The organism is Pseudomonas oplopanacis (genome assembly GCF_057128725.1).
Genome location: NZ_JBSKHV010000005.1, coordinates 283,910 through 339,355 on the forward strand (window position 1 = coordinate 283,910; position 55,446 = coordinate 339,355).

Below are 55,446 nucleotides of genomic sequence, written 5' to 3' on the forward strand. Positions count from 1 at the left end.
AGACGGGTATGAGCCGGCTGTAGCTTCGCAGCTTCAGGAAGGCATCTTCGTACGTATGCACTTTGAAAAAGGCCAATGCACGCTAACGTCTTTTTACATTAGTGGAGTAGAAATAGGCGCGCAGCACGAGGAGGCTGAATACGAGTACAAGCTGTACGACAAAGCCAAGCAATATTACCCGCAGTCCCCAAGCGCTGGTTATGAACTGTTGCGTTTCGGCAGAGTGCTAGGTCCAGACGTGCTTCAGCCTCTCGATGCTGCACACTGGCGCCAGATCAAGTTTCCTGGCAAGGCCGGTGAACAGAGCAAGGTTGGTTGGGTCAATCTGAACGCAGCCAGCGTTACGAAATTCAGCGATGCGGATTTCCCGCATTGGCAGGGTTGGCACCTTGTAGATGACGATACGGATACGGACAGTCATTGCCAGTCTGATTTCATCAGGAGCTTGCTGGGGTTTAGCTCAGGTTCAATTCAGCCTGGAAATGGTGATGCTGTGAGCATGGCAAATTCACCTGGCTACGCAGTTCTTTCAGAGGAAGAAAAACAGAATCTTTCGGAACGCTATACAAACGAGCATGAACTGAGTATGTCCCGCTTGCGCTCAGCGGAAACACAGCAACGTATTAAGCGCTTGGTTTGTAAGTTTCCGAGTGAGTGGACTTCGAGTGATTTCGATACCCGCTATGGGTGGTTGCTTAAAGTGGCGGATGGTGGCCCGATGCCTCAGGATCAATTTGACAAAATAAAAATTCATCAGAAAGAGTTGGCGTTCTGGGAACAGGCAAACCTGGCTGGTATCGAGAGCAAGCATTGGCATTTTCCGCCCGCAGAGTTTATTCGGGTTTTTAGGAGGTGCGGTTGGTTTAGTAGTGATGAACTTATGAGAGTTTTGAAGCAGGCCCCGTCTGTCGGAAAGCAGAGAGCTGCTGCTTTAAGAGTTCCAACGAATAAAATGTTGAATAAGTATTTGCTCAGTAGCTCTAAGCTCAGAGTGGGGCACTTCTTTGCTCAAGTTGGAATAGAGACAGGCTGGTGGCAATATCGGGAAGAAAATGGTGAGGAGCCCTACTTCAGAAAGATGTACGAAATTATGACCCCGAGTGAAGCTGGAACTGAATATGATAGGGCGGTAAGCCTGAATCGTGATCTGCCATCAGGTCAACGACCGGTTGAGCTTCCTAACCCTGGACCGAATCCAAAGCCTACAATAAATCGACCAAATTACATGGCTACACGGCCAAGCAAGATAGCAACAAAGGCTGCTGGTATGGATAACGGAGTCGCTAATTCGTCGAATGGTGGGGCAGTTGGCGATGGTTTCAGATTTCATGGTCGAGGTTTTTTGCAAATTACAGGAAGACGTAATTACAAAAGTTATGAAATGTATCGGGGGAAAAATTTTACAGTGGATCCTAATCCCTCACTTCTCTCTTCGGACGATTACAATGCTTGCGACGCATCTGGATTTTTTTGGTCTAGAGAAAAGATAAATAAACGTGCAGACGAAGGGGCGGCCCCAGAAAACTGCAAAGTGGTTGGGTCTATCATTAACAGGGGAAGCCCCAACAAAGTTCCTTTGCATGATACTGAAAGGAAGGCTGCGTTTGAACAAATTTGGGGTGTGCTTAATGAGAAAGTTTAAATTGTCTTGTGTTATTTTGAGTCTGATGTGCTCCGCATTGTTTTTTGGAGGTGTTACTGCTGAAGAACAAAAATGCGGATTCAATGATTTGCCAGCGGACTTCGAGATTGCCGAATGCTATAAAGATAATGGTGTGGACGTAGTAAAGCTAGTTTCTTCCAGTTTGTCTTCCACCGCTACGGCTTTCGATAGTCTTCCTACTGTTTTTGCTCGTGGGCGTGATAGGGGAAATGTTTTAAGTAAGTTGGCTGTTGGTAGTCATCCGCCATACAATGGTTTGATTAAACTCCCGGATCCTGAGTCGATAATTGAAATTTCTGATGCGCCTGCATCAGCTAGGTCAAAAATGGCACAAAATGGATGGAGTCTGTTAGATATGAAGGTCGTTGTATATAAGGGACCGCAGGACAATGATGGATATATTCTCGTTTGTAGCACGCTTGAGCGCGACAGAAGTGAAGAGGTTATTTTTGTATCTCAGTGCAATAATTTTTATGAGGATGATATATCCAAGCTAAAAAAAGTTCTCCTATCGATAGACGGTTAATCGACTAGAAAAGAAAATAGGACCGATTTATTTAAGACTTGCTTGGTGAAATAGATATTAAGCGATATGGGGGCGAATCTATTTTTATAAAAAAGCGCCTCGATGCGCCAAGGCTTATTTCTTTGGGTGTATTTAAAAAGTAGTAAATAATAATCCTCCGGAAACCAAGGAGTTGAGTTGTGCGAAGCCTTCAACGGAATGAAATCAGAGGTGTTTGTGAAGAAGTTTTTTTTAGCGCTGTTACTCGCCTGCCCGCTGACAGCTTACAGCGAGGTTTCCACGGAGATCTATTGTTTCCAATCTCTGGGAGGCAACAGCATCAAATTTGAGTTCAGAAGCTATTACGATTCGGTCGCTAAATGGAGCGGTGCGAGCGTTAAGTACAGCAAGTCAAAGGAGGCTATTACTCTCGCCTACCGAGGCTCTGAGGAGGAAGTAATGGACCCGGATCGGCCGTCTCAATTTACGACCACTTGGGTAGAAGTCTCTAACGGCGTGGTGACAGGGTATTATGAAATGGTCAGCCAAGGTGCCCGTATCTATGGGATGACCTATACCAATTATAAAACTAAAGCGGTGTATTCGTTTCAGTACGATATGAATATGGATCCGTCTCCTGAGATGGGTTGTCAGTGGTGAAGATATTTACAGTCAATAAATTGAAATTTTCGATTTTCTTGTGGGTGATTTGTTGTTCTAGTGCGGGTGCCGCGCCTCAGGTCATCAAGAAGATTCCGGCCAAATTATTGGGTGATGCATCCCGTCAAAACGTTTTTGTGCTAACCGGGGATGCTGGCGAGGCGTATCACCGACTGCTGATCTCGCCTGAGCAAGGAGCCAGTGATGACATTCTGTTGGACACATCCACGGCTTTGCCGTTGATCAAGAGCCAATACTCGGCGGTCATGAGTGAAGGTTTCAGCGTCAATGTGATCAATAGTCCGGCGGGTGTCCTTAAGGTTGTTGATGTGCAGGGGGAAACCGTATCAGTCAAGCAGCCTTCCGCTGAAGCCGGGGACGCGCTTGTGCTGGTCAGCAACGAAGAAGATAACGGCGTTTACAACTTCAATCTGGTCTTTCGCTACAACAAAAACTCAAAACAGTTTGAGTTGAAAAACGTGTTGCAGGTAACGAACAACGATGCCTGTGATCGCTCCGTTGTCAGTGTTGAAGAAACCCCCAAAAGCTTGATCGGTGAAACGGCGTTGGCGTCTTTCAATGGGCGCAAGGTATTTGATCAGCTGCATGATCTGCACGTTCAGCGACCGGCCGAGGGCTACCAAAAACTGATGATGTCGGATATCGCGTACCAGTTGGATCAGGCTCTGGCGCTGTATCGAAAAGGGCAGATTGAGGCCGTTTCGAAGGTGATGGCGAACTTTCTGATGGATGGGGGCGAAGGCCACTGCTATCCGCACAGCTACATCGCGCAAAAGTATTACTTCGCTCAAACGCCAGCCTGGTCTAACGATGTCGGTTTTCTATTGGGTGAGTCCGGCTATTACGATGAGTCCATTGAGCTGTTGAACGCGGTTATTGCCCGAAATCCCACCAGAACCGTTGCCTATCTGAATCTCGCGGACAGTTACTGGGGTGTGAATGATAAAGCGCGGGCGGCGCAGGCTTACAAGCAGTACACCTCGCTCATGTCCGGAGAGGGCAAGGCGCAAAAGATTCCGCAACGCGCAGTTGAGCGATCTGTCATTCAAGGAATGAAGAAGTGAGCGTGATTAAACCTATTGCCGTGTTTTTGCTGGGGCTGTTGTCGATTTCAAAGTCGTTTGCCGGGGTTAATTGCAAAGAAGTCAGCATCAGTGCGCAAGTTGACCAGTGCGCTGAGATGGCGATGAAGGAAGCGGATTCCCAATTGAACAGCCACTATCACCAATTGATGGCGCGGCTCGAAACTCAGTATCAGAGCCAGTCGGAGTTGGGTGCGGCCTATCTGGCGAAGGTAAAGGAAGCACAGCGCGCGTGGGTCAAGCTGCGGGACGCGAACTGCGCCGTGGAAGCTTTTGAAATTGAAACAGACAGGCCCGCTCATGTGACGGTCGTGAATAACTGCATCACCCGGATGAGTCAGGAGCGTTCGGTCGAGTTAGACAAGATCGCGCCGTCGGCAACGGGCCACTCGACCGATAGCGGCGAAGTAGCCAGTGTTGCTTGTCCCTCGAGTGATTTTGCCGCTTTTCTTGAAACCTTTTCCGAGCGAGTAGACGTGCAAAAAGCATTCGTCCAACAGCCGCTGAAATTGGGCACTACCGTGGCGGGAGATCCTGAGCCTGAGATGGAAAAGCGCAGCGTCAGCGGCGACCAGATCAAGTTTCCGCTCATTCCGGATCGCGTGAAACGAGAGGCCGACGGGTTGACGTTGACCGTCAAGGAAGAGCAGGGCAATAGCGCCACGGCGATCCTGCAAAAGCCGGATACCGACTATGTTCTCGAGTATCGGTTTGTTCGTGGGCAATGTTGGCGGCTTAAAGCGGTTTTGGATTTTTCGCTTTAAGAAAGCAGATAGCGATTCCGATTGTTCTGTCAGGGCTGTACTCATAAACAGGGAAGCTATGTTGAAAAGACTTTTCTTGGCGGCGTTATTGTTGGTTTCTTTGCCTGCGGTTGCAGAGCCGATGTTCCCGTCACTCAAGTCCTGCACGCAAGCCGGTAGCAATTGCGCATTGGTGTTGGATGCTAACAACTATCTGGTGGATGCCGATTCCGGTGACAAGCTATCCGACACGGCAGAGTCGGTCGGGGCCATGAATTCTTTCGAGCTGTATCGCGATGGTGATCGGTACATTTTGGAAAACGAGAATTTCTCCCAAGCGAAGTCTCGTCGCTGGGTGGTTTTTGACTATGACAGTGGAAGAGTAGCGCTTGAGGGCGCATATGTTTTCTCGATAGATATCAATCCGAGTACGGGGCCGTATTGGCACGGCTACGACTGCCGCGCCGATGCCAAGCTGTTTGCCCGACCTTCAGTTGATTCGTTCAGTGATGCCGCTTTGCAGGAGTTATGCGGTGATGCGGAGGGTTTGGTTGTCTCTGGGCAGGACTCTGGCGTGACCGTGCCCACCAAAGGGTTGACTGTCAGTGTTCCCGTTTACAACGCTCGTAACCGTGATGGTTTCGCGACTTACCTGTTTGTTGGAAGCGAGGAACCGGATCTTTCGAAGTTGGCTTGTCTAACCAATTGTGTCTCCGGCGCACAACTGCAAGAGCAAGTTCCGGTAAAGAGTCCGTCCTTGAATGACGAGCAGAATGAAACGTTGTGCTCCGCAGACGAAGATATTTATTTCAGTTGTCCATTGACGGGAGGAAAGACGGTTTCCGTTTGTGCGCAGGGAAACAACAAGCCCGCTGCCGGTTCTGTTCAGTACCGTTACGGCGTTCCGGGAAAAATAGAAATGCTCTTCCCGCAGAAAAGTGCACCTCCCAAGGGCAAGTTTTTCGTGGTGAATGCGTCGGAAGGTAGCGTCAACCTGGACATCATCAAGTTCAAAAAGGGGCCCTATACCTACCTCGTTAACCAAGCCTTCGTGAGTAATCTGACAGTTCTCAAGGATGACAAGGTTATATTCCGGCAGTCCTGTGGCGCGAGCAGCTATGCCTTCGTAAGTCGGTCCGCAAGGCAAGGAATAGAAGCGCAGCCTAAAAGTGCTGAAGACTTTCGCTAGTTAAGATAGCTTGGCAAAGGAACGCAGAAAGGGGACTCAACGTCCCCTTTTTCTATTCGCGGTTTCGTTACACCTTCGCCCGATGCACCGCCGGATTCGACGAATCAATATGATCCAGCGCTCGCTCCACCAACAGCCGAACCCCATCCGACATTCTGCTGATCGCCAGGGCTACGGAGCGCAGCGTACCTTCCACATCGTCGGCCAGGTTGGCAGCGATGGCGCTGATGGACAGCAGGTCTTCCGAGGCGTTGGCCAGGAGGGCTTCGGTGTCGATGTCGGGGGAGACGGTGAAGAGGTTGCCTTTGCGCGGCTTGGGCTTCTCGCTGGGCGGCGGGGCGAAATGGTGGTTGAGGGCGCGTTCGGCGGCTTCGTGGAGTTTCTTCGAATCGAGGGATTCGTAGGGGGATGTGTCTTCGTGTTCTGGTGGATTCGGTGTTGGCTTGATCATTGATGTAGCTCCTGGAATTAAGAGACTGACACCGTTTCGCTTTGCACTTCGAAAGTGGTGGCAGCTGTGCGTTGGTGTGCAAGACCGATCCAGGAACCGGCAGACCCGAAGGTCTCCGACGCACAGCTGCCATAACGATCCGCGAGCATAGGAAAACGCTCGACGAATAGCCATAAGCAATTGTGTACCTGGAGGCGGACTTGCACGTCCGTGTCACCGATTTTGCGGCGACCAACAAAGACTATCGGCCGAGCGCAACGCTGCCTAGTTCACGAACACCCCTACGTGTTGAAGGAAACTTCCGATAGCGTCGAGCGTAGAAACACCAAATCTTTCACGCTTTTAAACACACACGTTTCGTCAATGACTTGGTAGTCATCAGCGTCAAAAAGCGCGTCATCTTCTTCTAACGCATCGCGATGCTGTCGTTATCGTCCGAAGCCGCTACACTGCGCCGGCCGTTCATTTTTCTCTTGAGGCTGTGCGCATGAAATTTCGTTTTCTTCTGTGGATGCTGGGTTTGTTGATGGGTAAGGCCAGTCGGACTAATCCTGCGTTTCAGCAGCAGTTGGGTGACAAGGAATTGGTGTTTCAGCTACAGACCCAGGACGGGAAGGTGGCGCGGCATTTCTTTGTGAAGGACCAACGGATTACCAGCAAATCGGGTGTGTATGCCGAGCCGGCGTTTGCGATTGCGTTTAAAGATGCGGCGTATGGCTTTGCCACGATGCAGGCGAAGAACAAGCAGTTGGCGTTTATGCAGGGGATTCAGGACAAGTCGATTCAGATCAAAGGGAATCCGGCGTTGGTGATCTGGTTTCAGGGGCTGACCAAGTATTTGAAGCCGCGGAAGGCGAAGGCTAAGGCAAAGGCTTGAGTCGAGTGACTGACCCTGTGGTGAGGGGGCTTGTCGGAACGCCGCACCGTCCCGTTGGGCTGCGAAGCGGCCCTAAAGCCTGAGACCTCGGTTGTATCTGACACATTGCGTTGGCTGGGTTGCGACTGCTGCGCAGCCGAGCGGGAGCAAGCTCCCTCGCCACAGTGGGTGTGGTGATTCAGAGATACCGAGTTGGATTCATCGCGAGCAGGCTCACTGCTACAGGGGGTTGTGGTGGTGCAGGTAGATCGGCGGTGGATTCTTCGCGAGCAGGCTCGCTCCCACAGGGATCTTTGTGATCCTGTGGGAGCGGGTTTTTTTAGGCCTGGCTGAATTGCGAAGCCAGTTCGCGCAGCAGGACTTCGGCTTCGAGGACTTTGGTGACGACGTCGTTGGCTTTTTCGCGGGTCAGGCCGACGCGTTCGAGCAATGCTTCGGGGATGTCTTCATCCGGGCCGGAGCCGATGCCGCGGCCGCGGAGCAGGCGCACGGCCAGGCAGACGAGGTTCGGGTATTCGGCGTAGTCGCCGTCGTAGTGCGGGTCGTGTTGGAAGCGCAGGGCGGTGGCGAGTTCTTCGGGCATGTCCCAGTAGCGCATCAGCCATGAGCCGATCTGTTCGCGGCTGATGCCCAGCAGGTGTTGCTCGACATAGCTGTGGCACAGGTGCTGGTTGACTTCCAGGTGGCGGCAGATCAGCGAGAAGTGCGGCGGGAAGACGTGGGCTAGCAGCAAGTAGCCGAAGTTATGCAGCAGGCCGGCGAGGTAGGTCAGGCCGGCTTCCGGGCGCTGGGCGCGCGGCATGGCGCGGGTCAGGCCTTCGATGACGGCGGCGGTGTAGATCGACTGCTGCCAGTACGGCGTGGCGTGTTGCGGGTGGTCTTTGGGCAGGCTCAGGGTTTTGCCCAGGGCCAGGCCCAGCGCGAGGTTGATCACCAGGTCGAAACCCAGGACCCGCACGATCGCATCTTCCACCGAACGAATCTTGCCCGGCGAGGCGTAGTACGGCGACGCGGCCCAGCTAACGACTTGTGCCGCCAGCGCCGGGTCGGTTTCGACGACGCCGGTGATGTCGTCGATGGTGGCGTTGGGGTCGACGCGCAGCTTGATGATTTTCTGCGCGGTCTCGGCCAGCGGCGGAATCTCGATGGTCTCTTCCAGGCGTTGCTGGATGCGTCGTGCGGTGAACACTTGAACAGCCTGGGTGATTTCCTTGCGGTCATCGTCGGGGCGGTCGAGGTTGGGGCGGATGCTGGTCAGGTTCTCGCCGAAGTTGGCGGCGCTGGCCTTGGTCAGCATGGTCTTGAAATCTTCGCTGGTGATTTCCAGCAGCAGGCCCGGCTCGCCCGAGTTGATCAGCAACTTCGGTTCGCGCAGCAGGCTTTCTTCGTACAGGCACGGCGAACTGGTCAGCGCCGGCAGACCGGGCAGCAGGCTGAGGCTGTGTTTGCCGAGCATCTTCACCAGGCGTTCGGTGGGCACGGCAGTGAGGCGGCGGCCGGTCAGTTCGGCGAGGCGATTGAGGTCCAGCAATTGGCTTTGCGGGAACAGCACCATCAGCGCGCCAACGGCGTCATCCAGCAACACGGCTTGTACTTTGCGCGAGGCGTTCAGGCCGTGGTGGTCCAGCACTTCTTCGTAGGCAATCCCCAATTTGCCCAGCAGCAACCGAATAACAGACGGAGCGTGCAGGGGTTCTGGGGCGAGGGCAGCTTCAGTCATGGTCTGTATCCGTATTCAAACAATCGCAGGAGTATAACCAGCTTGTTTAAAAGCATCGTCCACAAACTGCGACGGTGCTCACACTTGGCCGTATTGCTGCCCATGGCGCAGCCAGCGGTCGAGCAGCGGGCTGACGTGGTCCGGCCAGCGCTCCAGCAATGCCTGGGCGGCGTCGCGCACGGCGGGCAATAGATCGGCGTCGCGCATCAGGTCGGCGACCTTGAATTGCAGCAGGCCGGTCTGGCGCGTGCCGAGCATTTCGCCGGGGCCGCGCAGTTCGAGGTCTTTTTCGGCGATGACAAAACCGTCGTTGGTTTCACGCATGATACCGAGGCGCTGACGACCGATTTGCGACAGCGGCGGATGGTAGAGCAGCACGCAATGGCTGGCGGCGCTGCCTCGACCGACACGGCCGCGCAATTGGTGTAATTGCGCGAGGCCGAGGCGCTCGGGGTTTTCGATGATCATCAGGCTGGCGTTCGGGACGTCGACGCCGACCTCGATCACGGTGGTGGCGACCAGCAGTTGCAGGTTGCCGGCCTTGAATTCGGCCATCACGGCGGCTTTTTCCACCGGCTTCATGCGGCCGTGGATCAGCCCGACCTTCAACTCGCCGAGGGCGGCGGTGAGGTCTTCGTAAGTGGTTTCGGCGGCCTGACACGTCAGCTCTTCCGACTCCTCAATCAGCGTGCACACCCAATAGGCCTGACGCCCTTCCGCGCACGCGCCGCGCACCCGTTCGATGACTTCAACGCGCCGGGTGTCGGTGATCAACACGGTGTTGACCGGCGTTCGACCGGGCGGCAGTTCGTCGAGGATCGAGGTGTCGAGGTCGGCGTAGGCGCTCATGGCCAGCGTTCGTGGAATCGGCGTCGCGGTCATGATCAGCTGATGTGGACACATGCGTCCGCCGACACCTTTCTGCCGCAACGCCAGACGCTGCTGCACGCCGAAGCGGTGCTGTTCGTCGATGATCACCAGCGCGAGGTTCTTGAACTGCACTTCGTCCTGGAACAGCGCGTGGGTGCCGACCACCATCGGCGTGCCGCTGGCGATCTGTTCCAGCGCGGCGACGCGGTTCTTGCCCTTGAGCTTGCCGGCCAGCCACGCGACTTCAATGCCCAGCGGTTCGAGCCAGCGCTTGAAGGTGATGAAGTGCTGTTCGGCGAGGATCTCGGTGGGCGCCATCAGCGCGACCTGATAACCGGCCTCTAACGCCTGCAGCGCGGCGAGGGCGGCGACCACGGTTTTGCCCGCGCCGACGTCGCCCTGAATCAGGCGCAGCATCGGTTCGTGCTGGCTCAGGTCGTAAGCGATTTCGTTGCCGACTCGTTGCTGTGCGCCGGTCGGTGCGAAACCCAGATTGGCCAGGTACTTGGCCGGAAGTTGGGTGGCTTTGGGCATGGCCGGTGCGCGCAGGGAACGCATGCTCTCGCGCAACCGCTGCTGGGACAGTTGATGGGTCAGCAGTTCTTCGAAAGCCAGACGGTGCTGCGCCCAGTGATGACCGAGGGCGAGTTCGTCGACGTCGGCATCGGCGGGCGGGTGATGCAGGTAGCGGATCGCATCGGCCAGCGGCGCAAGTTGATAGTCCCGCGCCAGTTCGGTCGGCAGCCAGTCGGGCAGGCTGGTCGGGCCGAGCATCGTCAGGGTCTGCATGCACAGTTGGCGCAAACGCTGCTGGGTCAGGCCTTCGGTGAGCGGGTACACCGGGGTCAGGGTTTCATCCACCGGCGGTGGTTCGTCACCGGTAATGGCGCGGTATTCCGGGTGGTAGATTTCCAGCCCCGAGGCACCGGGCCGCGCTTCGCCGTAGCAGCGAATCCGCGTGCCGCGTTTGAGGCCTTCTTTCTGCGCGTTACTGAAATGGTAGAAGCGCAGGCTGAGCCCGCCGGTGCCGTCTTGCAGGCGCACGACGAGGCTGCGGCGACGGCCCATGACCACGTCGGCGCCGCTGACGGTGCCTTCGATCACGGCGTCTTGCCCCGGTCGCAAATGGCCAATCGGGACCACGCGAGTGCGGTCCTGATAGCGCAGCGGCAGGTGAAACAGCACGTCCTGAAGATTCTCCAGGCCGACCTTGGCCAGCTTCTCGGCCATGGCCTCGCCGACACCCTTGAGTGCCGTCACCGACACTTGCGACAACTCGGTCATGACAGCAACTTACGCCGCCACCACCGGCACGGACGGCTTGGCCACCGAGCACAGGCGAATGGAGTCAGCGAGGATTTCAATTGCCTTCGGCCGCGGGAAGCTGGCGCGCCAGGCGATGGCCACGGTGCGGAACGGCACCGGCGGCGTCAGTGGGCGCACTTCGATTACGCCGGGGGCGTAGTGATGGCTGTCGACAGCCGAGAGCGGCAGGATCGAGATGCCCAGGCCGGAGGCGACCATGTGGCGGATGGTTTCCAGGGAGCTGGATTCCACCGTGGTGTGCTTGGCGCCGTCGTTGCCTTTGGTCAGGGTCGGGCAGGCTTCCAGCACTTGATCGCGGAAGCAGTGGCCTTCGCCGAGCAGCAGCAAGCTCTTGTCGTTGAGCAGGCTGGCGTCGATGGATTCTTTTTGGGTCCACGGGTGCTGGGCCGGCATCAGGACGTAGAACGGCTCGTCGTAGAGCTGCAGGGTCAGGACGTCGGCTTCGTTGAACGGCAGGGCGATGATGATCGCGTCGAGCTCGCCGTTGCGCAGTTTGTCGCGCAGCACGTGGGTGAAGTTTTCTTCGATGTACAACGGCATCTGCGGGGCGACCCGGTGCAGTTGCGGAATCAGGTGCGGGAACAGGTACGGGCCGACGGTGTAGATGGCGCCGACTTTCAGCGGGGCGGTCAGCTGATTCTTGCCGGCCTGGGCCAGTTCGCGGATGCCTTGGGCTTGTTCCAGGACTTTTTGCGCCTGGGCCACGATGCCTTCGCCGACCGGGGTCAGGCGCACGGCGCTCTTGCTGCGCTCGAAAATCAGCACACCGAGTTCGTCTTCAAGCTTTTTCACGCCCACCGACAGGGTCGGCTGGCTGACGTGGCAACGCTCGGCCGCGTGGCCGAAATGCTGCTCTTGGGCGAGGGTAACGATGTAGCGTAATTCTGTGAGAGTCATAGCAAGCGTCCATGAAGTTGCGCGCCAAGCATAACGGCTGCAATCGATAGACGCACGTTATCAGAGTGAGTGTGTTGAGTGACACCGGGTAATGCGTGTTTGCCGCTGGCAGATACGCAAAAGGCACCTTTCGGGTGCCTCCATGGCTTTGCACTTAACCCTGTGGGAGCGAACCTGCTCGCGAAGAGGCCATTGCCTTCAACATCTTCGTGACAGTTACACCGCTTTCGCGAGCAGGCTCGCTCCCACATTGGGTCGGTGTTGCTTTTAGCGGCGGCGTTTTTCCAGGGAATACAGGAACGGTGCCGTGATTTCGATGGTGCCGTTGGTGAGCATGTCGGCCGGTGGCTTGGGCAGCGGCTGGGCGCGGCGGATCATTTCCAGAGTGGCCCGGTCCAGATCGGCAACGCCTGACTGGCCCACCAGTTCGAACGACAACACATTACCTTGACCATCGACGACGAAACGCAGGCGGTTGGTGCCTTCCTTGCCCCGATTCTGCGCACTGGCCGGGTACTTTTTGTACTTGCCCAGGTGAGCGAGCAAGGTGCCTTCCCAACTGGCCTTGGCAGCTTGCTGTGCAGCGGATGGGCCTTGTACCGGTTGTGCGGATTTCTCCGTGGGTGCCTGGGTCGGTTGCGCGTCGCTCGGTTTAGCCTCGGACGGCTTTTCCTTCGGCGGCTCCGGCTTTTTCTCCACAGGCTTGGGCGGTTGCGGCTTCGGCTTGGGTTTGACCGGCTTGGGCACGGCAATCTCGGCCTTCGGCGCTTCAGCCAGTTTCGGGATCGGCAGCTCTTCCACCGGCGCCGGTGGTTGCGGCGGCGTGATGACCTTCGGCGGTGCAGGCGGTGGCGGTGCCGGGACGGGTGCCAACTCGACCAACATGGCTTGCGGCGGCAGCTCGATCGGCGGGCGCGACGTCCAGTTCAGCGCCAGCGCGATGGCCAGTGCATGGACGCCCAGCACCACGGCCAGGCTCCCGCTGTAACGCGTCAGCTTATGGCGCGTCGTGATCATTTCTTGACTGACTCGAGACCGACCAGACCCACCTTCAGGTATCCGGCGGAGCGCAGGTTGTCCATCACGCTCATCAGGTCGCCGTAATCCACGCCTTTATCGGCCTGGAAGAAGATCGTGGTGTCTTTCTTGCCCTGGGTCTTGGCGTCCAGCGTGGCGCCGAGGGCTTCGGCCTTCACTTCGTCTTCACCGAGGAACAGGCGCTGGTCAGCCTTGACGCTGAGGAACACCGGTTTTTCCGGACGTGGCGCCGGTTTGGCGGTGGAAGCGGGCAGGTCGACCTTGATGTCCACGGTGGCCAGCGGGGCGGCCACCATGAAGATGATCAACAGCACCAGCATCACGTCGATGAACGGCGTGACGTTGATTTCGTGGTTCTCGGCCAGATCGTCGTCTGCGCCTTCTTTCAAATGCAAGCCCATGGCTGATTACCCTACTTTGACCATGTGCGGTTGCGTGGAGCGCTCGGCGGTCGGCAGGTGATCGAGGTCACGGCTGACCAGCAGCAGGACTTCAGCCGAAGCGTCGGACACTTGAGCCTTGTAGCCGGCGATGGAGCGGGCGAAGACGTTGTAGATCACCACGGCCGGGATCGCTGCAACCAGACCCAGCGCGGTCGCCAGCAGGGCTTCGGCAATGCCGGGTGCGACAACGGCGAGGTTGGTGGTCTGGGTTTTGGCGATGCCGATGAAGCTGTTCATGATGCCCCACACGGTACCGAACAGACCCACGAACGGCGCGGTGGAGCCGATGGTGGCGAGGACGCCGGTGCCGCTGCTCATGTTGCGACCGCAAGCTGCCACCAGGCGCTCGAGACGGAAGGCAACGCGTTCCTTGATGCCTTCTTTCTCGCGGCTGTTGACCGACAGGCGCATTTCTTCCAGGGCGTCATGCACCAACAGGTTGGCGAGGGTGCCTTCCTTGGTGGCGGTCGCGCTGGCTTCTTTAAGGGTGGTGGCTTTTTTCAGGTGGACGATTTCGCTGCGCAGGCGACGCTTGGCGCCCATCAGCTCAAGGCCTTTGGCGATCCAGATGGTCCAGGTGATGATCGAAGCAATGGCCAGGCCGATCATCACGATTTTCACGATAATATCGGCGTTCTGGTACATGCCCCACGGCGACAGGTCGTGGGCCATGCCCAGGGTGTTGTCGGGTTCGAGCACTTCAGGCACGTCTGCAGCGTCAACAGCCTGAGCCTGAGCCTGAGCCTGAGCCTGAGCCGGATCGGTCGCGGTTGGCGCAGCGGCAGGGGTCGCGTGATCGGCAGGTGCTGGTGCCGCGGCGGCAGCCGGCGTGGCGGGTGCTTGTGCGTCAGCGAACGCGGCGGTCGGCGCGAGCATCAGGCTCAGCAGCAGAGCGGCCACTGCGCTCCAGGCGCGAGGGCGTTTGGTTGGCGAAGCGGAGAATTGATTGCGTGTCATGCTGGCCGGACCTGAGAGGAAAAGACGGTTAATGTTCTTCCAGGCCTCGTGAGGCCGAGAACAAAAGTGGCGTGCATTATTGCAAGTAATTCTTGTTAACAAAAGTAATAGAGTCTCTTTTTTTCCTGCATTACTAGCCGCTCGTCCTGTGCCGACGCTAGTCTGTGGCTTTGCGATGGGAGTTTTTCGATGTCCACACCCTCAGTTTTGATCGCCGGTTGCGGTGATGTCGGCAGTCGTCTGGCCACGCAATTGGTGGCTGGCGGGTGGGAGGTCCATGGCCTGAGGCGTGACGTTTCACGCCTGCCCGAGGGCGTCATTGGCGTTGCCGGCGACTTGTTCAAAGAGGACTGCCCCGAGACCTGGCCCATCGGTGCAGTGGATTACCTGGTGTATTGCGCGGCGGCTACCGATCACGACGAGGCCGGTTATCGCGCTGCTTATGTGCAGGGCTTACAGCATGTGCTGGAGTGGCTGAGCGACTATGGGCAAGTGCCGGAACGGCTGCTGTTTGTGTCCAGCAGCAGTGTGTATGGCCAGCAGGAGGGTGAATGGGTCGACGAGTCCTCGCCGACTATTGCCACGGGCTATTCAGGTCGCTTGATGCTGGAGGCTGAGCAGGTGGCACTGCAAAGCGGCATCCCGGCGAGCATTCTGCGCTTGACCGGCATTTACGGCCCGGGCCGCGAATGGCTGCTGACGCAGGTTCGTCGCGGCTATCGCGTGGCCGTCGATCCACCGTTGTACGCCAACCGTATTCACGCGGACGATGCGGCGGGGTTGATGGCGTACCTGCTGGAAGCGGATCGTCGCGGTGTGGCACTGGATGACGTTTATATCGGCGTCGACGATGCGCCTGCACCGCTGGCCGAAGTGGTGGGCTGGTTGCGCGAGTATCTGGGCGTGACGGAATGGGATGAAGACTCAAGCGTGCGGCGTACGGGGAGCAAGCGTTGCAGTAATGCGCGGGCCAAAGCGTTGGGCTGGACGCCAAAGTATCCAAGTTACCGCGAAGGTTATGCCGCGATACTTGCCCAGGGGAGTCGAGCTGAGTGAGCCGCTAAACAACAGGCGCCTGCGGGCGCCTTTGTTGTTGGGTCATTGTTTTACCAGCAGCCATTGGCGCGGGCCGGGGGTGAACTGCGGTATTTCGTCAGCCTGTGCGGTGTTCAGCGCCTGGAAAATCTCCAGTTGCTTGCCTTTGCGGACGAAAATCCATGTGTCACTACGGGCACCCGTGCCCAGGTACAAGGTGTCATTGCCTGCGCCTTGGCTGGCGCAATCACCGTCAAGGCATAACTCGTATCGGTCGGTTCCCGGTAACCCTGAGACATGGCCATCTTCGGTAAACACGACCAATTGACCTGTTCCATGACTGTCGATGATTTTCCACTGTCCGCCCATGTAAGCCGCGTTCAGGGCGCTCCTGAAAGTGCCCGCCCACTTTGCATGCGGTGTGGCGGTCTTGGTGGGGCGACTGAACACCTGCTGGAGGACGTGCTCCTTGGCCAGTTGAGTCAGTCGCTTGCCATCCAGGCGCAGCTCGTCAGTGCCATAGCCGTTGTAGTCGACGGTCCAGGCATTGGCTGACTTTTGCAGCAGCTGGCCTTCACCCCGCTCAAAACCGCTGCTCACTTGCGCCTGGCCGGTGCGGGTGTTGATGTCCCATTCCAGATCGCGGCCATGGGTGTTCAAGGATTCATGTAAGGACTGGCCTTGGGCCGCCGCATCGATGGCCGCCTGATTGATCCAGAGGCCGCTGATGTCCGTTTCTGCGGGCATGGAGGTGCAGCCGCCGAGCAGCAACAGGCCAAGGAAAAGCAGTGGGCGCATGATCAATCCTTGAAGGGCGGTCAGAGAATTCGACGGTGCAGGCTAAAGAAAAAGGAGCCCGTGGGCTCCTTTATTCTGTATCACTGTTTTTCCAGCAACCATTTGCGGTCGCCCGGGCTGAACTGCGGCATTTCGTCAGCCTGTGCGGTGTTCACCGCCTGGAAAATTTCCAGTTCCTTGCCCTTGCGCGCAAAGATCCAGGTGTTGCCTTGGCCGTTCAGTTGCAGCCACATGTTGTCGTTGCCGCCGCTCATCGACGCGCAATCGCCCGCCAGGCACAAGGCATAGCGGTCTGCACCGGGCAGGCCGGCAACCTGGCCGTCAGCCTGGAATTGCACGGTATTGCCTTCGCCCGGGCCGCTGACAATATTCCAGCTGCCACCCATGTATTCCGTATACAGCGCGCGTTCGAAGCTCGCACCCACCGGTGCACCTTCCGGTACCTGGATCTGCGCGCGGTCGAAGACCTGGGCCGGTTCGCTATCGAGCGCGGCCTGGCGCAGTTGCTTGCCGTCGCGTTTCAACTCACTAGCGGAACTGCCATAAAACTCGATCTTCCAGGCGCCGGACTCTTCGCCCAGCAGCTTGCCGTCGACGTTTTCAAAACCGTTGGTGTAGCGGGCCTGACCGGCCTTGGTATTGACGTCCCATTCCAGGTTCGGGCCATAGGCCTGGAGCGCTTCGCGCAGGGGGGCGCCTTTGGCTGCAGCGTCAATCGCCACCTGATTGATCCAGGTGCCGCTGATGTCACGATCGGCAGGGTTGCTGGCACAACCGCCCAAGAGTAGGGCGACCAGCGAGAGGGCTAGCGCATGGCGCATGGTGGAATCCTTTCAAGACAAGATCGGCGCAGCCTTTGGAAGGCTGCGCCGCACGTTTACTCGATGACCAGAATGGCATCCATCTCAACCTGCGAACCCTTTGGCAGGGCAGCCACGCCGATGGCGGCGCGGGCAGGGTAAGGCTGGTCAAAGTACTTGCCCATGATCTCGTTGACCTTGGCGAAGTGGCTCAGGTCGGTGAGGAAGATGTTCAGTTTGACGATGTCTTTGAACGAACCACCGGCAGCTTCGGCCACGGCTTTGAGGTTCTCGAACACCTGGACGGTCTGGGCTTCGAAGCCTTCAACCAGTTCCATGGTTTTTGGGTCCAGAGGAATCTGACCCGACATGTAAACAGTGTTGCCAGCCTTGATCGCCTGGGAGTAAGTACCGATGGCGGCCGGGGCCTTGTCGCTGGTGATAACAGTCTTGGTCATGAATGACTCCTTGTAAGAGTGGGCTTTACGCACGCATGCGGGTGATGCGAATCACACCGGTCAAGGCACGCAGTTTCTTGATCACGCGAGCCAGGTGCACACGGTCGTGCACGCTGACCACCAGTTGGACCACGCTGATGCGACCATCGCGTTCGTCCATGCTGATTTTTTCGATATTGCCGTCGGCCGCGTTGACGCTGCTGGCCAGCAGGGCGATCAGGCCGCGCTGGTGTTCCAGCTCGACGCGCAGCTCGACGTTGAATTCGCCGGTGACATCCTTGGCCCACGAGAGCTGGATGCATTTTTCCGGGTTGTGGCGGATTTCGCTGATGTTGCGGCAGTTGTCCAGGTGCACCACCATGCCTTTGCCCGCGGACAGGTGACCGACAATCGGGTCGCCCGGGATCGGTGTGCAGCACTTGGCGTAACTGAGGACCAGGCCTTCGGTGCCGCGAATCGCCAGCGGGCCTTCCGGGCTTGGCAGCTGTTCGCCTTCGCCAAGCAGGCGGCGGGCGACCACGTAAGCCATGCGATTGCCCAGGCCGATGTCTTCCAGCAGGTCTTCGATCAGTTCGAGGCGGTACTCGGCCAGCATCGCCGTGACGCGTTCGGGCTGGATTTTTTCCAGCGAACTGTCGAAGCCGTTCAGTACCTTGTTCAGCAAGCGTTCGCCCAAGCTGATGGATTCGGAGCGGCGTTGCAGTTTCAGCGCATGGCGGATGTGTGTCCGCGCCTTGCCCGTGACCACGAAGTTGAGCCACGCCGGGTTCGGCCGCGCGCCGGGAGCGCTGACGATCTCGACCGTGGAGCCGCTTTGCAGCGGTTCGGACAGCGGTGCGAGACGACGATTGATCCGGCAGGCAATGCAACTGTTGCCGACGTCGGTGTGCACCGCGTAAGCGAAGTCGACCGCCGTGGAGCCTTTGGGCAGCTCCATGATCCGGCCTTTGGGCGTGAACACGTAGACCTCGTCCGGGAACAGGTCGATCTTCACGCTTTCGATGAATTCCAGCGAGTTGCCGGCGCGTTGCTGCATTTCCAGCACGCCTTTGACCCACTGGCGGGCGCGGGCATGCGTGCCTTTTGGCTGCTCGTCGCCGCTGGACTTGTACAGCCAATGGGCGGCGATGCCGTTGTTGGCCATCTCTTCCATTTCACGGGTGCGGATCTGGATCTCGATCGGAACGCCGTGCATGCCGAACAACGTGGTGTGCAGCGACTGATAGCCGTTGGCCTTGGGGATCGCGATGTAATCCTTGAAACGCCCCGGCAACGGTTTGTACAAATTATGCACGGCACCCAGCACGCGGTAGCAGGTGTCGACCTTGTCGACGATGATCCGGAACGCATAAACGTCCATGATCTCGTTGAAGGCCCGACGCTTGCCGCGCATTTTCTTGTAGATGCCGTAGAGGTGTTTCTGGCGACCGCTGACCTCGCCTTGAATGCCGTCGACGGCCAGGCAGTGGCTGAGGGACTCTTCGATCTTGTTGACGATTTCCTTGCGGTTGCCCCGGGCGCGTTTGACCGCCTGGTTGATCCGCGCGGAACGCATCGGGTGCATGGCCTTGAAGCCGAGGTCTTCGAATTCTATGCGGATGGCGTGCATGCCCAGCCGGTTGGCGATGGGCGCATAGATTTCCAGCGTTTCCTTGGCGATCCGCCGGCGCTTTTCACCGGACAGGACTTCCAGCGTGCGCATGTTGTGCAGGCGGTCGGCAAGCTTGACCAGGATCACGCGAATGTCGCGCGCCATGGCCATGGCCATTTTCTGGAAGTTTTCGGCCTGGGCTTCGGCTTTGGTCTCGAAGTTCATCTGGGTCAGTTTGCTGACCCCGTCGACCAGTTCGGCCACGGTTTCACCGAACTGCGCTTGCAGCGCTTCCTTGGCAATACCGGTGTCTTCGATCACGTCATGCAGCATCGCAGCCATCAGGCTCTGATGGTCCATGTGCATGTCGGCAAGAATATTCGCCACGGCTAGAGGGTGCGTGACGTACGCCTCACCGCTACGGCGGCGTTGACCGTCGTGAGCTTGTTCGGCGTAGAAGTACGCTCGGCGAACCAGGTTGACCTGGTCCTTGCCGAGGTAGGTCGATAAGCGATCGGCGAGGGCGTCTATGCTCGGCATGATAACTCCTGCCGTTCGCTGTGACCCCGCGCCGTGCTACGTCGACCAGGCATAGGCTTAGACGGCCTCGTTGGACTCGTCCTCGAACGCTGCGAACAGCGGTTCGTCTTCGACGATTTCAGCGTTGGCGATGAACTCGTAGCTCATCAGGCCTTCCGCGATTTCGCGCAGGGCTACAACGGTAGGCTTGTCGTTTTCCCACTGAACCAGGGGCTCTTTGCCGCCGGTGGCCAGTTGACGGGCACGCTTGGTGGACAGCATGACCAGTTCAAAACGGTTTTCCACGTGGTTCAGGCAGTCTTCAACGGTTACGCGGGCCATGGTATTCCTCGGAGCGAATGCAATATGCGCGCTGCCCGGGTGGGCGAGCGGACTGAACAGTTTAAAAAATCACCAGCGTTTAGGGAAGCGCTGATTTTTTGACCAAGCCCTTCAACGCGCTGCAAGTGCCAATGTAAAGCCCTTGCAGCGGTTTTGGGAAGTGCTGTTTAGCTGAGCAATTCGGCCAAAAGTTTTCCGTTACGCTGCTGCTGGCGCTTCTGATGCAGCTGATTAGCGCGGAAAATTGCCTGCAAATCGCGCAGCGCGTGGGCGAAATCGTCGTTGATGATCAGGTAATCGTAGTCGACGTAGTGGCTCATTTCGCTGACGGCTTCGCGCATCCGGCCTTCAATGACCTCGTTGCTGTCCTGGCCGCGATTGTTCAGGCGCTGGTGCAAGGCTTCCAGGGACGGCGGCAGAATGAAGATCGAACGCGCCTGGGGCATCAACTTGCGCACTTGCTCGGCACCCTGCCAGTCAATTTCCAGAATCAGGTCGTGACCTTCGTCCAGCGTCTGTTGCAGGTGGCTTTGCGAGGTGCCGTAGAGATTGCCGAATACTTCGGCGCGCTCGAGGAAATCGCCGTGCTCGATCATCTTCACGAAGTCGCTGCGGTCGACGAAGTGATAGTTCACGCCATTCACTTCACCGGGGCGCATGGCGCGGGTGGTGTGGGAGACCGAGACGCGGATCTCCTGATCAGCGTCGGTCAGGGCCTTGACCAGGCTGCTCTTGCCCGCGCCCGAAGGGGCGGAAATGATGTACAGGGTGCCGGTGCTGTGGGTCATGTCGGGTTTGCCTTACTCAATATTCTGCACTTGTTCACGCATCTGCTCGATCAACACTTTGAGGTTGACCGCCGCCTGGGTGCTGCGCGGGTCGAAAGCTTTGGAGCCCAGTGTGTTGGCTTCGCGGTTGAGCTCCTGCATCAGGAAGTCCAGGCGCCGACCAGCAGCGCCGCCGGATTTGAGCACCCGGCGAACTTCGATGATATGAGTGCTCAGGCGATCCAGTTCTTCGGCGACGTCGCTCTTTTGCGCGAGCATGACCATTTCCTGCTCCAGACGCTGCGGGTCGAGGTCGGCCTTCATGTCGGTGAAGCGGTCGAGGACTTTCTGGCGCTGGGTGGCGAGCATCTGCGGGACCAGTTCACGCAGGGTGACGACGTCTTCCTCAATGGAGGTCAGGCGATCGTTGATCAATCGCGCCAGCTCCGCGCCTTCGCGCTCGCGGCCGGCCTTGAGTTCTTTCAGGCCTTCGTTGAACAGCGCCAACGCCTCGGCATTCAAGGCTTGCGGGTCGGTGGCGTCGCCTACCAGTACGCCGGGCCAGGCCAGCACTTCCAGCGGGTTGAGCGCCGCAGGGTTCTTTATCAGGCTGGCAATCGTCTCGGCGGCGGCGACCAATTGCGCGGCGCGCTCGCGGTCCACTTGCAGTGGTTTGTCGGTGTTTTCTTCGGTAAAGCGCAGGGTGCATTCAAGCTTGCCCCGTGAGATGCCCTGGCGAAGGGCTTCGCGGACCGCGCCTTCGAGATCCCGAAAGGACTCCGGCAGGCGCAAGTGCGGCTCCAGGTAGCGGCTGTTGACCGAGCGCAGTTCCCAGCTCAGGGTGCCTTGGGTGCCGGCTTTTTCTACGCGGGCGAAGGCGGTCATGCTGTGCACCATGGAGGTACCTCGCAAGTCGGGTTTGCGTTACCAAAGGTTTCGCGGGCCCGATATCTGTGAATTAAAGCCGACAGGCAGCAAAGGCGCAGGATTGTAGCGCAGTGGGGCGGATGCGCCCAAACACACGGTGTGACAAAAGGGCTGCAGGCCGTCGGTAAAGCGCTGTTCAGGGCCTTCGGTCGTCGGGCGGATTTTTTAGAAGTGCCCAGTCGTGGCCAGCGGCTCTATAATGCTCCGCAGTTTTCCGTCCCCCGTACAGGTATTCCCTATGAAACGTCCAAGTGGTCGCGCTGCCGATCAGCTCCGCTCGATCCGCATTACCCGCAACTACACCAAACACGCCGAGGGTTCTGTACTGGTCGAGTTCGGTGACACCAAAGTCATCTGCACCGTCAGCGTCGAAAACGGCGTGCCGCGTTTCCTCAAAGGCCAGGGCCAGGGCTGGTTGACCGCCGAATACGGCATGCTGCCGCGCGCCACCGGCGAGCGTAACCAGCGTGAAGCGAGCCGTGGCAAGCAAGGCGGCCGTACCCTGGAAATCCAGCGTCTGATCGGTCGTTCCCTGCGCGCTTCGCTGGACATGTCCAAGCTCGGCGACGTAACTCTGTACGTCGACTGCGACGTAATCCAGGCTGACGGCGGCACCCGCACCGCGTCCATCACCGGCGCCATGGTTGCACTGGTCGATGCCTTGAAAGTGATCAAGAAGCGCGGCGGCCTGAAAGGCGGCGACCCGTTGAAGCAAATGATCGCGGCCGTTTCCGTGGGCATGTACCAGGGCGAACCTGTGCTCGACCTCGACTACCTGGAAGACTCGGCTGCCGAGACCGACCTGAACGTAGTGATGACCAGCACTGGCGGCTTCATCGAAGTTCAGGGCACTGCCGAAGGCGCACCGTTCCAGCCGGAAGAGCTGAACGCCATGCTGGAACTGGCGAAAAAAGGCATGACCGAAATCTTCGAGCTGCAAAAAGCTGCACTGGCCGACTGATCGGACCCGCTTCAACCAAGGAGGACGTTATGAGTGATGAGCAAGAGCTGCTTCCCATCCCGAGCAAAGAGGCTCGGCAGTGGGCGATGTTTTGTCACTTGTCCGCCTTGCTGGGGATCTGGATTCCGTTCGGCACGCTGATCGGCCCGCTGATTCTCTGGCAGATGAAGCGCGAGATGGACCCGTTTGTTGATGCACAGGGCAAGGAAGCGCTGAACTTTCAGATCACCGTCGCCATTGCCTCCACCATCTGCTTCTTGCTGATGGTGGTGATTATCGGGTTCTTCATGTTTGGCCTGGTGGCGATTGGCGCATTGGTGCTGACGATCATTGCTGGCGTGAAGGCTAACGAAGGGTTCCCTTATCGTTACCCATTCACCTGGCGGTTGATCAAGTAAGCCCCCACACAAATCGTCACCCACAAAAAAGCCGACAGTGATGTCGGCTTTTTTGCATCTGCGAAACGACGCTTAGATAGTCAGCGTCCAGTCGTAGTCCACGATCAGCGGTGCATGCTGCGAGAACCGTGGCTGACGTGGCAGGCGCGCACTGCGAACAAAGCGGCGCAGGCCCGGGGTCAGCAACTGGTAGTCGAAACGCCAGCCCAGATTGAGCATCTCAGCCTGTTCGTTATCCGGCCACCAGCTGTACTGGTCACCTTCACGGCTGACTTCGCGCAGGGCATCTACATACCCCATGTTGCCGACAATCTCGTCCATCCAGGCACGTTCAGGTGCCAGGAAGCCCGGGGATTGCTGGCTGTCGCGCCAGTTCTTGATATCCAGCTTCTGTTGCGCCACGTACAGCGAGCCACAGTAAATGTACTCGCGACGTTTGCGTCGCTGTTTATCCAGATAACGGGCGAAGTCGTCCATTAGCTTGAACTTCTGGTTCAAGTCTTCATCGCCATTCTGCCCCGAAGGGAGCAGCAAGGTCGCGATGCTGACCTTGTCGAAATCGGCTTGCAGGTAACGCCCGTAGCGGTCGGCCGTCTCGAAGCCGAGACCGCTGATGACTGCCTTCGGTTGCAACCGCGAATACAAAGCCACGCCACCCTGGGCAGGAACTTCGGCTTCGCAGGCATAAAGGAAGTAGCCATCCAGTTGGAAGGCTGGATCGTCCAGTTCAAAGGCGGAGGCGCGGGTGTCCTGCAGGCAGATGACGTCGGCATTCTGTGCTTGCAGCCAACTGAGCAAACCACGCTCGACTGCAGCCTGAATACCATTGACGTTCACACTGATGATCCGCATAAATGGCCCCAAAAATCGCGTGCGTGTATGATACACGGCGTCAACCTAATTAGCTAAATCCGTGGTATTTGGGGTTTTTTTCATGCAAGCGTATCAGCGCGATTTCATTCGTTTTGCCATCGATCGCGGCGTTTTGCGCTTCGGTGAGTTCACCCTGAAGTCCGGGCGCACCAGTCCTTACTTCTTCAACGCCGGCCTGTTCAACACGGGTTCGGCCCTTGCGCAGCTGGGGCGTTTCTACGCGGCAGCCATCGTCGAGAGCGGTATTTCGTTCGACGTGTTGTTTGGCCCGGCCTACAAAGGCATCCCGTTGGCGGCGACCACGGCAGTGGCCCTGGCTGAACACCACGAGCGCGATCTGCCGTGGTGCTTCAACCGCAAAGAAGCCAAGGCCCACGGCGAAGGCGGCAGCCTGGTCGGCGCACCGCTGACCGGCGACGTGCTGATCATCGACGACGTGATCACCGCCGGCACCGCGATTCGTGAAGTGATGCAGATCATCGCTTCCCAGGACGGCGCCAAGGCCAAGGGCGTGCTGATCGCCCTGAACCGTCAGGAGCGTGGCAACGGTGAGTTGTCGGCAATTCAGGAAGTGGAGCGTGATTTCGCGATTCCGGTGATCAGCATCGTTTCGCTGAACCAGGTGCTGGAATTCCTCGCCGACGATCCGCAGCTCAAGCAGCATTTGCCCGCCGTAGAAGCGTACCGCGCCCAATTCGGCGTGTAACACCAATCCCCTTGTGGGAGCGAGCTTTTGTGGCGAGGTGGTGTGCGACAGGGATCGCAGGCAAAAAAAGACCCCGCTCAGCCAGACTGAGCGGGGTCTTTTTGTGTGTGCTGCTTAAGGACGCTTGCGATTGCTGATCAGGGTACCTACACCGGTATCGGTGAAGATTTCCAGCAGAATCGCATTCGGTACCCGGCCATCAATGATCAACGAGCTGCCCACGCCGCCCTGAACCGCTTCCAGCGCGCAACGGATCTTCGGCAGCATGCCGCCGTAGATCGTGCCATCAGCGATCAGCTCGTCGACCTGCTGGGTAGTCAGGCCAGTCAGGACCGTGCCTTGCTTGTCCATCAGGCCGGCGATGTTGGTCAGCAGCATCAGCTTTTCAGCTTTCAGTGCTTCGGCCACTTTACCGGCCACCAGGTCGGCGTTGATGTTGTACGACTCGCCGTTGGCGCCGACGCCGATGGGCGCGATCACCGGAATGAAATCGCCTTTGACCAACAGGTTCAGCAGGTCAGTGTTGATGCCGACCACTTCGCCGACGTGGCCGATGTCGATGATTTCCGGCGTCGTCATCTCCGGCGTCTGGCGAGTGACGGTGAGCTTCTTCGCACGAATCAGCTCGGCGTCTTTACCGGTCAGGCCGATGGCGCTGCCGCCGTGACGGTTGATCAGGTTGACGATGTCTTTGTTGACCTGGCCGCCGAGGACCATCTCCACCACGTCCATAGTCGCGGCGTCAGTGACGCGCATGCCATCGACAAAGTGGCTCTCGATCGACAGACGCTTGAGCAGGTCGCCGATTTGCGGGCCGCCACCGTGAACGACAACCGGGTTGATGCCCACGGCTTTCATCAGCACGATGTCGCGGGCGAAGCCGGTTTTCAGCTCCTCGCTTTCCATCGCGTTGCCGCCGTATTTGATCACCAGCGTCTTGCCGACGTAGCGGCGAATGTAAGGCAGCGCTTCGGACAGGACCTTGGCGGTGTTGGCGGCGGCTTCGCGTTCGAGGGTCATTCAGGGCTCCGGGTGCTTCGTTCAATCAAAACGGTAATTGGAGATCAGGTGCAACACGTTTCAGCTGGGTGTGGAACACGTCCTTGATGCGCTGCAATTCAGCCTCATCGTCGGCCTCGAAACGCAGCACCAGCACCGGCGTGGTGTTGGAGGCGCGCACCAGGCCCCAGCCTTTGGCGTAGTCGACTCGCACGCCGTCGATGGTGGTCAGGTCAGCGCCTTCGCCCCACGTCGCATCGTGCAGTGCATCAATGATGCTGAATTTGCTCTCTTCGGTCACATGGATATTGATTTCCGGCGTAGAAATATCGTTCGGGAAGGTCGCAAACAACTCTTCCGCGGTGGATTCTTCCTTGCTGAGGATCTCCAGCAGCCGCGCGGCGCTGTAAATGCCGTCGTCGAAACCGAACCAGCGCTCCTTGAAGAAGATGTGCCCGCTCATTTCGCCGGCCAACAGTGCGCCGGATTGTTTCATTTTCTTTTTGATCAACGAGTGACCGGTCTTCCACATTAGCGGCCGACCGCCATATTCCTTGATCAGCGGGACCAGGCGGCGGGTGCATTTGACGTCGAAGATGATCTCCGCATCCGGGTTGCGCGCCAGCACATCGCGGGCGAACAGCATCAGCAGGCGGTCGGGGTAGACGATGCTGCCGGTGTTGGTCACGACGCCAACGCGGTCGCCGTCGCCGTCGAAGGCCAAGCCGAGGTCGGCGTTGGTTTCCTTGACCTTGGCGATCAGGTCGACAAGGTTTTCAGGCTTGCCCGGGTCCGGGTGATGGTTCGGGAAGTTGCCGTCGACGTCGCAGAACAGCGGAATGACTTCGCAGTTCAGCGCTTCGATCAGCTGTGGGGCGATCACGCCGGCCGCGCCATTGCCGCAGTCGACCACGACTTTCAGGCGACGGGCCAGTTTGATGTCCTGGACGATTTCGGAGTTGTAGCGGTCGAGGATCTCGACCTTGGTCACGCTGCCTTGGCCGCTGCTCAGGTTGTGGGTCTTGAGGCGGTCGTGCAGGGCCTGGATCTGTTCGTTGGCCAAGGTGTCGCCGGCGATGACGATCTTGAAGCCGTTGTAATTCGACGGGTTGTGGCTGCCGGTGAGCATCACGCCCGATTTACCGGCCAATACGTTGGCGGCGTAGTACAGCGCCGGCGTCGGCACCAGGCCAACGTCGCTGACGTGGCAACCGGCATCGGCCAGGCCTTTGATCAATTGTTCGACCAGTTCCGGGCCGGACAGGCGGCCGTCGCGACCCACCGAAACGTTCGGTTCGTCCTGGGCCAGGCTCTGGGCACCGATGGCGCGACCGAGCCAGTAAGCGGTTTCAGCGTTCAAGAACTCCGGGACGGTGCCGCGAATGTCGTACGCACGGAAAATGCTGTCGGGAAACTTGGGGGCGACTTGGGCGGGGGTGTTCATCTGTGGGAATGCTCCATCTCGAAAGTGGCTGTACCTGCCTGCGACAAATGCATCGGCCGGCTCAAACTGAAGGGTATGACGGCGTTTTCCACGGAGAGTTCGTGGTGCGAAAAGGCCATGCCACCGGGATTAGCGGAACCTGGGGCGGCCAATACCTTGATTTTCGGCGGTAAACCTTCCAGATGAACTTTGTAATTCAGTGCGAAACCTGTGGGGGCGAGCAAGCTCGCTCGCCACAGGGTTCTCTATCGGATCAATGGCTACCGGAATGTCCGAAACCGCCCGTGCCGCGCTGGGTTTCGACGAACTCTTCAACCATTTCGAAATGCGCTTGAACCACTGGCACCAGCACCAGTTGTGCCAGGCGTTCGCCAACAACCATCGTGAATTCGGTCTGGCCACGGTTCCAGCAGGACACCATCAACGGACCCTGGTAATCGGAGTCGATCAAACCGACCAGGTTACCCAGCACGATGCCGTGCTTATGGCCCAGGCCGGAGCGCGGCAGAATCAGTGCAGCCAGGCCCGGGTCGCCGATGTAGACCGACAGGCCGGTCGGGATCAGCACGGTTTCACCCGGCTTGATCACGATGTCTTTTTCCAGCATGGCGCGCAGGTCGAGGCCGGCGGAGCCTGGGGTGGCGTATTGCGGCAGCGGGAATTCGGTACCGATGCGAGGGTCGAGGATCTTGGCTTGCAAAGCGTGCATGTAAATTAAACCTGGTTCAGACGTTCGGCGATAAAAGTGATCAGCTGGCGAGCAATCTTGCTCTTGCTGGTCTGGGCGAAAAGTGTGGCGTGAAGCTCACGGTCGATCACGCTGCAGGCGTTTTCTTCGCTGTTGAAGCCAATGCTCGGGTTGGCGACGTCGTTGGCGACGATCAAATCGAGATTCTTGTCTTTCAACTTGCGCGCAGCGTAGTCGAGCAGGTGTTCGGTTTCGGCAGCGAAACCGACACTGAACGGACGGTCGGGGCGCGTGGCGATGGTGGCCAGGATGTCCGGGTTACGCACCATCTGTAGCAACAAGCCGTCGCCGTTCGTAGGGTCTTTCTTGAGTTTCTGTGGGGCGACGACTTCCGGGCGGTAGTCCGCGACCGCTGCCGAGGCGATAAACAAGTCGCAAGGGATCGCGGCTTCGCAGGCGGCGAGCATGTCGCGGGCACTGACCACGTCGATGCGCGTGACGCGATCCGGCGTAGGCAGGTGCACCGGGCCGGTGATCAGGGTCACGCGGGCGCCGGCTTCCACTGCGGCTTCGGCCAGGGCGAAGCCCATTTTCCCCGAGCTGTGGTTGGTGATGTAGCGCACCGGGTCGATGTTTTCCTGGGTCGGGCCGGCGGTGATCAGCACGTGTTTGCCGGTCAACGCTTTGCGCTGGAAGCAATCCGCCGCGCACTGGGCGAGTTCGACGGCTTCGAGCATGCGGCCCAAGCCGACGTCGCCACAGGCCTGGCTGCCGGAGGCCGGGCCGAAGGCTTTGATGTCGCGGCTTTCGAGGGTTTGCAGGTTGGCCTGGGTTGCCGGATCGCGCCACATCGCCTGGTTCATCGCCGGAGCAACGGCAACCACGGCGTCGGTGGCCAGCACCAACGTGGTCAGCAGGTCGTCGGCAATGCCTTGGGCCAGGCGGGCGATCAGGTCCGCAGTGGCGGGGGCGATCAGTACCATGTCAGCCCATTTGGCCAGCTCGATGTGGCCCATGGCAGCTTCTGCCGCCGGGTCCAGCAGGTCGAGGTGGACCGGGTGGCCGGACAAGGCCTGCATGGTCAGCGGGGTGATGAACTCGCTGCCGCCACGGGTCATGACCACGCGCACTTCGGCGCCCTGGTCGATCAGGCGGCGAACCAGGTCGGCGCTCTTGTAGGCAGCAATGCCGCCGCCGACGCCCAGAACGATGCGTTTCCGATACAGCCGCTGCATAGGTCTGCCTTTCATTTCGTTGATGACAGCATGGCGAGACCCCCTCCCCAGGGATGAAATCGCCAGCAAAAAAGATGGGCTACGATATCACAGCGACCGCTATGGAACAGCGGCGCCCACATACAGGGAAGGTGCTATGAGTATTCGTGATTGGCCGGCGGCGGAGCGGCCGCGGGAGAGGTTGTTGGAGTTGGGCTCGGCGAGTCTTTCGGACGCAGAGCTGCTGGCGATTTTTTTACGCACTGGCGTTTCAGGTAAAAGCGCGGTGGACCTGGCGCGACACCTGCTGAATCAGTTTGGCAGCCTGCGCTCATTGCTTGAGGCCGATCAGGTCGCCTTCAGCAGGCAATTGGGGCTCGGGCCAGCGAAATTCGCTCAGTTGCAAGCGGCACAGGAGATGGGCCGGCGGCATTTGGCCGAGCGCGCACGTCAAAAGTCAGCGCTGGAGAACCCGCAGGCCGTTCGGGATTACCTGAAATCGATGCTGCGCCACGAGCCTCATGAGGTATTTGGCTGTCTGTTTCTGGATTCCAAGCATCAAGTGCTGACCTTTGAGGTGCTGTTTCGCGGCTCCATCGACAGCACCAGTGTCTACCCGAGGCAAGTGGTTAAGCGCGCGTTGGCCCACAACGCCGCGGCGTTGATTCTGTGTCACAACCATCCGTCGGGCAATTCCAATCCCAGTCAAGCCGATCGTCAGTTGACCAAGCGCCTGCAGGAGGCGCTGGATCTGATTGACGTGCGGGTGCTTGATCATTTCATCATCGGGGATGGCGAGCCGTTGTCCATGGCGGAGTACGGGTGGATGTAGCGGGTCGACGAACACAAACCTCCTGTGGGAGCGGTCTGTGGCGAGGGGGCTTGCCCCCGTTTGAGTGCGCAGCACTCACAAGATCATTGGTGTATCAGAGACTTTGGGGCTGCTTCGCAGCCCAGCGGGGGCAAGCCCCCTCGCCACAGTCCGCTCCCACAGGTTTTGTGTGGGGGCGGGCTACTTGAGGTTGACCTTCGAGTAATCCTGGCGGCCGAACGGGCTCACCGAATACCCCTCGACATCCTTGCGCGTCAGCGCAAACGCCGTCGGGTGCGCCAGCGGCAGCCACAACGCCTGCTGCTGGATCTGCGCCTGTGCCTGCTCATAGAGCTTGGTACGCACGCCTTGCTCGCCAGTGGTCTTGCCCGCACTGATCAGCTTGTCCAGGTCCTGATTGCAATACCGGGCGAAGTTGGTCCCGGACTTGACCGCGGCGCAGGAAAACTGCGGCGTGAGGAAGTTGTCCGGATCACCGTTGTCGCCGGCCCAGCCCATGAACAGCAGGTCATGCTCGCCAGCCTTGGCGCGACGGATCAGTTCGCCCCATTCGATCACCCGGATCTCGGCCTGAATGCCGATTTCCGCGAGGTCGGACTGAAGCAACTGCGCACCGAGGCTTGGGTTGGGGTTGAGCAGGCTGCCGGAAGGTCGGGTCCAGATGGTGGTCTGGAAGCCGTCTTTCAGCCCGGCCTTGGCCATCAAGGCCTTGGCTTTCGCAACGTCGTGCGGGTAACCCGGCAGGCCTTTGGCGTAACTCCAGGTGTTTGGCGGGTAGGGGCCGTTTGCGGGCTCGGCGGTGTCCTCGAACACGGCTTTGATGTAGTTGGCCTTGTCGAAAGCGAGGTTGATCGCCTGGCGCACTTCCGGCTTGTCCAGCGGTGGATGCTGGCTGTTGATGCCCACGAACGCGGTCATGAACGCGTCAGTCTTTTCGACTTTCAATGTCGGCTCTTTCAGCGCGGCCTGTACGTCCAGCGGCTTGGGCGACAGGGCGATCTGGCATTCATTGCGACGCAATTTCTGTAAGCGCACGTTGGCATCCGGGGTGATCGCGAAGATCAGCGGGTCCACCGAAGGCTTGCCGCCGAAGTAGTCGGGGTTGGCCTTGTAGCGAATCGAGGCGTCTTTCTGGAAGCGCGTGAACACGAACGGGCCGGTGCCGATGGGCTGGCTGTTGAGCTTCTCCGCGGCGCCGGCCTTCATCAGCTTGTCGGCGTACTCGGCGGAATAGATCGAGGCGAAGCCCATGCTCAGGGTGGCCAGGAACGTCGAGTCCGGGTGATCAAGGGTGAAGCGCACGGTCAGCGGGTCCAGCGCGTCGATCTTCTTGATCAGCGTGGGCAATTGCATCGATTGCGCGTGCGGGAAGCCGCTCTGGGCGACTTTGTGCCACGGGTTGGCCGGGTCGAGCATGCGCTCGAAGCTGAAGATTACGTCTTCAGCGGTCAGTTCGCGCGTCGGGCTGAAGTATTCAGTAGTGTGGAATTTCACGTCCGGACGCAGTTTGAACACATACGTCAGGCCGTCGGGTGTGACTTCCCAGCTGTCCGCCAGGCTGTGGACCACTTTGCCGCTGGCCGTGTCGAAGTCCACCAGGCGGTTCATCAGCACGTCGGCCGAGGCGTTGGTGGTGGTCAGCGAGTTGTATTGCACCACGTCGAACCCTTCGGGGCTGGCCTCGGTGCAGACGCTAAGCGCCGCGGCATGGGCCAGTGGGCTCAGCAGGAGAGGGGCGAGCAACAACGGTAGGGCAGCGAGGCGCATGGTCGGATTCCTTTACAGATCGAAGGCCCATCTGCAAGTGCAGTCTGGAAAAGGCTTACCCTAGTGGGCTCTTTTGCAAATGACTATCCCCTTTTTCATTTTAAGGGGAGTATGTGCGATTGTTTTCAGTGCGCGCCGGCTGAGAAGAACCCTGGATTGGCCGGTTGGCCGATTCTCTGCGACGAGCGGTCTTTGGCGACGATAGCCTTTATCCAAGGCGCTCGTGGCCCGAAAAACCGGGTTTTTATTTAGTCTGTGCACACGGAATGTTGTTGCTCTTCAGTCTTTCTGGTATAAAGCAGCGCTCTTTTCTAGGGGCCCGGTTCCTTCACTGTAGGTGTAGCCGGTAAGACCTCTAAAGAAACGCGGCGCCTGGCGCCAAATGACTGAGAGATTAAGCGGCCAACCCATGCCGGGTTGGGCATGTGGTTTTAGAGGGCTGAGGCATGTCGAGAGTATGTCAAGTTACCGGTAAGGGTCCGGTGACTGGGAATAACATTTCCCACGCAAACAACAAAACCCGTCGTCGTTTCCTGCCGAACCTGCAGCATCACCGCTTCTGGGTTGAAGAAGAGAAACGTTTCGTGCGTCTGCGCGTATCTGCCAAAGGCATGCGTATTATCGACAAGCGTGGCATCACTGTCGTGCTGGCCGAAATCCGCAAAGCCGGCAAGATCTAAGGGAGCTAATCATGCGTGAATTGATTCGTTTGATTTCGAGCGCCGGTACTGGTCACTTCTACACTACCGACAAGAACAAGCGTACTACCCCGGACAAAATCGAGATCAAGAAATTTGATCCGGTTGTTCGCAAGCACGTGATCTACAAAGAAGGCAAAATCAAGTAATTGATTTTTCTCTCTTACGAAAAAGGCCCGTATCGCGAGATACGGGCCTTTTTTGTTGTCGCAGTTTTGTGGTGTCTCTCACGGCCTCATCGCTAGCAGGCTCACTCCTACAGGAGATCTGTGTTGATCACAGAACCTGTGGGAGCGAGCCTGCTCGCGAAAGCGTCGGCCCGGACAACCTGAATCCTCAAGCCTTCTGCTCAAACGCCACATAAATCTTGCGGCACGACTCCAGCACTTCCCAAGTGCCCCGGAACCCGGCAGGAATCACGAAACGGTCACCCGCACGCAGGGTTTTGCTGTTGCCGTCGTTGTCGCGCAGCACCGAAACCCCTTGAACGATTTCGCAGTACTCGTGTTCGGTGAAGTTCACCGTCCATTGCCCGACTTCGCCTTCCCAAACACCAGCATTCAACTGCCCGCACGGGCTGTTGTAGTGGTTGTACACCGCTTGCTCGGGATCGCCCTTGAGGACTTTCGCCGGATCCGGCCGATAGCGCTCGGGCGCGGTCGTGGCTTGGCTGAAGTCGACGACATCCTGGATATTCATTGTTGTAATTTCCCGTGATTGCCTGAAAAGACCAAAGTCTATGTTTATTAAAATGAACATCGCAAGGCCGTTTGACGGCCTTATGTCAAATATATTGAAACATGAGGGGTGGCTGGTTTAGGGTGACGGTTGCCTTGGGCCGAAAAGCAGGCTGGCCGGGCAGAATTCCTGACAGCGCCCGCGAAGACCGCGCAGCGTTCGTATTCAATAAGAGGAGGACACTCGAATGACCACCCTGACTCGTGCCGACTGGGAACAACGGGCTCGCGATCTGAAGATCGAAGGCCGCGCCTACATCAATGGCGAATACACCGACGCTGTCTCCGCCGAGACCTTCGAGTGCATCAGCCCGGTCGATGGCCGTCTGCTGGGCAAGATCGCCAGCTGTGACGCCGCCGACGCCCAGCGCGCTGTTGAAAACGCTCGCGCCACTTTCAATTCCGGCGTCTGGTCGCGCCTGGCGCCGGCCAAACGCAAAGCCACCATGATCCGTTTCGCCGGCCTGTTGAAGCAAAATGCTGAAGAGCTGGCCCTGCTTGAAACCCTGGACATGGGCAAGCCGATCAGCGACTCCCTGTACATCGACGTTCCCGGCGCGGCGCAAGCCTTGAGCTGGAGCGGCGAAGCCATCGACAAGATTTACGACGAAGTCGCGGCCACCCCGCACGATCAGCTGGGTCTGGTGACGCGCGAGCCGGTCGGTGTCGTGGGCGCCATCGTGCCGTGGAACTTCCCGCTGATGATGGCCTGCTGGAAACTCGGCCCGGCGCTGTCCACCGGTAACTCGGTGATCCTCAAGCCCTCCGAAAAATCGCCGCTGACGGCTATTCGCATCGCGGCACTGGCTGTTGAGGCCGGCATTCCGAAAGGCGTGCTGAACGTGCTGCCGGGTTACGGTCACACCGTCGGCAAGGCCCTGGCCCTGCACAACGATGTCGACACGCTGGTGTTCACCGGTTCGACCAAGATCGCCAAGCAACTGCTGATCTACTCGGGCGAGTCGAACATGAAACGCGTCTGGCTCGAAGCCGGCGGCAAGAGCCCGAACATCGTGTTCGCCGATGCACCGAACCTGCAGGAAGCCGCCGAAGCTGCTGCCGGCGCCATCGCCTTCAACCAGGGCGAAGTCTGCACCGCCGGCTCGCGCCTGCTGGTCGAGCGTTCGATCAAGGATAAATTCCTGCCGCTGGTGATCGAGGCCCTGAAAACCTGGAAGCCGGGCAACCCGCTGGACCCGGCGACCAACGTCGGCGCGCTGGTCGATACCCAGCAGATGAACACGGTGCTGTCCTACATTGAGTCCGGCCATGCCGACGGCGCCAAGCTGGTGGCCGGTGGCAAGCGCACGCTTCAGGAGACTGGCGGCACTTACGTTGAGCCAACGATTTTCGACGGCGTGAGCAACGCGATGAAAATCGCCCAGGAAGAAATCTTTGGCCCGGTGTTGTCGGTCATTGCTTTCGACACTGCCGAAGAAGCCGTTGCGATCGCCAACGACACGCCATACGGCCTCGCCGCTGCGGTGTGGACCAAGGACATCTCCAAGGCTCACCTGACCGCCCGTGCGCTGCGTGCCGGTAGCGTCTGGGTCAACCAATACGACGGCGGCGACATGACCGCACCGTTCGGTGGCTTCAAGCAGTCGGGTAACGGCCGCGACAAGTCGCTGCACGCGTTCGACAAGTACACCGAGCTGAAGGCGACCTGGATCAAGTTGTAAGTCGGTTTTCTTAACGACGTAGATCCCTTGTGGGAGCGAGCCTGCTCGCGAAGGCGCCGTAACTGCCAACGATGATGTTGGATGTGATGGCCCCTTCGCGAGCAGGCTCGCTCCCACATTTGTTTTGTGGTGAGCCGAAAAAATAATATCCACAGGAGCGTGGAACATGCGTTGGGCGACTTATTTCGCCGTGTTGGCGTCTGTCTTGAGTGTCGGCCTGGCCCTGGGCGTCAGCATGCCGCTGGTGTCGTTTCGCCTGGAAAGCTGGGGCTACGGCTCGTTCGCCATCGGTGTAATGGCGGCGATGCCGGCCATTGGCGTGTTGCTGGGGGCGAAAATCTCCAGCCACCTGGCCGCGCGTCTCGGCACGGCGAATCTGATGCGTCTGTGCCTGTGGGCCGGAGCGTTGTCCATCGGCTTGCTGGCGCTGATGCCGAGCTACCCGATCTGGCTGCTGTTGCGCCTGATGATCGGGGTGATCTTGACGCTGGTGTTTATCCTCGGTGAAAGCTGGATCAACCAACTGGTGGTCGAACAATGGCGTGGGCGGTTGGTGGCGCTGTATGGCTGCAGCTATGCCCTGAGTCAGCTCGCCGGCCCGGTGTTGCTGGGTGTTCTGGGCACCGAACACGATTACGGGTTTTGGGTCGGTGTCGGCTTGCTGACGACGGCGCCGTTGCTGTTGTTGGGTCGCGGCGGCGCCCCGAGCAGTGAAGCGAGCAGCGTGACCTTTGGCGACTTGCTGACCTTCTGCCGTGGCCTGCCGGCGATTGCCTGGGCGGTATCGCTGTTCGCCGCGTTCGAAGCGATGATCCTGACCTTGTTGCCGGTGTATTGCCTGCGCCAGGGGTTCACCACGGAAATTGCCTTGGCGATGGTCAGTACCGTAGTGGTCGGCGATGCGTTGCTGCAATTGCCGATTGGTGCGCTGGCGGATCGCCTGTCGCGGCGCACGCTGTTCACGGGCTGTGCGGTGGTGTTGCTGGTGTCGAGCCTGGCGATTCCGTTGCTGATCGACACGCTGCTGATCTGGCCGTTGTGGGTGCTGTTTGGTGCCAGTGCTGGCGGCTTGTTTACCTTGTCGTTGATCCTGATCGGCGAGCGTTATCGCGATGATGCGCTGGTGCGCGCTAATGCGCATATTGCGCAGCTGTGGGGGATTGGTTGTCTGGTCGGGCCGTTGGCGGCGGGGGCGGGGAGTCAGTGGATCAGCGGGCATGCGTTGCCGTTGCTGATGGCGGCCGGTGCGTTCGGGCTGGTGATTTTGCTGATGCGCCAGGGTGCGTTTGGCACGGTGCAAACAGCTTGATTGTGCACCCTCGCCACAGTTCATTGCCAAACCTCAAATTTACAACATCCGTTCGAGGCCGACGGTGGTGCTCATCCATGCATTGAACCGTCGCCACCAGCTTCCCGGTTCCTTGGTCAGCGTGTGCAGTTTGCCGTCGTCTTCAGTCACCCAAACCACCTTGCCGTTCTGCAGTTTTGCCTCATAGCTCAGCGGTGGCGCCATGCCCTGCATCGCCAGGTCGCGCACATGCGCGGCCAGTTCGGGGCTGTCCACCAGCACCCCGACTTCGGTATTCCACAGCACCGAGCGCGGATCGAAATTGAACGAGCCGACGAAGGATTTCTGCTGGTCGAAGATCATCGCCTTGCTGTGCAGGCTGGAGTCGGAGCCCTGGTAAGCGGGGCGTCCAAAGAAGTGTGGCCCACTGCCGCCGCTTCCCCCTTCACCCGGCTGGCGCCGTAGTTCGAACAACTTCACGCCGTGTTCCAGCAGCGCCTTGCGATAGGGCGCATAGCCGCCGTGCACGGCCGGCACGTCCGTGGCCTCCAGCGAATTGGTCAGCAAACTCACGGAAACCCCGGCATCGGCGCGACCCGTCAGGTACACCAGGCCGGGTTGGCCGGGCACGAAGTAGGCCGAGATCATGATCAGCTCTTTGCTGACGCCTCTCAGTTCGGGCGCCAGTTGCGTTGTCAGCAACAATTGCGGGTCCGGCTCGCCGTCGGCCAGCACCTTGCTCGGGGCATCCCACAGCGCCTGGTTCCAGGCCCAGATCAACTCGCGACGCCAGATGTCCAGACGCGGGTGCGTCTTGAACGTCATCAGTTGTTGGTACAGCGCATGCTTCTGCTTGCGCGTGTCATCCAGCGATTCCTCGAGGCGGGTCCGGGTGTTTTCCAGGTCCTTGGCCGTCGGTTTACTGGACAGGAATTGCTCGATCGGCTTGCTCAGTGCGCTGTTCCAGTACTGATCGAAACTGTGCCCCAACTGTTCGGCTACCGGGCCGACGCCGAGCATGTCGATGTCGGTGAAGTTCATGTTGGGCTCGGCATCGAAATACTCGTCGCCCAGATTGCGCCCGCCGACGATCGCCATGCTGTTGTCGGCCAGCCACAACTTGTTGTGCATGCGCCGGTGTTGCAGTGACAGGTTGAACAGCCGCCCCATGGTGCGCGTGACGCCGGTGCCGCGACCCAGGTGCAACGGGTTGAATACGCGAATCTGAATGTTCGGGTGCGCGGCGAGGGTGGCGATGATCTGGTCCAGGCCATCGCTGGTGGTGTCGTCGAGCAGCACTCTGACGCGTACGCCGCGATCAGCCGCTTTCAGCAGTTCCTCCACGAGCATCCGCGTGCTGATGCCGTCATGCACGATGTAGTACTGCAAATCGAGGCTGCTTTGCGCGTTGCGGATCAGCTCGGCGCGGGCGGTGAAGGCTTCGGTGCTGTCGGACAGCAGGCGAAAGCCCGACTGGCCCTGATGCGGCGCGGCCTGCGCCTGGACCGAACGGCCGAACGCCGAGTCACTGGCGGGCAGCGCCTGACTGGCCTGACGCTGAACGTCAACGCTGGCGCAGCCGCTGAGGAACGAGGCGAAGAGCAGAACAGCGAACAGGTTTTGTCTGACTCTCACGTAGGATCGTTCCGATTGGCGGCAGGTATCGGCATATGGACGCTGGTTTCCCGAGAAAGGTCAGTCAGTGATGCTGTCGGTTTCGGCTAACAGTTTGATCGCCAAGGCACCGACCTTGCGCACCGCTTCCTCGATCTGCGGTGTTGGCTTGGCAGCGTAGTTCATGCGCAGGCAGTTGCGGTACTTGCCCGAGGCAGAAAAGATGCTGCCCACGGCAATCTGTACGCCTTGATCGTGCAACGCACGATTCAGTTTCAGAGTGTCGAAGCTTTCCGGCAGCTCGACCCACAGCATGAAGCTGCCCTGCGGGCGACTGGCGCGGGTGCCGGCAGGGAAGTAGCGCGTGACCCAATCGATCATCACGTCGCGATTGCGCTGGTATTGCGTGCGCATCCGCCGCAAATGCGGCTCGAAGTGCCCGGCCTTGAGAAACTCGGCAATCGCAATCTGCGGTTGTGGCGCGGTGGAGCCGGTGCTGATGTATTTCATGTGCAGCACCCGTTCCAGATATCGGCCGGGCGCGACCCAGCCGATGCGCAATCCAGGCGCCAGGGTCTTGGAAAACGAACTGCACAGCAGCACGCGACCGTCCTCGTCGAAGGACTTGATCGTGCGCGGACGCGGGTAGGTGTAGGCCAGTTCGCCATACACATCGTCCTCGATGATCGCCACGTCAAAACGCTGTGCGAGTGTCAACAACGCGCGTTTGCGCGACTCGGGCATGATGTAGCCCAGCGGGTTGTTGCAGTTGGGGGTCAACTGTATGACTTTGATCGGCCACTGTTCCAGGGCCAGTTCCAGCGCATCGAGGCTGATGCCGGTGATCGGGTCGGTGGGGATTTCCAGTGCTTTCATGCCCAGCCCCTTGAGGGTTTGCATGGCACCGTGAAAGCTCGGCGAGTCCACGGCCACAATGTCCCCCGGCTCGCAGATCGCCCGGATACTGGTGGACAGTGCTTCGTGGCACCCGGTTGTGACCACCAGATCGCTGGCGCTCAACTGGCACCCGGAATCGAGCATCAGGCGCGCGATCTGTTCGCGCAGTTCGAGGGTGCCGTGGATGTTGTCGTAATACAGACCGGGCATGTCTTGCCGGCGGCTGATACGCGCGAGGTTGCGCAGCAGTGGTTTCATGGTCGGCGTGGTGATGTCCGGCATGCCGCGACCCAGTTGCACCACATCCTTGCGCGGCACTGCGCGAATCAGCTCCAGCACCTGATCCCACTGCGAAATATCCACCGGCCGCTGGGCCGGACGCCCAATGGCCGGCAGCTCCGGCAGCTCGCGACCCACCGGCACGAAGTAGCCCGACTTGGGTTTTGGCGTCGCCAGACCACTGTCTTCCAACACACGATAGGCCTGCTGCACGGTGCTCAGACTGACCCCGTGTTCGACACTCAACGCCCGCACCGAGGGCAGCCGGTCACCGGGGCGATAGAAGCCCTGTTCAATACGCGTGCCGAGCAATTCGGCGAGGTTGACGTAAAGGGTCATGGTGCAGTCTCGCTGTGGGTGATTCGGTAAACCAATACAGATCAGGCAAAAAATCAGGATTCAGACACAAAAACGCAAAATCTGTATGGAATTAATACTTGCTCGTTGAATCTGTAATGCTTTTCGTCGCCCACGCATCATGAAAGCTCTGGCTACCCAAGTAAACAGGAGCAATCAAAATGAACGGCTTGAGCGATGTGCGGCTGACGTTACACAGTCAGGAACTGGTGAGAGGGCAGGAAAACGGCACGCGTGAGGCGCTGATGCGCAACGCACCGTCCGGCCTGGGTCGCTGGGGTCTGTTCTGGCATCGTCTGCACACGCGCAAGGCGTTGCTGGCGCTGACGCCGGAGCAGCTAAGGGATGTGGGGCTGACGCGGGAACAGGCGCGGGAGGAGGGGCTCAAGCCTTTCTGGAGGATCTAAAGTCCTGTGATGTTCTTTAAATCGATTCGCGAGCAGGCTCGCTCCCACATTAGATCTCTAGTGAACACAGAATATGTGAGCATCAAAGATCAACTGTGGGAGCGAGCCTGCTCGCGAAGGCGTCCGAAAGAGCGACATCAACTCCTCAGACCAACTCTTTAAGCCGATGCCACAACATCCCCAGCGCCAACAACGGCGAGCGCAAATGCTTCCCGCCCGGAAAGGTGATATGCGGCACCTTCGCAAACAGATCAAACCCGCCACTGTGCTGCCCACTGATCGCCTCAGCCAACAACCTGCCCGCCAGATGCGTGGCATTCACCCCATGACCGGAATAAGCCTGGGCGTAATACACATTCGGCTGGTCTTTAAGCCGGCCAATCTGCGGCAGCCGGTTGGCGCCGATGCCGATCATCCCGCCCCATTGATAGTCGATCTTCACCGAGCCCAATTGCGGGAACACTTCCAGCATCTTCGGTCGCATGTACGCGGCGATATCTTTCGGATCGCGGCCCGAGTAGTGACAGGCACCGCCAAACAACAAGCGCCGGTCCGCCGAGAGTCGGTAGTAATCCAGTGCCACGCGTTGATCGCAGACCGCCATGTTCTGCGGCAACAGTGAATGGGCCAGTTTCTCACTCAACGGTTCGGTGGCGATGATGTAGCTGCCGGCCGGCAGTACTTTGCCGCTGAGTTCGGGGTTGAGTTGGTTGAGGTAGGCGTTGCAGCCCAGCACCAGTGTCTTCGCGCGGACCGAGCCGTGGGCTGTGTGGACCTTGATCTCGGGGCCGTAATCGATGCGGGTGACCGCCGATTGTTCAAACAGCACCGCCCCCATTTCCTCGGCGGCCGCCGCTTCGCCCAGCGCCAGGTTCAGCGGATGCAGATGCCCCGAGCCCATGTCGATCAAACCGCCGACGTAACGGTCGGAACCCACCACCGAGTGCATTTCGTTGGCCTGCAGCAACCGGGTTTCATAACGGTAACCGAGGCTGCGCAACTCTTCGGCATCCTCGGCGAAGCCTTCGAGGTCGCGGGGTTTGTTGGCCAGGTCGCAGTAACCCCAAGTCAGGTCGCAGGGGATCTGGAAACGCTCGACGCGCTGGCGGACGATTTCCACCGCCTCCAGGCCCATGAGTTTCATCTGACGCACGCCGTCGGTGCCGATCACGTTGGCGAATTGATCAAGGCCATGACCGACGCCGCGAATCAATTGTCCGCCGTTGCGCCCGCTGGCGCCCCAGCCAATTTTGTGGGCTTCGAGCAGGATGACACTCAAGCCTCGTTCAGCCAGTTCCAGCGCAGTGTTCAGGCCAGAGAATCCGCCACCGACCACGCACACGTCCGCCACCAGATCCCCCCTGAGCGCCGGATAATCGGGCTGCGGCAGGCTGCTGGCAGCGTAATAAGAGGCGATGTGCTGGTGACCTGGAGCGGATGGCTGAGCACCGGCGTTCATGGGCGTGTTCCCGATTCTGGCGTCTGGAAAAGTTGACGGAGCATAAGCCGGACCTTCTGGCACGGGCAACATTGGTCGGCTGCTGCTGTATGGATCGGCGCCTTTGCTTCAGAATCGCGCTCTATTCCGCTTTTGGTCACCGCTTCAATGAGCTGCAACAGTCAGAAAATCCGTACGCTTCGACAGCAGATCCCCTCGTTCGAGTGTGTGCCCGGCTGCCATGACTGCTGTGGGCCGGTGACCACCTCGCCGGAAGAAATGTCGCGCCTGCCGCGCAAGACCCGCGCCGAGCAGGACGCGGCGATGGATGAGCTCAATTGCGTACACCTGGGGCCGAACGGCTGCACGGTATATGACGAACGCCCGCTGATTTGCCGGTTGTTTGGCACCACCAAGACCTTGCCATGCCCGAATGGGCGGGGGCCGGTGGAACTGATCCATCCGCGGGTGGAGAAGCAGATTCATGAGTACATGGCGTCTACCCGCCAGGTGTTGGTCTAGGTAGACCGAGGTGCCTGCCTTCGCGAGCAGGCTCGCTCCCACAATGGAATTGCTTCGTACACAAAATATGTGTCCACTGAAAATCACCTGTGGGAGCGAGCCTGCTCGCGAAGGCGGCCGAACAGACGCCGCATACTTCAATCCGGAATCGGCAAGCTCAAGCTCTCCTTGACCTCTTCCATCACGATATAGCTCTTGGACTCACGCACATGCGGCAGCTTGAGCAGGATGTCCCCCAGCAGCTTGCGGTACGAGGCCATCTCGGAAATCCGCGCCTTCACCAGGTAGTCGAAATCCCCTGACACCAAGTGACATTCCAGCACATGGGGCAGTTTCAACACCGCGCGTCGGAACTCCTCGAAAGTATCGCCGGACTTGTAGTCCAGGCTGATTTCGACGAACACCAGCAGACTACCCTTCAAATGCTGCGGATTGAGCCGGGCGTTGTAGCCCATGATGATCCCTTCCCGCTCCAGGCGCCGCACCCGCTCAGTGCACGGCGTGGTGGAGAGCCCGACCTTTTCCCCCAGCTCCGTGAACGAGATGCGTCCGTCCGCTTGCAGGATCCGCAGGATGTTGCGGTCGATCTTGTCCAGCTCTCGTTTGGTCTGAGTGTTGGTACGCATAGGGGATGCGCCTCCGTGAAAAGGGTTTTTGCCGAGAATTGTCGCCAAATATAGCTGCTTATATAGTGAAAAACACTGGCAGATCTTTTTTACACTGCGCACATCACTGCTTGAATACAACACACGTCAGCGGTCAGCCGCGATGAGGGATATGAAAATGCGCGTTATGGTCTTGGGTAGCGGCGTCATCGGTACCGCCAGTGCTTACTATCTGGCTCGGGCCGGGTTTGAAGTGGTGGTCGTGGACCGTCAGCCGGCCGCTGCCATGGAGACCAGTTTCGCCAACGCAGGCCAGGTCTCGCCGGGCTATGCCTCGCCGTGGGCCGCGCCGGGCGTGCCGCTCAAAGCCATCAAATGGTTGTTGCAGCGCCACGCGCCGTTGGCGATCAAGGCCACTGCCGACATCGATCAGTACCTGTGGATGGCGCAGATGCTGCGCAACTGCACCGCCAGCCGTTACGCGGTGAACAAGGAGCGCATGGTCCGCCTGTCCGAGTACAGCCGTGACTGCCTCGACGAATTGCGCGCCGAAACCGGTATTGCCTACGAAGGCCGCAGCCTCGGCACCACCCAATTGTTCCGCACCCAGGCTCAACTGGACGGCGCTGCGAAAGACATTGCCGTGCTGAAAGAGTCCGGCGTGCCGTTCGAACTGCTCGACCGCGCCGGCATTGCCCGCGTTGAGCCAGCGCTGGCCAGCGTCACCGACATCCTCGCCGGTGCCCTGCGCCTGCCGAACGACCAGACGGGCGACTGCCAGATCTTCACCACCCGCCTGGCCGAAATGGCTGTGAAACTGGGTGTGGAATTCCGCTTCGGCCAAGACATCCAGAAACTCGACTACGCCGGTGATCGCATCAACGGCGTGTGGATCGACGGCAAGCTGGAAACCGCTGATCGCTATGTATTGGCACTCGGCAGCTACTCGCCGCAATTGCTCAAGCCGCTGGGGATCAAGGCACCGGTGTACCCGCTCAAGGGTTACTCGCTGACCGTGCCGATCACCAACCCGGCGATGGCCCCGACCTCGACCATTCTCGACGAGACCTACAAGGTCGCGATCACCCGTTTCGACAACCGTATTCGCGTTGGCGGCATGGCGGAGATCGCCGGTTTTGACCTGTCGCTGAACCCGCGTCGGCGCGAAACCCTGGAGATGATCGTCAACGACCTTTATCCTCAGGGTGGCGATCTGGCCCAGGCGAGTTTCTGGACCGGTCTGCGTCCGACTACTCCGGATGGCACGCCGATCGTTGGCGCGACACCGTTCAAGAACCTGTTCCTGAACACCGGTCACGGCACACTCGGCTGGACCATGGCTTGTGGCTCCGGCCGCTTGCTGGCTGACCTGATGGCCAAGAAAACACCGCAGATCAGCGCCGAAGGCCTTGATATTTCCCGTTACGGCAGCAAACCCCAGGAGTCCGCAAAGCATGGCAATCCAGCGCCAGCTCACCAATGAGCGCATGAGTCAGATCGTCAGCCACAACGGCACCGTGTATCTGGCGGGGCAGGTCGGCGATGACTTCAACGCCGGGATTGAACAGCAGACCCGCGATGTCCTCGGCAATATCGAGCGTTTGCTGGATCTGGCCGGGACTGACAAGCAGCATCTGCTGTCGGCGACGATCTACCTGAACGACATCGAGGCGCACTTTGCCGGGATGAACTCGGTGTGGGACCAGTGGCTGCCCAAAGGCGCCGCACCGGCCCGTGCCACCGTCGAAGCGAAGATGGCCAAGCCGAGCATCCTGGTTGAGATCTCCATCGTCGCCGCGTTGCCGTAACCGTTTCCAAGATCCCTCTGCCGGTGCTGTTGGCGGTTCACGCCGCCAGCCAGCGCCGGTTTTTTTATTCCCATGACCGCCTAGAAGTCTGCCGCCATGCGCCCAGCCCGTGCCCTGATCGACCTTCAAGCCCTGCGTCACAACTTCCGTATCGCCCGTGAACTCACCGGGGCCAAAGCCCTCGCGGTGATCAAGGCCGATGCCTACGGCCATGGCGCGGTGCGTTGCGCCCAGGCGCTGGAAGCCGAGGCCGACGGTTTTGCCGTGGCCTGCATCGAAGAGGCGTTGGAGCTGCGCGCGGCGGGTATTCGGGCGCCGGTGTTGCTGCTGGAAGGGTTCTTCGAAGCCGATGAGTTGGCGCTGATCGTCGAGCATGATTTCTGGTGCGTGGTGCATTCGCTGTGGCAACTCGAAGCCATCGAGAAAGCTGCTTTGAGCAAGCCGATCACGGTCTGGCTCAAGCTTGATTCGGGCATGCACCGCGTCGGCCTGCATCCAAAGGATTATCAGGACGCCTATCAACGGCTGCTGGCCAGCGGCAAGGTCGCGAAAGTCGTGCTGATGAGCCACTTCGCCCGGGCCGATGAGCTGCACGAACAGGCCAGTGCCGAGCAGGTCGCCGTGTTTGAAGCCGCACGCAAAGGCTTGTCGGCGGAAGTCAGCCTGCGCAACTCGCCGGCCGTGCTGGGTTGGCCGCAGATCCCGAGTGACTGGGTTCGCCCCGGCATCATGATGTACGGCGCGACGCCGTTCGAAGAAGCCAACACTGTGGCGGCACGCCTGCAACCGGTGATGACCCTCGAATCCAAAGTGATTTGCGTGCGTGAACTGCCGGCCGGCGAGCCGATCGGTTACGGCGCCAAATTCATTACCCCCAAGCCGATGCGCGTTGGCGTGGTCGCCATGGGTTATGCCGACGGTTACCCGCGTCATGCACCGACCGGCACGCCGGTCATGGTCGCCGGGCAACGCAGCCAGTTGATCGGCCGGGTGTCGATGGACATGCTATGCATTGACCTGACCGATGTACCGCAAGCCGGCCTCGGTTCGACCGTCGAGTTGTGGGGCAAAAACATCCTTGCCAGCGATGTGGCGGCAGCGGCGGACACAATTCCTTATCAGATCTTCTGCAACCTGCGCCGGGTGCCACTGCTCTATTCCGAGGGCTGACACCTCGCGGGCCACACCGAAAGTCGCCTCGCCCCACAGGATTCAGGTCCAAGTGTTGTAAATACTGAACGCTGTCGCCATGATAACGCTCAATATTCCAACAACCTGAATCCCTGGAGGCGCAAGCATTGGACGTCGGTGAACGACTGCAATCCATCCGTAAGCTCAAAGGCCTTTCGCAGCGTGAGCTCGCCAAGCGCGCGGGTGTCACCAACAGCACGATTTCGATGATCGAGAAGAACAGCGTCAGTCCCTCGATCAGTTCGCTGCGCAAAGTACTGGGCGGGATTCCCATGTCCATGGTCGAGTTCTTTTCTGAAGAAATCCTGCAGGAAAAACCGACGCAGATCGTCTACAAAGCCAACGAGCTGATCGATATTTCCGATGGCGCCGTGACCATGAAACTGGTCGGTCGGGCACACCCGAGCCGGGCTATCGCCTTTCTCAATGAAATCTACCCGCCAGGCGCCGACACCGGTGACGAGATGCTCACCCATGAGGGTGAGGAAACCGGCATTTTGGTGGAAGGTCGACTGGAACTGGTGGTCGGGCTGGAAACTTTTGTGCTCGAAGCCGGTGATAGCTACTACTTTGAAAGTACCAAGCCGCACCGTTTCCGAAATCCGTTCGATGCGCCGGCGCGACTAATCAGCGCAGCGACACCAGCGAATTTCTAAGTAAAGAAGGCGCCCTGCCAGTAAGGCCGATGCACCCGGGCGGTTTTTCCGCTGCTGCACAAGACCCCTTCGACTTTGGGGTTGTTTCAGTGTGGCGGGCTTACCGCTATACTTGCGCCCGCCTGCGAACCGTGGCCGTAGGCGTGACTAGCCACCATTGAGGGTGAACGCGTGAACCTAATTATGAAAATGCTGGCTGCACCAGCAACCGTATTGGCCCTATGGGCTGTCAGCGCTCAAGCTGCGACGAACGACGATATTGCCAAACGCCTTGAACCGGTCGGTCAGGTCTGTGTACAGGGCAAAGAGTGCAAGGGGATGGAAGTTGCTGCTTCTGCTGGCGGTGGCGGCGGTGCCAAGACCCCGGACGAAGTGATTGCCAAACATTGCAACGCTTGCCACGGTACTGGCCTGTTGGGCGCACCGAAAATCGGTGACGCTGCTGCCTGGAAAGAACGTGCCGATCACCAGGGCGGCCTCGACGGCATCCTGGCCAAGGCCATTACCGGTATCAACTCGATGCCGCCTAAAGGCACCTGCGCCGATTGCACCGACGCCGATCTCAAAGGCGCCATCCAGAAAATGTCCGGCCTGAAATAAGCCGACATCTTCAGTAAAAAAACCGCTTTCGAGCGGTTTTTTTGTGCCTGCGATTTGTGCGGGAGGCTATCCATTGCAGCAAAGACCCGGCAAGCTCGGTCCAACCCCGATTCACGGAATGTAAGGGAGGATCAGATGGTGCAGCTGTGTTCTATCGAGCAAGCGGTCGATGACGTGTTGGCGCGGTTGCCGGCGCACATTCACATGGGCTTGCCCCTCGGCCTGGGTAAACCCAACCACTTCGTCAACGCGCTGTACCAGCGCATCGCGCAACTGCCGCAGCGGCAGCTGACGATCTACACCGCGCTGTGCCTGGGTCGTCCGTCACTGGGCGATGGTTTGCAGAAGCGCTTTCTCGAACCCTTCATCGAACGCGTATTTGGCGACTATCCGGAACTGGATTTCCTCGCCGAACTGCAACGCGACAACCTGCCGCCGAACATCCACATCCAGCAGTTCTTCATGCAACCGGGCAGCCTGCTGCATAGCGCATCGGCCCAGCAGGATTATGTCAGCAGCAACTACAGCCATGCTGCGCGGGACATCAATGCCGCTGGTTTGAACCTGGTCGCGCAGTTGGTGGCCAGCCATTCCGAGCATCCCGATCGCTTGAGCCTGAGCTGCAACCCGGACATCACCCTCGACTTGTTCCCGATGATCGCCAAGCGCCGGGCTGCGGGGGAAACGATCCTGCTGGTGGGCCAGGTGCATAACGATTTGCCCTACATGCCCGGCGACGCCGAAATCGGTATCGACACCTTCGACCTGTTGGTCGATGAAAAGGACAGCAGCACGTTGTTCTCGACGCCGAACATGCCGGTCGGTTTCCAGGATCACTTCATCGGGCTGCACGCCAGCACCTTGGTGCGCGACGGCGGTACGTTGCAGATCGGCATCGGTTCGATGGGCGATGCGCTGACGGCGGCGTTGCTGGCGCGGCAAGCCGACAATGGCGGTTACAAGGCCTTGCTGGCGGACGTGAACCTCAGTCAGTGGGCACAGCTGATCGACCGTGAAGGCGGTGTCGAACCGTTTGCCAAAGGCCTGTACGGCTGCAGCGAAATGTTCGTCAACGGCTTGCTGGTGCTGGCCGACGCCGGGATCGTGCGGCGCAAGGTGTATCCCGATGTGCCGACTCAACAACAGGCGAATGCCGGCACCCTCGATGAAGCCGCGCAAACCGACGGCATCTCGGTGCACGGCGGTTTCTTCCTCGGACCACGCAGTTTCTACGAGCGTCTGCGCGAGTTGCCGCAAAGCAAACGTCTTGAATTCAACATGACCCGCATCAGCTACATCAACGAACTGTACGGGCAAGAAGAGCTCAAGCGTTTGCAGCGCCTGGATGCGCGGTTCATCAACACCGTGTTCACCATGACCCTGCTCGGTGCCGGCGTGGCCGATCAGCTCGAAGACGGACGCGTGCTGAGCGGTGTGGGAGGGCAATACAACTTCGTTGCCCAGGGCCATGCGCTGGAAGGCGCACGTTCAGTGTTGCTACTGCGCAGCTGGCGCGAGGCGGGCGGGGAGGTCAGCTCGAATATCGTCTGGCAGTACGGCCACTGCACGATCCCACGGCATCTGCGCGATATCGTGGTCACCGAATACGGCATCGCCGACTTGCGCGGCAAAAACGATGCGGCGGTGATCGAGGCGTTGCTCAATATCAGCGATTCGCGGTTTCAGTCGGGGCTGATCCAGCAGGCGCAGAGCGTTGGCAAGCTGCCCAAGGACTTCCGCATCGACCCACGCTTCGCCGACAACAGCCCAGAGCGTTTACAGGCGATTCAGGCGCGGCATCCGAACCTGTTTCCAGAGTATCCGCTGGGCTGTGATTTCACCGAGGTGGAGCGCGATGTGTTGAGGGCGCTGAACTGGTTGAAGAGCAAGTTCAAGCTGACGGAGATTCTGGAGCTGGGCAAAGCTGCACTGGATGCGCCAGAGGCATCGATGTTTCCCGAGCATCTGGAGCGGATGCAACTGACCAGCACGGACGGGTTGAAGGAAGACTTGTTCCAGCGCCTGCTACTCACCGGCCTGAAAGCCACCGCGCAATAACAACCACCCCGAAACAACTGTGGGAGCGAGCCTGCTCGCGAAAGCGTCGTGTCAGTCGGCATTGATGTCGGCTGACACGCAGCATTCGCGAGCAGGCTCGCTCCCACAGGGGGCAGGCGGTGTGGCTTTAGTCGATGAAGGTCACGACGCCGCCGGCCAGCGATTGCACGCGAGCCAGGGATTCCACGCGGTAACCCTGCGCATCCAGTTCGGCACGACCACCCTGGAACGATTTCTCGATCACGATACCCAGGCCCGCCACGGTGGCGCCGGCCTGTTTGATGATCGAGATCAGCGCTTGCGAGGCCTTACCGTTGGCCAGGAAGTCATCGATGATCAGCACGCGGTCGCTGCTGGTCAGGTGGCGCGGGGAGATCGCCACGGTGCTTTCGGTCTTCTTGGTGAACGAGTAAACGGTCGCCGACAGCAGGTTTTCAGTCAGGGTCAGGGATTGTTGCTTGCGGGCGAAGATCACCGGCACGCCGAGGTTCAGACCGGTCATGATCGCCGGGGCGATGCCCGAGGCTTCGATGGTGACGATCTTGGTGATGCCCGAGTCCTTGAACAGCGCGGCGAATTCGTCGCCGATCAGCTTCATCAGGGCCGGGTCGATCTGGTGGTTCAAAAAGGCGTCGACCTTCAAGACCTGATCGGAAAGCACGATGCCTTGTTCGCGGATTTTCTGGTGCAGTGCTTCCATGAAGCTTTCCTCTACTGGCGCCAAATGCGCCTAGTTTGTAAAAAGTGTTCGGTTAAAAATGCTTTGATTAAAAAGTGCTCAATTCTAGCGCTTTAACATCGCGCGTATATCCGCCAATGCGGTATTTCCGCGAACGGCTTTGACTTCAACCGGGGTGTCGTCGTTGCCTTCCCACGCAAGGTCGTCCGGCGGCAGCTCATCGAGGAAGCGGCTCGGCGCGCAATCGATGATCTCGCCGTACTGCTTGCGCTTGGCGGCGAAGGTGAAGGCCAGGGTCTGACGCGCCCGGGTAATCCCGACGTAGGCCAGGCGGCGTTCTTCTTCGATGGTGTCGGCTTCGATGCTGGAGCGGTGCGGGAGGATTTCCTCTTCCATGCCCATGATGAACACGTAAGGGAATTCCAGGCCTTTGGACGCGTGCAGCGTCATCATCTGCACACCTTCAGCGCCGTCTTCCTCTTCCTGCTGACGTTCCAGCATGTCGCGCAGCACGAGTTTGCCGATGGCATCCTCGACGGTCATCTCGCCTTCTTCGTCCTTCTCCAGCGTATTTTTCAACGCCTCGATCAGGAACCAGACGTTGCCCATGCGGTAATCGGCGGCCTTGTCGCTGGAGCTGTTGGTGCGCAGCCAGTTCTCGTAGTCGATGTCCATGACCATGCTGCGCAGCGCAGAGATTGGGTCTTCGCCAGAGCACTGCTCGCGCACCTTGTCCATGAAGCGCTTGAAGCGCGACAGGCGATCGGTGAAGCGCGTGTCTAGATGCTCGCCCAGGCCGATTTCGTCGGTGGCGGCGTACATCGAGATTTTGCGTTCGGTGGCGTAGTTGCCGAGCTTCTCAAGCGTCGTCGAACCGATCTCCCGGCGCGGCACGTTGATCACCCGCAGGAAGGCGTTGTCGTCGTCCGGGTTTACGATCAGGCGGAAGTAGGCCATCAGGTCTTTCACTTCCTGACGCCCGAAAAAGCTGTTGCCGCCGGACAGGCGATACGGAATCTGGTGGTGTTGCAGCTTCAGCTCGATCAGCTTGGCCTGGTAGTTACCGCGGTACAGGATCGCGAAATCGCTGTACGGCCGGTCCGTGCGCAAGTGCAGGGTCAGCAATTCCACGGCCACGCGCTCGGCTTCGGCGTCTTCGTTGCGGCAGCGGATCACGCGGATCTCGTCGCCGTGGCCCATCTCGCTCCACAGCTGTTTTTCGAATTCGTGCGGGTTGTTCGAGATCAGCACGTTGGCGCAGCGCAGGATGCGGCTGGTGGATCGGTAGTTTTGCTCGAGCATCACCACTTTCAAGGACGGGTAATCATCCTTGAGCAGCATCAGGTTTTCCGGACGCGCACCGCGCCACGCGTAGATCGACTGGTCATCGTCGCCGACCACGGTGAACTGGTTACGCGTGCCGATCAGCAATTTCACCAGCAAATACTGGCTGGCGTTGGTGTCCTGGTATTCGTCCACCAGCAGGTAGCGGACTTTGTTCTGCCACTTTTCGAGGATGTCGGCGTGTTCCTGGAACAGCTTTACCGGCAGCAGGATCAGGTCGTCGAAGTCCACCGCGTTGAACGCCTTGAGCGTGCGCTGGTAGTGGGTGTAGACGATGGCGGCGGTCTGTTCCTTCGGGTTGCGCGCATTTTCCAGGGCTTCGGCGGGCAGGATCAGGTCGTTTTTCCACGAGCCGATCATGTTCTTGATCTCGTCGACGCCGTCGTCGCCCGCGTATTCCTTCTGCATGATGTCGGTCATCAAGGCTTTGACGTCAGTTTCGTCAAAGATCGAGAAGCCCGGTTTGTAGCCCAGCCGCACGTGTTCCTTGCGGATGATGTTCAGCCCCAGGTTGTGGAAGGTGCACACCGTCAGGCCACGGCCTTCGCCGCCCTTGAGCAGGGTGCCGACCCGTTCCTTCATCTCGCGCGCGGCCTTGTTGGTAAAAGTCATGGCGACGATGTACTGGGCGCGGATGCCGCAATTCTGGATCAGGTGCGCGATCTTGCGCGTGATCACACTGGTCTTGCCGGAGCCTGCGCCGGCGAGCACCAAAAGAGGGCCGCCGACGTAGCTCACGGCTTCTTGCTGCCGGGGATTGAGTCGGGACATACGGAATTCAGGGAGTCATATGTGAAATGGGCCGGCATTTTAACAGGCTCAGCGAATTGTGCTGCTCTGTCCGACTTGTGACGTAACACGCTTTCTCTAATTGCCGGTTTTGTTACTTTCAAGCAGGATGCGCGGTGAATCTGCGGCTAATGTTCGTATTCCTGACACAAAGTCACGTTTGACAACTGATGTCATTTGGTCATTGGTTAGCGGCGCGGCATAATGCCTGCCGCCTACATCTTTGCAGAGTCTAGGGAGCTAGCTTGTCTACGCCTGTCGAACCCTTGCGTTTGCTGCTACTGGCCGAAGAGCCAGCGTGGGCAGCGTTGTTGCGCGAGTGTCTGGCTCCGATGGGGAGCTTGGCCGTGCTCATCAGCGCGCCGAGCTGGGAGTCGGTCAGCAGTCTGTTCGATGACAACCGCAACGCGGTGTTGTTGACTGTTCCTGCACTTCAGCCGCTACCCGGCCGTTGCAGCTTGCCGACGGTGTTATTGCTCGAACACGAGCCACTGATGCCGCCCGATGGTGTGAGTGACTGGCTGGTGCGCGACCTGCTCGATGCCGGGATGCTGCGTCGTTGCCTGCGGCATGTGCGCGAACGCGGCCTGCTGGAACACACCCTGCAACGGCTGGCCGAGCAAGATCCGCTGACCGGCATCGCCAACCGCCAGGGTTTCCAGACCCTGCTGGCTGCGCGTCTGGCGGAAAACGACGGCCGTGGCCTGGCCCTCGGTCACCTTGACCTCGACAACTTCCGACACGCCAATGATGCCCTTGGCCACCAGGCGGGCGACCGCTTGATCCTGCAAGTGGTCGCGCGGTTGAAAAGCCAGCTTGAGGCCGGCGATCAACTGGCGCGCCTGGGCAGCGATGAATTCGCCTTGCTGATCGACACCCGCCGCGCGCCGCAGCGCGCCGAATGGATGGCCGAGCGCATTACCGAAGCGCTGGCCGAACCTTACTGGGTCGACGGCGAAAGCCTGTTGATCGGTTCCAGCCTGGGCATCGCCCACGCCCGTGCCCAGGCCGGCGCCGACCCGCTGATGTGGCACGCGCACATCGCCATGCAGCAAGCCAAGAGCACCCAAGGCTGCACCTTCCACATCTTCAACGAACGCATCAACCGCAACGCCCGCAGCATGGCCGACCTTGAAAGCGAACTGCGCCGGGCCTTGCGTCGTGACGAGCTGGAGCTGCATTACCAGCCGCGCCTGAACCTTGAAGACGGCCAGATCGTGGGCCTCGAAGCCCTGGTGCGTTGGCGCCATGCCGAGCGCGGTTTGCTGCCACCGAGCGAATTCGTGCCGCTGGCCGAGCAAAGCGGTTTGATCGTGCCGCTCGGTTACTGGGTGATTTCCCGTGCGCTACGGGACATGCAGGCCTTGCGCGAACAGGGTCTGCCGGCGCTGCACATGGCGATCAACCTGTCGTTCCGGCAGTTCCAGGACAGTCAATTGCTCTCCACGCTGAGCCGGTTGATTGCCGAACGCGGCGTCGAAGCGCAGTGGCTGGAGTTCGAACTGACCGAAACCGCGGTGATGCGCCGCAGCGATCTGGTCAAGCAAACCATGGACGCCCTCGGACGTTTGGGCGTGCGCTTTTCGCTGGATGACTTCGGCACCGGGTTCTCGTCCTTCGTGCACCTCAACAGCCTGCCGATCGCCTTGCTCAAGGTCGACAAGAGCTTTGTCGGTGGCATGGAAGAACGTGAAGAGAACCGCAAACTGGTCCACGCGATGATCAACCTGGCGCACAACCTCAATCTTGAGGTCGTCGCGGAAGGCGTGGAAACCGCGGAACAACTGGATCTGTTGCGCGGGTTTGGTTGCGATCAAGTGCAGGGGTATCTGATCAGCAAGCCGTTGCCGCTGGCGGATCTGGTTGAGTACCTGACCTACGGCAGCGATCAGCTGCCAGTGCTGGAAGTCGTGAACTAACCACATACCCCTGAGGGAGCGAGCATGTATGGCGAGGGAGCAAGATCCCTCGCCATACATGCTCGCGGGATTTCATTCGGCCTGAGCGATCTTGAAGCCTTGGGATTGAGGCTCCTGCCGAATCATCCGCTTCATCTTCCATTCAAACGCCAGCGTCAAACTCACCGCCGCGCACGCCAACCCCAGCGCCAACCCCCACCAGACTCCGGTCGGCCCCCAGTGCAAGTGGAAGGCCATCCACCATGCGGCCGGTGCGCCAATCAGCCAGTAACAGCCCAACCCGACCAGGAACGTGGTTTTGGCGTCCTTGAGCCCGCGTATGCAGCCCATGGCGATGGTTTGCGTGCCATCGAACAGCTCGAACCACGCCGCCACCGCCAGCAGGCTCACAGCCAATTCAATCACCGGGCGGAATGCCGGGTCGTTGTGATCGAGGAACAGGCCGATCAACTGATTCGGCAGGAGCCAGAAGACCATCGCAAACCCCAGCATTGCCGCCGCGCCGAAGGCAATACCGACCCGACCGGCCAACCGCGCATCCAGCAACTGCCCGGCGCCGTAATGTTGGCCGATGCGCATGGTGATCGCATAAGACATCCCCGCCGGAATCATGAACGCCACCGACACAATCTGCAGGGCGATCTGGTGCGCCGCCAGTTGCGTGCTGCCCATGGTGCCCATGCACAGCGCCGCGAACGCAAACAGCCCGACTTCCACCGCGTACGTGCCGCCAATCGGCAGGCCAAGGCGCCACAACTCTTTCAGGTACTGCCGGTTCGGCCGCGACAGGCCCTGGCGCAACGGATAGGCGTCATACGCCGGATGCCGGCGGATGTGCAGGGCCAGCGCCACGGCCATCAAGTTAGCGACAATCGCCGTCACCAGACCGATGCCCATCAAACCTATTTTCGGCAGGCCGAACATGCCGGTGATCAACGCATAGTTGAGCAGGAAGTTGGCCACGGTGCCGCCGAGGCTGATGACCATCACCGGCGTTGCGCGGCCGATGGCGCTGGTGAAACCACGCAACGCCATGAAACTCAGGTAACCGGGCAGGGCGAACGGCAGGATCGTCAGGAACTGCCCGGCAGCGTGGACGTTGGTTTCGGTCTGGCCGAACAGCAGCAACACCGGTTTGAGGTTCCACAGCAACAACCCGGCCACCAGCGCCATCAACCACGCCAGCCACAATCCGGCCTGGGTCAGTCGTGCCGCGCCGACAATGTCGCCCGCGCCCTGACGAATCGCCACCAGCGTGCCGACCGCCGCAATCACACCGATGCAGAAAATCGACACGAACGAGTAAGTCGCCGCACCCAAACCACCGCCGGCCAACGCTTCGGGGCTCAAGCGCGCCATCATCAGGGTGTCGGTGAGGACCATCAGCATGTGCGCCAACTGCGAGGCAATCAGCGGCCCCGCCAGCCGCAGGATGGCCCAGAGTTCAATACGCGCTGGATGCTTCATGGTCATCACGCTCGATTATCAAAGAGGTCTAGAAAGCGTCGATTCTCGGCGCTTCACGGGGTTAACACAAAGGGATAAAAAGGATGGGTAGCATGAGTCAGACTCATGCTGGACAGATTCTGCTACGGTAGCCGGATTGCGCTATAGGAGCTTTCCTCATGTCCCGTCGTCTTCCTCCCTTGTATGCCTTGCGCGCATTTGAAGCGGCGGCGCGGCATAGCTCGTTCACCCGCGCGGCTGAAGAACTGTCGATCACTCAAAGCGCGGTGAGCCGGCATATCCGTACCCTCGAAGAGCACTTCGCCTGTCGGTTGTTTCACCGCAGTGGGCGCAACTTGCAACTGACCGAGTCGGCGCGGTTGATCCTGCCGGGCATTCGTGACGGTTTCACCGCCCTGGAACGCGCCTGCAATACCTTGCGCGCCGAAGACGACATCCTGCGCATGAAAGCCCCGTCGACCTTGACCATGCGCTGGCTGCTGGCGCGGCTCAGCCGTTTCCGGCACCTGCAACCGGGCAATGAAGTGCAGCTGACCAGCGCCTGGATGGACATTGACTCGGTGGACTTCAACCAGGAACCGTTCGACTGCGCCGTGATCCTCAGCAGCGGGCATTTTCCGCCGGACTGGGAGGCCACGCTGCTGTTCCCCGAGGAGCTGATCCCCGTCGGCGCGCCGAATCTGCTGAACGATCAGCCGTGGGACGTCACGCGCCTGGCCAGCACCGAGTTGTTGCACCCGACACCGGATCGGCGTGACTGGCGCAGTTGGCTCGACCGCATGGGCCTGACCGATCAGGTCTCGCTCAAGGGCGGCCAGGTGTTCGACACCTTGGAATTGGGCATGATCGC

Annotated in this window: 53 protein-coding genes and 1 pseudogene (2 of these 54 only partly in view); 26 read left to right on the forward strand and 28 right to left on the reverse strand. The window is 59.4% G+C overall.

Annotated elements, in window-relative coordinates:
- The 6 genes from ACWKV5_RS13590 to ACWKV5_RS13615 form a co-directional block, all read left to right on the forward strand.
- On the forward strand, positions 1-1,642 hold the 3' portion of the coding sequence (locus ACWKV5_RS13590) for a hypothetical protein (protein WP_483841648.1). The gene continues 749 nt to the left of window position 1, outside the view; 1,642 of the gene's 2,391 nt are visible here — the last part of the coding sequence; its start codon lies off the left edge, out of view; it ends in the stop codon at positions 1,640-1,642.
- A complete protein-coding gene (locus tag ACWKV5_RS13595) occupies positions 1,629-2,189 on the forward strand; it encodes a hypothetical protein (RefSeq protein ID WP_483841649.1) in 561 nt (186 codons plus the stop codon). The genes ACWKV5_RS13590 and ACWKV5_RS13595 overlap by 14 nt, the downstream gene beginning before the upstream one ends.
- 177 nt (positions 2,190-2,366) lie before the next feature.
- A complete protein-coding gene (locus ACWKV5_RS13600) occupies positions 2,367-2,828 on the forward strand; it encodes a hypothetical protein (RefSeq protein WP_483841650.1) in 462 nt (153 codons plus the stop codon).
- The gene (locus ACWKV5_RS13605; protein WP_483841651.1) at positions 2,825-3,913 is read left to right on the forward strand and encodes a tetratricopeptide repeat protein; all 1,089 of its coding nucleotides are present in this window, start codon (positions 2,825-2,827) and stop codon (positions 3,911-3,913) included. Before ACWKV5_RS13600 ends, ACWKV5_RS13605 begins: the two co-directional genes overlap by 4 nt.
- Complete coding sequence (locus ACWKV5_RS13610) at positions 3,910-4,695, forward strand: lysozyme inhibitor LprI family protein (RefSeq protein WP_483841652.1); 786 nt, start codon at positions 3,910-3,912, stop codon at positions 4,693-4,695. Before ACWKV5_RS13605 ends, ACWKV5_RS13610 begins: the two co-directional genes overlap by 4 nt.
- Positions 4,625-5,863 (forward strand): hypothetical protein, encoded by a 1,239-nt coding sequence (locus tag ACWKV5_RS13615; protein ID WP_483841653.1) that lies wholly within the window; start codon positions 4,625-4,627, stop codon positions 5,861-5,863. Before ACWKV5_RS13610 ends, ACWKV5_RS13615 begins: the two co-directional genes overlap by 71 nt.
- Before the next feature lie 67 nt (positions 5,864-5,930).
- Here ACWKV5_RS13615 and ACWKV5_RS13620 read toward each other — a convergent pair whose 3' ends face one another.
- A complete protein-coding gene (locus ACWKV5_RS13620) occupies positions 5,931-6,314 on the reverse strand; it encodes a DUF6124 family protein (RefSeq protein WP_483841654.1) in 384 nt (127 codons plus the stop codon).
- A 487-nt stretch (positions 6,315-6,801) separates the two neighbouring features.
- On the opposite strand from ACWKV5_RS13620, the gene ACWKV5_RS13625 reads away from it, so the two are divergent.
- Positions 6,802-7,191 (forward strand): helicase, encoded by a 390-nt coding sequence (locus ACWKV5_RS13625; protein ID WP_483841655.1) that lies wholly within the window; start codon positions 6,802-6,804, stop codon positions 7,189-7,191.
- A gap of 319 nt (positions 7,192-7,510) precedes the next feature.
- Here the strand turns inward: ACWKV5_RS13625 and ACWKV5_RS13630 are convergent, their stop codons facing one another.
- The 6 genes from ACWKV5_RS13630 to exbB form a co-directional block, all read right to left on the reverse strand.
- On the reverse strand, positions 7,511-8,911 hold the full coding sequence (locus ACWKV5_RS13630; RefSeq protein WP_483841656.1) for an aminoacyl-tRNA deacylase and HDOD domain-containing protein: 1,401 nt from the start codon (positions 8,909-8,911) through the stop codon (positions 7,511-7,513).
- A gap of 78 nt (positions 8,912-8,989) precedes the next feature.
- Positions 8,990-11,065, reverse strand: a complete 2,076-nt coding sequence (recG, locus tag ACWKV5_RS13635; RefSeq protein ID WP_194940483.1) for an ATP-dependent DNA helicase RecG — start codon at positions 11,063-11,065, stop codon at positions 8,990-8,992.
- 9 nt (positions 11,066-11,074) lie between these two features.
- Entirely contained in the window at positions 11,075-12,004 is a 930-nt protein-coding gene (locus ACWKV5_RS13640) for a hydrogen peroxide-inducible genes activator (protein ID WP_027926341.1), read from the reverse strand.
- A gap of 267 nt (positions 12,005-12,271) precedes the next feature.
- Positions 12,272-13,021, reverse strand: coding sequence for an energy transducer TonB family protein (locus tag ACWKV5_RS13645; RefSeq protein WP_483841657.1), 750 nt, complete (start codon positions 13,019-13,021; stop codon positions 12,272-12,274).
- Positions 13,018-13,443 (reverse strand): TonB system transport protein ExbD, encoded by a 426-nt coding sequence (gene exbD, locus ACWKV5_RS13650; RefSeq protein ID WP_483841658.1) that lies wholly within the window; start codon positions 13,441-13,443, stop codon positions 13,018-13,020. The genes ACWKV5_RS13645 and exbD overlap by 4 nt, the downstream gene beginning before the upstream one ends.
- 6 nt (positions 13,444-13,449) lie before the next feature.
- The gene (gene exbB, locus ACWKV5_RS13655; RefSeq protein ID WP_483841659.1) at positions 13,450-14,442 is read right to left on the reverse strand and encodes a tonB-system energizer ExbB; all 993 of its coding nucleotides are present in this window, start codon (positions 14,440-14,442) and stop codon (positions 13,450-13,452) included.
- A 189-nt stretch (positions 14,443-14,631) separates the two neighbouring features.
- On the opposite strand from exbB, the gene ACWKV5_RS13660 reads away from it, so the two are divergent.
- Positions 14,632-15,498 carry an SDR family oxidoreductase gene (locus ACWKV5_RS13660; RefSeq protein ID WP_483841660.1) on the forward strand — a complete coding sequence of 289 codons (867 nt, stop codon included), beginning with the start codon at positions 14,632-14,634 and terminating at the stop codon, positions 15,496-15,498.
- Positions 15,499-15,540: 42 nt separating this feature from the next.
- Here ACWKV5_RS13660 and ACWKV5_RS13665 read toward each other — a convergent pair whose 3' ends face one another.
- From ACWKV5_RS13665 to ACWKV5_RS13695, 7 genes are all read right to left on the reverse strand, one after another.
- On the reverse strand, positions 15,541-16,275 hold the full coding sequence (locus ACWKV5_RS13665) for a hypothetical protein (protein WP_483841661.1): 735 nt from the start codon (positions 16,273-16,275) through the stop codon (positions 15,541-15,543).
- A gap of 80 nt (positions 16,276-16,355) precedes the next feature.
- On the reverse strand, positions 16,356-17,096 hold the full coding sequence (locus ACWKV5_RS13670) for a hypothetical protein (protein ID WP_483841662.1): 741 nt from the start codon (positions 17,094-17,096) through the stop codon (positions 16,356-16,358).
- A gap of 56 nt (positions 17,097-17,152) precedes the next feature.
- Positions 17,153-17,533, reverse strand: a complete 381-nt coding sequence (locus ACWKV5_RS13675; protein ID WP_003229509.1) for a RidA family protein — start codon at positions 17,531-17,533, stop codon at positions 17,153-17,155.
- 25 nt (positions 17,534-17,558) lie between these two features.
- Positions 17,559-19,664 (reverse strand): bifunctional GTP diphosphokinase/guanosine-3',5'-bis pyrophosphate 3'-pyrophosphohydrolase, encoded by a 2,106-nt coding sequence (spoT, locus tag ACWKV5_RS13680; RefSeq protein ID WP_027926347.1) that lies wholly within the window; start codon positions 19,662-19,664, stop codon positions 17,559-17,561.
- A gap of 57 nt (positions 19,665-19,721) precedes the next feature.
- Positions 19,722-19,985: a DNA-directed RNA polymerase subunit omega gene (gene rpoZ / locus ACWKV5_RS13685; protein WP_007894670.1), complete on the reverse strand. Its 264-nt coding sequence runs from the start codon at positions 19,983-19,985 to the stop codon at positions 19,722-19,724.
- Positions 19,986-20,152: 167 nt separating this feature from the next.
- Positions 20,153-20,773: a guanylate kinase gene (gene gmk / locus ACWKV5_RS13690; protein WP_483841663.1), complete on the reverse strand. Its 621-nt coding sequence runs from the start codon at positions 20,771-20,773 to the stop codon at positions 20,153-20,155.
- Between the two features lie 12 nt (positions 20,774-20,785).
- Positions 20,786-21,649: a YicC/YloC family endoribonuclease gene (locus ACWKV5_RS13695; RefSeq protein ID WP_483841664.1), complete on the reverse strand. Its 864-nt coding sequence runs from the start codon at positions 21,647-21,649 to the stop codon at positions 20,786-20,788.
- Between the two features lie 268 nt (positions 21,650-21,917).
- On the opposite strand from ACWKV5_RS13695, the gene rph reads away from it, so the two are divergent.
- Entirely contained in the window at positions 21,918-22,640 is a 723-nt protein-coding gene (gene rph / locus ACWKV5_RS13700; RefSeq protein ID WP_010465211.1) for a ribonuclease PH, read from the forward strand.
- 29 nt (positions 22,641-22,669) lie between these two features.
- Positions 22,670-23,038, forward strand: a complete 369-nt coding sequence (locus ACWKV5_RS13705) for a DUF4870 domain-containing protein (protein WP_310262492.1) — start codon at positions 22,670-22,672, stop codon at positions 23,036-23,038.
- 72 nt (positions 23,039-23,110) lie between these two features.
- On the opposite strand, the gene ACWKV5_RS13710 is transcribed toward ACWKV5_RS13705, so the two are convergent.
- On the reverse strand, positions 23,111-23,890 hold the full coding sequence (locus ACWKV5_RS13710) for a catabolite repression control protein Crc (protein ID WP_007934608.1): 780 nt from the start codon (positions 23,888-23,890) through the stop codon (positions 23,111-23,113).
- Positions 23,891-23,972: 82 nt separating this feature from the next.
- On the opposite strand from ACWKV5_RS13710, the gene pyrE reads away from it, so the two are divergent.
- Entirely contained in the window at positions 23,973-24,617 is a 645-nt protein-coding gene (gene pyrE, locus ACWKV5_RS13715) for an orotate phosphoribosyltransferase (protein WP_483841665.1), read from the forward strand.
- 114 nt (positions 24,618-24,731) lie between these two features.
- Here pyrE and argB read toward each other — a convergent pair whose 3' ends face one another.
- From argB to coaBC, 4 genes and pseudogenes are all read right to left on the reverse strand, one after another.
- Positions 24,732-25,637, reverse strand: coding sequence for an acetylglutamate kinase (argB, locus tag ACWKV5_RS13720; protein WP_123436382.1), 906 nt, complete (start codon positions 25,635-25,637; stop codon positions 24,732-24,734).
- A gap of 25 nt (positions 25,638-25,662) precedes the next feature.
- Positions 25,663-27,039 (reverse strand): annotated as a pseudogene (locus ACWKV5_RS13725) (phosphomannomutase/phosphoglucomutase); the annotation flags it as partial.
- Between the two features lie 274 nt (positions 27,040-27,313).
- The gene (gene dut, locus ACWKV5_RS13730) at positions 27,314-27,769 is read right to left on the reverse strand and encodes a dUTP diphosphatase (protein WP_027926354.1); all 456 of its coding nucleotides are present in this window, start codon (positions 27,767-27,769) and stop codon (positions 27,314-27,316) included.
- Positions 27,770-27,774: 5 nt separating this feature from the next.
- The gene (gene coaBC / locus ACWKV5_RS13735) at positions 27,775-28,983 is read right to left on the reverse strand and encodes a bifunctional phosphopantothenoylcysteine decarboxylase/phosphopantothenate--cysteine ligase CoaBC (protein WP_027926355.1); all 1,209 of its coding nucleotides are present in this window, start codon (positions 28,981-28,983) and stop codon (positions 27,775-27,777) included.
- 136 nt (positions 28,984-29,119) lie between these two features.
- Between coaBC and radC the strand changes: the two genes are divergently transcribed.
- The gene (gene radC, locus ACWKV5_RS13740) at positions 29,120-29,794 is read left to right on the forward strand and encodes a RadC family protein (RefSeq protein ID WP_483841666.1); all 675 of its coding nucleotides are present in this window, start codon (positions 29,120-29,122) and stop codon (positions 29,792-29,794) included.
- A 180-nt stretch (positions 29,795-29,974) separates the two neighbouring features.
- Here the strand turns inward: radC and ACWKV5_RS13745 are convergent, their stop codons facing one another.
- On the reverse strand, positions 29,975-31,561 hold the full coding sequence (locus tag ACWKV5_RS13745) for an ABC transporter substrate-binding protein (protein WP_483841667.1): 1,587 nt from the start codon (positions 31,559-31,561) through the stop codon (positions 29,975-29,977).
- A 446-nt stretch (positions 31,562-32,007) separates the two neighbouring features.
- On the opposite strand from ACWKV5_RS13745, the gene rpmB reads away from it, so the two are divergent.
- Together rpmB and rpmG are read left to right on the forward strand one after the other, a co-directional pair.
- Positions 32,008-32,241, forward strand: a complete 234-nt coding sequence (rpmB, locus tag ACWKV5_RS13750) for a 50S ribosomal protein L28 (RefSeq protein ID WP_007894701.1) — start codon at positions 32,008-32,010, stop codon at positions 32,239-32,241.
- An 11-nt stretch (positions 32,242-32,252) separates the two neighbouring features.
- Positions 32,253-32,408 (forward strand): 50S ribosomal protein L33, encoded by a 156-nt coding sequence (gene rpmG, locus ACWKV5_RS13755; RefSeq protein WP_007894709.1) that lies wholly within the window; start codon positions 32,253-32,255, stop codon positions 32,406-32,408.
- A 187-nt stretch (positions 32,409-32,595) separates the two neighbouring features.
- Here the strand turns inward: rpmG and ACWKV5_RS13760 are convergent, their stop codons facing one another.
- On the reverse strand, positions 32,596-32,958 hold the full coding sequence (locus tag ACWKV5_RS13760) for a cupin domain-containing protein (protein WP_483841668.1): 363 nt from the start codon (positions 32,956-32,958) through the stop codon (positions 32,596-32,598).
- Between the two features lie 226 nt (positions 32,959-33,184).
- Here ACWKV5_RS13760 and ACWKV5_RS13765 point away from each other — a divergent pair, with 226 nt between their 5' ends.
- Positions 33,185-34,678 carry an aldehyde dehydrogenase gene (locus ACWKV5_RS13765; RefSeq protein ID WP_483841669.1) on the forward strand — a complete coding sequence of 498 codons (1,494 nt, stop codon included), beginning with the start codon at positions 33,185-33,187 and terminating at the stop codon, positions 34,676-34,678.
- A 166-nt stretch (positions 34,679-34,844) separates the two neighbouring features.
- Complete coding sequence (locus ACWKV5_RS13770; RefSeq protein ID WP_483841670.1) at positions 34,845-35,987, forward strand: MFS transporter; 1,143 nt, start codon at positions 34,845-34,847, stop codon at positions 35,985-35,987.
- A gap of 39 nt (positions 35,988-36,026) precedes the next feature.
- Here the strand turns inward: ACWKV5_RS13770 and ACWKV5_RS13775 are convergent, their stop codons facing one another.
- Together ACWKV5_RS13775 and ACWKV5_RS13780 are read right to left on the reverse strand one after the other, a co-directional pair.
- Complete coding sequence (locus tag ACWKV5_RS13775; RefSeq protein ID WP_483841671.1) at positions 36,027-37,601, reverse strand: phospholipase D-like domain-containing protein; 1,575 nt, start codon at positions 37,599-37,601, stop codon at positions 36,027-36,029.
- A gap of 60 nt (positions 37,602-37,661) precedes the next feature.
- Positions 37,662-39,095 (reverse strand): aminotransferase-like domain-containing protein, encoded by a 1,434-nt coding sequence (locus ACWKV5_RS13780; RefSeq protein WP_483841672.1) that lies wholly within the window; start codon positions 39,093-39,095, stop codon positions 37,662-37,664.
- Between the two features lie 179 nt (positions 39,096-39,274).
- Between ACWKV5_RS13780 and ACWKV5_RS13785 the strand changes: the two genes are divergently transcribed.
- Positions 39,275-39,520, forward strand: a complete 246-nt coding sequence (locus ACWKV5_RS13785; protein WP_123434907.1) for a DUF1127 domain-containing protein — start codon at positions 39,275-39,277, stop codon at positions 39,518-39,520.
- A 145-nt stretch (positions 39,521-39,665) separates the two neighbouring features.
- On the opposite strand, the gene ACWKV5_RS13790 is transcribed toward ACWKV5_RS13785, so the two are convergent.
- Complete coding sequence (locus tag ACWKV5_RS13790; RefSeq protein ID WP_483841673.1) at positions 39,666-40,979, reverse strand: NAD(P)/FAD-dependent oxidoreductase; 1,314 nt, start codon at positions 40,977-40,979, stop codon at positions 39,666-39,668.
- Positions 40,980-41,126: 147 nt separating this feature from the next.
- On the opposite strand from ACWKV5_RS13790, the gene ACWKV5_RS13795 reads away from it, so the two are divergent.
- Positions 41,127-41,480, forward strand: a complete 354-nt coding sequence (locus tag ACWKV5_RS13795) for a YkgJ family cysteine cluster protein (protein ID WP_007947437.1) — start codon at positions 41,127-41,129, stop codon at positions 41,478-41,480.
- A 137-nt stretch (positions 41,481-41,617) separates the two neighbouring features.
- Here ACWKV5_RS13795 and ACWKV5_RS13800 read toward each other — a convergent pair whose 3' ends face one another.
- Entirely contained in the window at positions 41,618-42,106 is a 489-nt protein-coding gene (locus ACWKV5_RS13800; protein WP_003177284.1) for an Lrp/AsnC ligand binding domain-containing protein, read from the reverse strand.
- Positions 42,107-42,263: 157 nt separating this feature from the next.
- On the opposite strand from ACWKV5_RS13800, the gene dadA reads away from it, so the two are divergent.
- The 6 genes from dadA to ACWKV5_RS13830 all read left to right on the forward strand — a co-directional run bounded on the left by dadA (position 42,264) and on the right by ACWKV5_RS13830 (position 48,398).
- Positions 42,264-43,568: a D-amino acid dehydrogenase gene (gene dadA, locus ACWKV5_RS13805; protein WP_046031107.1), complete on the forward strand. Its 1,305-nt coding sequence runs from the start codon at positions 42,264-42,266 to the stop codon at positions 43,566-43,568.
- A complete protein-coding gene (locus ACWKV5_RS13810) occupies positions 43,540-43,893 on the forward strand; it encodes a RidA family protein (RefSeq protein ID WP_027926366.1) in 354 nt (117 codons plus the stop codon). The genes dadA and ACWKV5_RS13810 overlap by 29 nt, the downstream gene beginning before the upstream one ends.
- 96 nt (positions 43,894-43,989) lie before the next feature.
- Positions 43,990-45,063: an alanine racemase gene (gene alr / locus ACWKV5_RS13815; protein ID WP_483841674.1), complete on the forward strand. Its 1,074-nt coding sequence runs from the start codon at positions 43,990-43,992 to the stop codon at positions 45,061-45,063.
- Positions 45,064-45,191: 128 nt separating this feature from the next.
- The gene (locus ACWKV5_RS13820; RefSeq protein ID WP_007947433.1) at positions 45,192-45,740 is read left to right on the forward strand and encodes a cupin domain-containing protein; all 549 of its coding nucleotides are present in this window, start codon (positions 45,192-45,194) and stop codon (positions 45,738-45,740) included.
- 183 nt (positions 45,741-45,923) lie between these two features.
- Positions 45,924-46,340 (forward strand): c-type cytochrome, encoded by a 417-nt coding sequence (locus tag ACWKV5_RS13825; RefSeq protein ID WP_483841698.1) that lies wholly within the window; start codon positions 45,924-45,926, stop codon positions 46,338-46,340.
- A gap of 135 nt (positions 46,341-46,475) precedes the next feature.
- Complete coding sequence (locus ACWKV5_RS13830) at positions 46,476-48,398, forward strand: acetyl-CoA hydrolase/transferase C-terminal domain-containing protein (protein WP_483841675.1); 1,923 nt, start codon at positions 46,476-46,478, stop codon at positions 48,396-48,398.
- Positions 48,399-48,525: 127 nt separating this feature from the next.
- Here the strand turns inward: ACWKV5_RS13830 and ACWKV5_RS13835 are convergent, their stop codons facing one another.
- Positions 48,526-49,098 (reverse strand): xanthine phosphoribosyltransferase, encoded by a 573-nt coding sequence (locus ACWKV5_RS13835; protein ID WP_046030651.1) that lies wholly within the window; start codon positions 49,096-49,098, stop codon positions 48,526-48,528.
- Between the two features lie 84 nt (positions 49,099-49,182).
- Entirely contained in the window at positions 49,183-51,192 is a 2,010-nt protein-coding gene (gene rep / locus ACWKV5_RS13840; RefSeq protein ID WP_027926371.1) for a DNA helicase Rep, read from the reverse strand.
- Positions 51,193-51,455: 263 nt separating this feature from the next.
- Here rep and ACWKV5_RS13845 point away from each other — a divergent pair, with 263 nt between their 5' ends.
- Positions 51,456-53,129: a putative bifunctional diguanylate cyclase/phosphodiesterase gene (locus ACWKV5_RS13845; RefSeq protein ID WP_483841676.1), complete on the forward strand. Its 1,674-nt coding sequence runs from the start codon at positions 51,456-51,458 to the stop codon at positions 53,127-53,129.
- A gap of 72 nt (positions 53,130-53,201) precedes the next feature.
- Here ACWKV5_RS13845 and ACWKV5_RS13850 read toward each other — a convergent pair whose 3' ends face one another.
- A complete protein-coding gene (locus tag ACWKV5_RS13850; protein WP_483841677.1) occupies positions 53,202-54,596 on the reverse strand; it encodes a NorM family multidrug efflux MATE transporter in 1,395 nt (464 codons plus the stop codon).
- Positions 54,597-54,754: 158 nt separating this feature from the next.
- Here ACWKV5_RS13850 and ACWKV5_RS13855 point away from each other — a divergent pair, with 158 nt between their 5' ends.
- On the forward strand, positions 54,755-55,446 hold the 5' portion of the coding sequence (locus ACWKV5_RS13855) for a LysR substrate-binding domain-containing protein (protein WP_483841678.1). The gene runs 229 nt beyond the window's last position; 692 of the gene's 921 nt are visible here — the first part of the coding sequence; the start codon lies at positions 54,755-54,757; the stop codon falls past the right edge of the window.

Excerpts from the sequence above, each read along its gene's own strand:
- ACWKV5_RS13595 (WP_483841649.1), top strand. The coding sequence starts at position 1,629 with ATGAGAAAGTTTAAATTGTCTTGTGTTATTTTGAGTCTGATGTGCTCC.
- ACWKV5_RS13615 (WP_483841653.1), top strand. The coding sequence starts at position 4,625 with ATGTTCTCGAGTATCGGTTTGTTCGTGGGCAATGTTGGCGGCTTAAAG.
- ACWKV5_RS13620 (WP_483841654.1), bottom strand. The coding sequence starts at position 6,314 with ATGATCAAGCCAACACCGAATCCACCAGAACACGAAGACACATCCCCC.
- ACWKV5_RS13625 (WP_483841655.1), top strand. The coding sequence starts at position 6,802 with ATGAAATTTCGTTTTCTTCTGTGGATGCTGGGTTTGTTGATGGGTAAG.
- ACWKV5_RS13630 (WP_483841656.1), bottom strand. The coding sequence starts at position 8,911 with ATGACTGAAGCTGCCCTCGCCCCAGAACCCCTGCACGCTCCGTCTGTT.
- recG (WP_194940483.1), bottom strand. The coding sequence starts at position 11,065 with ATGACCGAGTTGTCGCAAGTGTCGGTGACGGCACTCAAGGGTGTCGGC.
- ACWKV5_RS13640 (WP_027926341.1), bottom strand. The coding sequence starts at position 12,004 with ATGACTCTCACAGAATTACGCTACATCGTTACCCTCGCCCAAGAGCAG.
- ACWKV5_RS13645 (WP_483841657.1), bottom strand. The coding sequence starts at position 13,021 with ATGATCACGACGCGCCATAAGCTGACGCGTTACAGCGGGAGCCTGGCC.
- exbD (WP_483841658.1), bottom strand. The coding sequence starts at position 13,443 with ATGGGCTTGCATTTGAAAGAAGGCGCAGACGACGATCTGGCCGAGAAC.
- exbB (WP_483841659.1), bottom strand. The coding sequence starts at position 14,442 with ATGACACGCAATCAATTCTCCGCTTCGCCAACCAAACGCCCTCGCGCC.
- ACWKV5_RS13660 (WP_483841660.1), top strand. The coding sequence starts at position 14,632 with ATGTCCACACCCTCAGTTTTGATCGCCGGTTGCGGTGATGTCGGCAGT.
- ACWKV5_RS13665 (WP_483841661.1), bottom strand. The coding sequence starts at position 16,275 with ATGCGCCCACTGCTTTTCCTTGGCCTGTTGCTGCTCGGCGGCTGCACC.
- ACWKV5_RS13670 (WP_483841662.1), bottom strand. The coding sequence starts at position 17,096 with ATGCGCCATGCGCTAGCCCTCTCGCTGGTCGCCCTACTCTTGGGCGGT.
- ACWKV5_RS13675 (WP_003229509.1), bottom strand. The coding sequence starts at position 17,533 with ATGACCAAGACTGTTATCACCAGCGACAAGGCCCCGGCCGCCATCGGT.
- spoT (WP_027926347.1), bottom strand. The coding sequence starts at position 19,664 with ATGCCGAGCATAGACGCCCTCGCCGATCGCTTATCGACCTACCTCGGC.
- rpoZ (WP_007894670.1), bottom strand. The coding sequence starts at position 19,985 with ATGGCCCGCGTAACCGTTGAAGACTGCCTGAACCACGTGGAAAACCGT.
- gmk (WP_483841663.1), bottom strand. The coding sequence starts at position 20,773 with ATGACCCACAGCACCGGCACCCTGTACATCATTTCCGCCCCTTCGGGC.
- ACWKV5_RS13695 (WP_483841664.1), bottom strand. The coding sequence starts at position 21,649 with ATGGTGCACAGCATGACCGCCTTCGCCCGCGTAGAAAAAGCCGGCACC.
- rph (WP_010465211.1), top strand. The coding sequence starts at position 21,918 with ATGAAACGTCCAAGTGGTCGCGCTGCCGATCAGCTCCGCTCGATCCGC.
- ACWKV5_RS13705 (WP_310262492.1), top strand. The coding sequence starts at position 22,670 with ATGAGTGATGAGCAAGAGCTGCTTCCCATCCCGAGCAAAGAGGCTCGG.
- ACWKV5_RS13710 (WP_007934608.1), bottom strand. The coding sequence starts at position 23,890 with ATGCGGATCATCAGTGTGAACGTCAATGGTATTCAGGCTGCAGTCGAG.
- pyrE (WP_483841665.1), top strand. The coding sequence starts at position 23,973 with ATGCAAGCGTATCAGCGCGATTTCATTCGTTTTGCCATCGATCGCGGC.
- argB (WP_123436382.1), bottom strand. The coding sequence starts at position 25,637 with ATGACCCTCGAACGCGAAGCCGCCGCCAACACCGCCAAGGTCCTGTCC.
- dut (WP_027926354.1), bottom strand. The coding sequence starts at position 27,769 with ATGCACGCTTTGCAAGCCAAGATCCTCGACCCTCGCATCGGTACCGAA.
- coaBC (WP_027926355.1), bottom strand. The coding sequence starts at position 28,983 with ATGCAGCGGCTGTATCGGAAACGCATCGTTCTGGGCGTCGGCGGCGGC.
- radC (WP_483841666.1), top strand. The coding sequence starts at position 29,120 with ATGAGTATTCGTGATTGGCCGGCGGCGGAGCGGCCGCGGGAGAGGTTG.
- ACWKV5_RS13745 (WP_483841667.1), bottom strand. The coding sequence starts at position 31,561 with ATGCGCCTCGCTGCCCTACCGTTGTTGCTCGCCCCTCTCCTGCTGAGC.
- rpmB (WP_007894701.1), top strand. The coding sequence starts at position 32,008 with ATGTCGAGAGTATGTCAAGTTACCGGTAAGGGTCCGGTGACTGGGAAT.
- rpmG (WP_007894709.1), top strand. The coding sequence starts at position 32,253 with ATGCGTGAATTGATTCGTTTGATTTCGAGCGCCGGTACTGGTCACTTC.
- ACWKV5_RS13760 (WP_483841668.1), bottom strand. The coding sequence starts at position 32,958 with ATGAATATCCAGGATGTCGTCGACTTCAGCCAAGCCACGACCGCGCCC.
- ACWKV5_RS13765 (WP_483841669.1), top strand. The coding sequence starts at position 33,185 with ATGACCACCCTGACTCGTGCCGACTGGGAACAACGGGCTCGCGATCTG.
- ACWKV5_RS13770 (WP_483841670.1), top strand. The coding sequence starts at position 34,845 with ATGCGTTGGGCGACTTATTTCGCCGTGTTGGCGTCTGTCTTGAGTGTC.
- ACWKV5_RS13780 (WP_483841672.1), bottom strand. The coding sequence starts at position 39,095 with ATGACCCTTTACGTCAACCTCGCCGAATTGCTCGGCACGCGTATTGAA.
- ACWKV5_RS13785 (WP_123434907.1), top strand. The coding sequence starts at position 39,275 with ATGAACGGCTTGAGCGATGTGCGGCTGACGTTACACAGTCAGGAACTG.
- ACWKV5_RS13790 (WP_483841673.1), bottom strand. The coding sequence starts at position 40,979 with ATGAACGCCGGTGCTCAGCCATCCGCTCCAGGTCACCAGCACATCGCC.
- ACWKV5_RS13795 (WP_007947437.1), top strand. The coding sequence starts at position 41,127 with ATGAGCTGCAACAGTCAGAAAATCCGTACGCTTCGACAGCAGATCCCC.
- ACWKV5_RS13800 (WP_003177284.1), bottom strand. The coding sequence starts at position 42,106 with ATGCGTACCAACACTCAGACCAAACGAGAGCTGGACAAGATCGACCGC.
- dadA (WP_046031107.1), top strand. The coding sequence starts at position 42,264 with ATGCGCGTTATGGTCTTGGGTAGCGGCGTCATCGGTACCGCCAGTGCT.
- ACWKV5_RS13810 (WP_027926366.1), top strand. The coding sequence starts at position 43,540 with ATGGCAATCCAGCGCCAGCTCACCAATGAGCGCATGAGTCAGATCGTC.
- alr (WP_483841674.1), top strand. The coding sequence starts at position 43,990 with ATGCGCCCAGCCCGTGCCCTGATCGACCTTCAAGCCCTGCGTCACAAC.
- ACWKV5_RS13825 (WP_483841698.1), top strand. The coding sequence starts at position 45,924 with ATGAAAATGCTGGCTGCACCAGCAACCGTATTGGCCCTATGGGCTGTC.
- ACWKV5_RS13830 (WP_483841675.1), top strand. The coding sequence starts at position 46,476 with ATGGTGCAGCTGTGTTCTATCGAGCAAGCGGTCGATGACGTGTTGGCG.
- ACWKV5_RS13835 (WP_046030651.1), bottom strand. The coding sequence starts at position 49,098 with ATGGAAGCACTGCACCAGAAAATCCGCGAACAAGGCATCGTGCTTTCC.
- rep (WP_027926371.1), bottom strand. The coding sequence starts at position 51,192 with ATGTCCCGACTCAATCCCCGGCAGCAAGAAGCCGTGAGCTACGTCGGC.
- ACWKV5_RS13850 (WP_483841677.1), bottom strand. The coding sequence starts at position 54,596 with ATGAAGCATCCAGCGCGTATTGAACTCTGGGCCATCCTGCGGCTGGCG.